We start from the raw sequence: 55,042 nt of genomic DNA on the forward strand, positions 1-55,042 counted from the left end.
GGTGACCGGCGCGGAGGGCGAGGCGGGGGCGGTGGACGGGGCCGCGGGGTGACTGGCGCGCAGGGCGTGGCGGGGCCGCTGGACGGGGCCGCGGGATGACTGGCGCGCAGGGCGTGGCTGGGCCGCTGGACGGGGCCGCGGGATGACTGGCGCGCAGGGCGTGGCGGGGCCGCTGGACGGGGCTGCGGGGTAACTGGCGTGCAGGGCGTGGCTGGGCCGCTGGACGGGGCCGCGGGTGACCGGCGTGCGGGGCGCGGCAGGCGCGGGGCGGAGCCGGGACGGGGCCGCCGGGTGAGCGGCGCGTGGCGCTTCCGGGCCGCGGGGCGGAGCGCTGGCCGGGGGCGGGGTCGTCGGGCGACCGGCGGGCGGGGCGCGCGGGCCGCAGGCTGAAGGATCGCCGCGGCCGGGGCGGCGCTCAGTGCAGGTCGCGGGTGTAGACGAATTTCGGCATGCTCCAGCCGTGGCGCAGGGCGAGGAGGCGCAGGGCGAGGCCGGCGAGCATCGCCCCGGCGAGCGCGAGGTCGTGCGGGACGCCGGCGCGGAGCCCGGCGAGGTAGAGGCCGCCGGTCAGCACGGAGACGGTGGCGTAGAGCTCGGCGCGGAACAGGAGCGGGATCTCGTTGCAGAGCACGTCGCGCAGGACGCCGCCGACGCAGCCGGTGACCATGCCCGCGGCGATCACCACGACGACGGGCAGGCCGAGCCCGTTTGCGACGTTGCAGCCGATGACGGTGAAGAGCACGAGGCCGACCGCGTCGAGGAACAGGAACACCCCGCGCAGCCGGTGCGCCAGGCGGGCGAGCGCGATGGTGGCGAGCGCGGCCCCGCCGGCGACGAGCAGCAGGTGCGGGTGGGCCACCCAGCTGAGCGGGTGGTGGTCGAGGAGGATGTCGCGCACCGAGCCGCCGCCCAGCGCGGTGACGCAGCCGAGGAGGCAGACGCCGACCCAGTCCATGCTGCGCCGTCCGGCGACGAGGGCGGCCGACATCGCCTCGGCGGCGACGGCGATGACGTAGAGGGCGTCGAGGAACGCCTGCGTTGCTGTCGAGGTCACCTGTCCGCTCCCCTGTGCCGTGCGCGGGGCGAGCCTAGTGCGTGGCGGCGTCCGGGGGAAACCGTGCGGAGCGGGCGGGCGGGCGGGCGCGGGGGTGCCGGCCTGCGGCCCCGGGCGCAGAGCCGGCGCCGGGCGGGAGCGGTTCGGGGGAACCGCGCGGCGGGGGCGGTGCGGAAGGCGTCGGCTCGTGGCCCCCGCCGCCGCCCCGGCGTCGAGCGGGAGCGGTCCGGGAGAACGACGCGGCGCGGGGCGGTTGCGGGGGGGGGCGTCGCCTCGTGGCTCCCGCCCGCCGCTCCGGCGGCGGGCGGGAGCGGTCGGGGCGAGCCGCCCGGCGGGGCCGGACGGTTGCGCGGGCGGCGGGCGGCTTCCACGGTATTGCGGAGCCCGCCCGGGGGGTGCGGGCGGATCGTCCCGGGCGACGGGACCGCCGGTTGCGTCGGGCGCGGTCGGGAAGGCGCGCGGCAGGGCCTCGCGGGGGGCGGGAAGGTGGGTAGAAGGTGGGTCCGTGCGCCTTGTTCCGTCCGGGGGCTTCCCCTAGTATCCCCGGCCGGAGCCTCGGGACCGCCAGGTGCGGCGGGGCGTGTGCGGGGTGCAGGACAGATGGCGAGAAAGAAATCCGAGGGCGCCACCACGGGCGCCGTCCCGCCGGCTTCCGCCGAGGACGCGCCCGGGGAAACCGCGGGCGGAGCGGCTGCCGCCGAGACGCTGAGCGGGGCCGGACCGGTGGCGCCGGCGGCGGAGCGGGCCGCGGGGCCGGACGAATCGGAGGCCGCGGCGCCGATCGAGCACGCGCCCGCCGGGCCGGTCGCGCCGACGCCGGAGGGCGAGGCCGCGCCGCGGGATCTGTCCGATCCGCTGGCGGACGCCGGGCTCGCGCCGGCGGAGCCGGGGGCCGGGGCGGCGGAGCCGGCGCCGGGCGAGGGCATGGGCGAGGCGGCGGCCGATCCGGCGCTTGGGCGGCCGTGGCATGAGGAGCCGGGGCCGGCGGATGTGGCGCCGATCGGGGCGCCTCCGGCGGAGGAAGAGCTGCGGGCGGAGGAGCCAGGGCCGGCGGATGCGGCGCCGGTCGAGTCGATCTTGGCGGCGCCGGCGGCGGAGGAGCGGCGAGCGGAGGAGCCGCGGCCGGCGGTCGCCGAGGTCGCGGTCGAGGAGGAGTTCCACGAGGAGGGCTGGTCCTTCGCGGCGCGGGCGCTGACGGCGCTCCTGCTGTTGCTGGTCGGGGCCGGGCTCGGGATCTGGGCGGCGCCGCGGATCGCGCCGCTGCTGCCGTCGGGCATGTCCGGGGCGGCCGCGTGGCTGACGCCGGGATCGCGCGAGGCCGAGGCGCAGGTGGCGGCGCTGCAGGGCGAGGTCGAGGGCCTGAAGGGGCAGATCGCGGCGCTGCCGGATGCGGCCGCGGTGGAGACGCAGGCGAAGGGCGCGGTCGACGCGCTGCGCGGCGAGCTTGCCGGGCAGATCGACGGGCTGCGAGAGGAGCTGAGCCGCTCGGCGGCCGGCGACGTCGGCGACCGGGTCGGGCGGCTGGAGACGGCGATGGCGGGGGCGACGACGGAGTTCGCCGCGCTGAAGCAGCAGATCGAGACGCGCGCGTCGGGGCTGAGCGCCGAGGCGGCGCAGGGGCTCGACACCTACCGGGCGGAGCTGCAGGGGCTGAAGGCGGAGGTCGGGCGGCTCTCCGGCTCGGTCTCCGGGCTCGGGACGCGCTTCGACGAGGCGAGCGCCGCGGCGGAGGCCCGCGCGAGCGAGGCGGAGCAGCAGGCGGCGGCGGTGCAGGAGACGGCGACGGCGGCGCGCGACCGGGCGGCGACGCTCGCCGACATCGCGGCGATCCGCGCGGCGCTGGCGAGCGGCGAGCCCTTCCAGACGGCGATCGACCGGCTGGCGGCGAGCGGCGTCGCGGTCCCGCAGGGGCTGGCCGGCGCGGCGGCGGACGGGGTGGAGACGCCCGCGGAGCTGCGCGCCGCGTTCGGGCCGGCCGCCCATGCCGCGATCCGCGCCTCGATCGAGGCGGGCTCGGGCGACGGGGTGGTGGCGCGGGCGCGGGCGTTCCTCGACGCCCAGCTCGCCAGCCGGTCGCTGGCCCCGCGCGAGGGCATGGACCCGGACGCGGTGCTGTCGCGGGTGGAGGATGCGCTGAAGCGCGACGACCTCGCCGCGGCGCTGGCGCAGGCCGGGCAGCTGCCGAGCGAATCGAAGGCGGCGCTCGCGGGCTGGATCGCGGCGGCGCAGCAGCGCGCGGGGGCGACGGCCGGGCTCGCCGAGCTCGAAGCCGGCGCGCCGGCGACCAACTGAGGGGAGGCGGGCGATGCTCTGGTCGCTGTTGAAGATCGCGGTCTTCGTCGTCGTCGCCGCCGCGCTCGCCTGGGGGGCGTCGCTGCTGCTCGACACGCCGGGCGGGGTCACCATCTCGTTCGGCGGGCGGGAGTTCGCGGTGACGCCGCTCGGCTTCGTCGTGTGGCTGATCGTGCTGGTGATCGCCGCGGTGATCCTGCTCAACGTCGTCGGGCTGATCGTGGCGGTGATCCGCTTCATCTTCGGCGACGAGACGGCGCTCAGCCGGTTCTTCAGCCGGGGGCGCCAGCAGCGGGGCGTCGACGCGCTGTCGAGCAGCATGCTCGCGCTCGCCTCGGGCGAGCCGGACCTCGCCATGCGCAAGGCGCAGAAGGCGGAGCGGCTGCTCGGGCGGCGCGAGATGACGGCGCTCGTGAAGGCGCAGGCGGCGGAGATGGCGGGAGACCGGAAGAAGGCGCTCGACAGCTATTCGAGCCTGCTCTCCGACGACCATACCCGCTTCGCGGGAATGAACGGGGCGATGCGGCTGAAGCTCGATGAGGGCCAGAACGAGGTGGCGCTGGCGCTCGCCAAGAAGGCCTTCGCGCTCCGGCCGGACAACAAGCCGCTGCTCGGGACGCTCTTCGAGCTGCAGAGCTCGGCCGGCGACTGGGCGGGGGCGCGCGAGACGCTGAACGCGCTGATGCACGCGCGGCACATGCCGCGCGACGTCGGCGTGCGGCGGGACGCGATCCTGTCGCTGGCGGACGCCCGCAAGGCGATCGCCGAGGGCGACGTGGCGCGCGGCCATGCCGCGGCCAAGCAGGCCAACAAGCTCGCGCCGACGCTGGTGCCGGCGGCGGCGCTCGCCTCGGAGGCCTATGCGGCCGAGGGCGCGAAGCGCAAGGCGACCAAGGCGCTGACCCGGGCCTGGGCCGAGGACCAGCATCCCGACATCGCCGTGGCCTTCGCCGCGCTGGAGCCGAACGAGACGCCCTCGGCGCGGCGGCGGCGGTTCGAGACGCTGGTCGCGGCGGCGCCGGCGAGCGCGGAGAGCCGGCTCCTCGCCGCCGAGCTCGCCATCGCCGACGAGGACTTCCCCGGCGCGCGCAAGGCGCTGGGCGACCTCGCGCAATCGGAGCCGACGACGCGCAGCCTCGCGGTGATGGCGGCGATCGAGCGCGGCCAGGGCGCGCCCGACGCGGTGGTGCGCGGCTGGCTCGCCAAGGCGGTGAGCGCGCCGCGCGGGCCGCAATGGACCTGCGCGAAATGCCACCACGTCCACGCCGCCTGGACCCCGGTCTGCGGCGAGTGCGGGGCTTTCGACACGCTCGACTGGCGCTCGCCGGCGCATTCCGAGGGCGTCGAGGCCTCGATGCTGCCGCTGATCGTCGGCGCCGACGCGCCGCACCCCGATCCCGAGCCACAGGCGCAGCCGGCCTGAGGAGGGAGCGGGCAAGGTTGCGACTTCAGCTTGCGGGGAGCGGTTGGAGGTATTATACAGTCGTATATACGCCTGCGGGCAGGAAGCGCCATGATCGAGACCAAGGTTCGCAAGGTCGGCAACTCCGCCGTCATGACGCTCACGTCCGAGATGCTCGCCATCCTCGACGTCAAGGAGGGCGACGCACTTTTCGTCGCGCGCAGCGACGATGGAGGTCTGCGGGTGTTCGCGCATGATCCCGATCTGGTCGCGGCGCTGAGGGCGGCCGAGATCGTCATGGACGAGAACCGGGAGCTGCTCGCGGCGCTGGCGTGACGCCGCCGGTCTGGATGCCGGTCACCGCCGTCGTCCTCATCCACGACAGACAGATCGCGCGGCACGGCGGAGCCCCGGGGCTGCGGGACCGCGGGTCGCTCGAGATGGGCTGCGACCGGCCGAGGAACCTTTTCGCCTACGGGGAGCCGACGCTCGCGGATCTGGCGGCTGCCTATGCCTTTGGCGTCATCAAGGCGCATGCCTTTGTCGACGGCAACAAGCGGACGGCGCTGGTGACGGCGCTCGCCTTCCTGCGCCTGAACGGACAGGCCTTTCGGCCGGAGACGCAGGAGGGGCTGAGGATGGTCGAGGGGCTCGCCTCGGGCGCCGTCCGCAAGCCGGAGTTCGCGCGGTGGCTGGGGCACGGAATGCGGCCGGTTGCGGCGCGCTGATACGTTCGGGGCGCCAGAGCGGAGTCCGTCCCGGTAGAACCGGGAGGTCCGCCCTGGAGTCCTGAATTTGCGCAATATCTTGGTCACCGGACGATTCCGTCCGGTTGGACATTGCTCCTAGCCCGGAAGCAAAAGGGCCCCGGATCGCTCCGGGGCCCTGTCCAGAAACCCGTCTTGCGGGATCAGCGCTTGGAGAACTGGAAGCTGCGGCGCGCCTTGCGCTTGCCGTACTTCTTGCGCTCGACGACGCGGCTGTCGCGGGTCAGGAAGCCGGCGGCCTTGAGCGGGGCGCGGAGCGACGGCTCGTAGAGCTGCAGCGCCTGGGAGATGCCGTGCTTGACGGCGCCGGCCTGCCCGGAGAGGCCGCCGCCCTTGACGGTGGCGAGCACGTCGAACTCGCCGACGACGTTGGCGACCGAGAAGGCCTGGCCGATCACCATCTGCAGCACCGGCCGCGCGAAGTACTGCGCCATCGGCTTGCCGTTCACGGTGACCTTGCCGGAGCCCGGCTTGATCCAGACGCGGGCGACCGCGTCCTTGCGCTTGCCGGTGGCGTAGGAGCGGCCGAGCGCGTCGCGCTGCGGCTCGCGGACCGGGGCGGCCTCGGCGGCGGGGGTGGAGACGCCGACGGCGTCCTTGAGCTGGTCGAGCGAGGTGAGGACGTCGGCCATGATCAGGCGCTCCGGGTGTTCTTCGGGTTCATCGCGCCGAGGTCGACGACCTCGGGCTGCTGGGCGGCGTGCGGGTGCTCGCCGCCGGCGTAGATCTTGAGGTTGCCCATCTGCTTGCGCGAGAGGGGCCCGCCGGGGAGCATCCGCTCGACCGCCTTCTCGATGACGCGCTCGGGGTGCTTGCCCTCGAGGATCTGGCCGGCGGTGCGGTGCTTGATGCCGCCCGGGTAGCCGGTGTGCCAGTAGTAGCGCTTGTCGGCGCGCTTGTTGCCCGTCAGCTGCACCTTGTCGGCGTTGATGACGATGACGTTGTCGCCCATGTCCATGTGCGGGGTGAACGACGGCTTGTGCTTGCCGCGCAGGCGCATGGCGACGAGCGACGCGAGCCGGCCGAGCACGACGCCCTCGGCGTCGATCAGGAGCCACTTCTTGTCGATGTCCGCCGGCTTGGCGCTGAAGGTCTTCATCGGATGCCTCTCGTGTCGGCGGTTCGGCTGTTCTCGGCGGGCCACGGGCGAACGGCCCGATCCCGCGGGCAGGCGCGGCTTATGGCGGAGATTCGCCGGCGCGTCAACGGCGGAAGCGGCGAATTTCTCCCGTGGGATCAGTCGTCTGGAAATGGGGTAACATGATACCCCATCGGGGCGCGGGTAGGCGCGATGGCCTCGATGACGCCGGTCGCCTTCAGGACGGCGTAGAGGGCGAGGAGGATGAGGATCGTCCAGATCGCCTGCCGCGCCCGGGCCGAGCGGGTCAGCCAGGCGAAGACGGCGAGGAGGACGACGGCGAGGACGATGAAGCGCAGCATCGCTTCGCAGTAGCGCGGGCTTCCGGGCGGGGGCAAGGGCGGGCCTGTCGCCGGACGGCGTGACGCCATCGACGGGGCGGCCGGGCTCCGGGAGCCGGTCTCCTCGCGGAGGCGACGGAAGCCTTGGGGCGATCGCCGGTCGCGGGACGGGCGAGCCGTTGCCAGGGCGGGGCGGTTCGCCGTATGTGAGGGCGACCCGCAGCCAGCCCGGCGAGAGATGCATCCCGACGCGCCGCCCCCGCCGCCGCCGCGCAGCCCCGAGCGGGTGGCGGTCGAGGTGGCGCTGCACCTCGCGGTGGTGGCGGTGTTCCTCTGGCTGGCGGTCGACCTGTTCCGGCCGTTCCTGCACCTGGCGCTGTGGACCGCGGTGATCGCGGCGGTGACGCATCCGGCGTTCCTGTGGGTGCGCGAGCGCACCGGGCTGCGGCCGGGGATCTGCGCGGCGCTGGTCACGCTGGCGGCGGCGCTGGCGGCGCTCGGGCCGCTCGCGGTGCTGACGGTGAGCCTCGCGGAATCGGCGGCGTGGCTCGCGGCGCAGGCGCGCTCGCCGGGCTTCGCCATTCCCGACCCGCCGCCCTGGATCCTGGAGCTGCCGGTCGCCGGCAAGGTGGTGGCGGCGAACTGGGACCTCGCCACCACCAACCTCGAGGGGTTCTTCGCGCGCTATGCGCATCTGCTGATCGGCGCGGGCGAGCGGGCGGCGCTGCCGGCGCTGCATTTCGCCGAGACCGCCGGGGTGATCCTCGCGGCCGTGGGGCTGTCGGGGTTCCTGCTCGTGCCCGGCGAGCGGCTGGGCGGGGCGCTGCGCCGGCTCACCGCGCGCGTCGCCGACGAGCGCGCGGCGCGCTTCGTCGACATCGCGGTCAGCACGGTGCGCAACGTCGCCCGCGGGGTGATCGGCGTGGCGGCGGTCCAGGCGCTGTTCTTCGGGATCGGCGTCCTGGTGGCCGAGGTGCCGGGCGCGGGGCTGCTCACCCTCGTGGCGCTGGTCTGCGCCATCGTGCAGATCGGGCTCGTGCCGCTGACCGCGCCGCTGCTGCTCTGGGCCTGGCTGACCCGCGACGCGGCGACGGCGGCGCTGATGTCGGCCTGGTTCGTGCCCGTGGCGCTGCTCGACATGCCGCTGAAGCCGCTGATGCTCGGGCGGTCGCTGTCGACGCCGACGCTGGTGATCTTCGCCGGCGTGATCGCCGGGACGGTGGCCTACGGGCTGATCGGGCTCTTCGTCGGCCCGATCCTGCTCGCCATCGTCTACGAGACGGCGCGGGCGGAGGTGTGGGGGGCGTCGCCGCCGGAGGCCTAGATCGCCACGTACCAGTCGCGGCGGTGGTTGATGGCGATGGAGGCGTTGAGCACGACCGCGCCGAGGAGCGACAGCGCCACCGACTTGGGCGGCAGCAGGACGAGCGCCGCGACGAAGACGCCGGCGTCGACGACCATCTGGGTGTAGCCGGCGCGAAAGCCGGTCCGGTCCTGGAGCCAGACGCCGAGAACGCCGATCCCGCCGAGGCTCGCGCCGTGGCGGAAGAGCGCGAGGAGGCCGGCGCCGGAGATCATCCCGGCGAGGATCGCGCCGGCGACCGGATCGACGGCGCCGAAGTTGACGAGGCGGGGCTGCAACGCGGTCAGCAGCGACACCAGCGCGACGGCGAGCAGCGTCCTGATGGTGAAGCCCGGACCCATCCGGGTCCAGGCGAGCCACATGAAGGGCAGGTTCAGCGCCAGGAAGACCGCCCCGAACGGCCAGCCCGTCGCCATCGCGACGAGGAGCGCGATCCCCGCGGTCTGCCCGGTCACGAGGCCGAGATGGGCGAGGAGCGCAATCCCGAGCGCCCCATCGAGGCGCCGAAGATCACGCCCTGCGCGTCGGCGAGCGCCCCGTGACGGGACGCTCCCTCGGGGATCGGCGGCCGCGTCAGCCCAGCGCCTTCTGCAGGTTGGCGTCGACCTTGTCGAGGAAGCCGGTCGTCGACAACCACTTCTGGTCCGGCCCGACGAGGAGCGCGAGGTCCTTGGTCATGTCGCCGGCCTCGACGGTGGCGACCGTCACCTCCTCGAGCGCGTCGGCGAAGCGGGCGAGGGCGGCGTTGTCGTCGAGCTTGGCGCGGTGCTTGAGGCCGCCGGTCCAGGCGTAGATCGAGGCGATCGAGTTGGTCGAGGTCTCCTTGCCCTTCTGGTGCTCGCGGTAGTGCCGGGTCACCGTGCCGTGGGCGGCCTCGGCCTCGACGGTCTTGCCGTCTGGCGTCATCAGCACCGAGGTCATCAGGCCGAGCGAGCCGAAGCCCTGGGCCACGGTGTCGGACTGCACGTCGCCGTCGTAGTTCTTGCAGGCCCAGACGTAGCCGCCCGACCATTTCAGCGCCGAGGCGACCATGTCGTCGATCAGGCGGTGCTCGTAGGTGATCCCGGCCTTCTTGTAGGCGTCGGCGAACTCCTCGTCGAAGACCTTCTGGAACAGGTCCTTGAAGCGGCCGTCATAGGCCTTGAGGATGGTGTTCTTGGTCGAGAGATAGAGCGGCCAGCCGAGGTTCAGCGCGTAGTTCATCGAAGCGCGGGCGAAGTCGATGATCGACTGGTCGAGGTTGTACATCGCCATGGTCACGCCGCCGCCGGGCGCCTTGAACACCTCGCGCTCGATCGTGACGCCGTCCTCGCCGACGAACTTCAGCGTCACCGTGCCCTTGCCCGGGAACACGAAGTCGGTGGCGCGGTACTGGTCGCCGAAGGCGTGGCGGCCGACGACGATCGGCCGGGTCCAGCCCGGCACGAGGCGCGGCACGTTCGTGCAGATGATCGGCTGGCGGAAGATCACCCCGCCGAGGATGTTGCGGATGGTGCCGTTCGGCGACTTCCACATCTCCTTGAGGCCGAACTCCTCGACGCGGGCCTCGTCCGGGGTGATCGTGGCGCATTTCACGCCGACGCCGTACTGCTTGATCGCGTTGGCGGCGTCGATGGTGACCTGGTCGTTGGTGCGGTCGCGCTCCTCGATGCCGAGGTCGTAGTAGTGCAGGTCGATGTCGAGATAGGGCAGGATCAGCTTCTGCTTGATCACGTCCCAGATGATCCGGGTCATCTCGTCGCCGTCGAGCTCGACGACCGGGTTCGCCACCTTGATCTTCGCCATGCGCACAGGCCCCTCACAACGTTTCAAGATCCGTCTAGGAGGTGATCCCGCCGACCACAAGCGCAGATCTCGCCTCGCCCGGCATCACGCGGAGGGAAATGGCGGACCGCCGAAGGGCGGATCCGCCAAAGCCGACGCCGCCCGCGGCCAGGGGGCCGCGGGAGATCCGGAGAGCCTTCAGTCCGCGGGACGCCGGCCCCGCCGCCGGCCGAGACCGACGAGCAGCGCGACTGCGGCTCCGAGCATCGGCGCCGCCGCGGGGACGGGCACCGGAACGACGGCCTCGCCCGAGTAGGCGGCGCCGAAGGCGATGCCGAGGCCCTGGCCGCCGTAGTCGGCGATCTCGGCGGCGGCGCCCGTCGCCTGGTCGATTCGCAGGATCGACGTGCCGGCGACGCCGAAGAGCGCGCCGTTCCGGGCGAAGAGGCCGAAGACCCCGCTGCGCCCGAAACCGCCGACCGCCCGGCCGGCGCCGGTCGCCGCGTCGACGCGGACGAGCGTGTCGGCGATCGGGGTCGTGGAGCTCAGGTAGAGCTTCCGTCCGACGAAGGCGAGGTCGCCGGAGGAGGTGAAGTTTCCCGGGCCGACGCGGGCGGATTTTCCGGTCCCGAGATCGAGCGTGTAGAGCGCGTCGCTCGACCCGTAGAGCTTGCCGTCGCGGCCGAAGGCGAGCCCGTTCGCGGACCCGGCCATGCCGTGCGCGCCGATCTCCCGGGTGGTCGAGCCCTCGATCACCGACAGCTCGGAGAAGTCCAGGCCGTAGAGCTTCCCCTGCGGGTCGTAGGCGAGATCGGTGAAGTTGCGGTCGAGCCGCCGAAGGTTGGTGACCGCTCCGGTCCTGAGATCGACGTCGCCGATCCGGCCCGTGTCGTCGGAGATCGTCAGGAGCGGCGCGGCGGCGCCGAGGCCGGGCGCCATCAGCGCGAAGGCGACGCCGAAGAGGATGCTGCGCATTCGAGGCGTCTCCATGCTTTCCCCGTGTCCATGCAGGGAACCTCGCCGCCGCCGCCCGGGTCAACCGATACCTGCCCGCGACCCCGGCATAGGCGGCGCACCGCACTTCGCCTCTCGACTAAATCAGTCAGGTATTCTAGGTCCGGGGCGACCGGAACGGCAAACGGCTGCGGCGGCACATATCGACGGCCTGGAGACAAATGCGGATCACCTCTCGAACCACGACGCGGCGCCCCTCGGCGGCGCTCCTCCTCGGCGCCGCCTGGGCGCTGAGCTTGCAGCCCTCGCTCGCGCAGGAGGTGGGGACAGAGACCGAGGAGGCGGCGGTCGCCGGGGAGGAGCAGGCCGGGCTCGCCGAGGGGAGCATGGTCCTCGACACCATCGCCGTCACCGCCGCCCCGGGCACGACCACCGAGGACACCGGCTCGTGGACCACCGAGTGGATGCGCTCGGCGACCGGCCTGCCGCTCAGCCAGCGCGAGACGCCTCAATCGACCAGCGTCATCACCGACGCGCAGATGAAGGACCGCAACATCACGTCGGTCAGCGAGACGATGGACGCGGCGACCGGCGTCACCGTCCTGCCCTTCGACAGCGAGCGGCAGAACTACTTCGCGCGCGGCTTCGCGATCGACGCCTACCAGTACGACGGCGTGCCGATCCCCCGCGACGGCGTCTGGCAGTTCGGCGACAACAACGCCGACATGATCCTCTACGACCACGTCGAGATCGTGCGCGGCGCCACCGGGCTGATGCAGGGAGCGGGCGAGCCCGGCGCCTCGATCAACTTCATCCGCAAGCGGCCGACGAGCTTCGTGCGCCGCGAGGTCGCGGCGGCGCTGGCCTACCCCACCGGCGGGCGGATGGAGGCCGACATCTCCGGCCCGCTGAACGAGAGCGGCACGATCCGCGGCCGCCTGCTCGGCGCCGCCGACGCCCGCGAGGGCACGCTCGACCGCTACTTCAAGGAGCGTTACGTCGGCTACGGCGCGCTCGAGGTCGACCTGACGGACACGACGCTCCTGAACCTCGGGATCAGCTACCAGGAGACCGACGCCGACAACGCCACCTGGGGCGGCCTGCCGCCCTGGTACGCCGACGGCTCGCTGATCGACTGGGACAAGGGCTTCAACCTCGGCGCCGACTGGACCTACATCGACACCCAGCGCACCGAGGCCTTCGCCTCGGTGGAGCACGTCTTCGAGAACGGCTGGACCGGCCGCATCGTCTACACCTTCGCGCGGAACGACTTCCAGGGGAACCTCGGCTGGTTTCCGGCGCAGGATCCCGTCACCTACGCCACGACCTTCATCGACCCCGTGACCGGCGAGGGGGTCTATGCCTCGGGCGCCGGCTACTTCGACGGCGGCTACACGCAGAACTCGCTGAACGCGGTGGTGAACGGCGACTACCAGGCGTTCGGCCGGACGCACGCGTTCGTCGTCGGCCTGTTCGGCTCGAAGGGCGAGGGCGACTACGACCAGCACAGCGCCGACATGGGCGGGGTCCCGATCGGCGACGTCTTCGAATGGGACGGCTCCTGGCCCAAGCCCGATTTCGACGACGAGCCCGGCAAGTACACCAGCGAGACCCGGCAGCTCGGCCTCTACGCGACCACCCAGTTCCACGCCACCGACGCGCTTGCGATCATCGCCGGCGCCCGGGTGAACTGGTGGGACGGCGAGTCGGACGACACCTGGAGCGACCCGTCGAGCTACGAGTTCAAGGGCGTCGTCACGCCCTATCTCGGCTTCACCTACGACTTCAACGACACGTACACCGCCTACGGCAGCATCACGAGCATCTACAAGCCGCAGCTGGCGCAGGACATCGACCGGCAATACCTCGATCCGACCTTCGGCTGGAACTACGAGCTCGGCGTCAAGGCCGGCCTCTTCGGCGGCGCGATGTACGCTGCGGCGGCGGTGTTCCAGACCAACCAGAAGGACGTGGCCGAGTGGGCGGGCGAGGCGATCGCGCCCGACGGCGCCCCCTACAGCTACTACGAGCTGATCGACGGCACGACGACGCGGGGCTTCGAGCTGGAGGCGGCGGGCGCGATCAACGCGCGCTGGAACGCCTCCTTCGGCTATACCTACGCGACCTCCGAGGACGACAACGGCGACGAGGTCAACAGCGACACGCCGCGCCACACGCTGAAGGCCGCGACCGACTACCGCATCGCCGGCATTCTGGACGAGAGGCTGACCGTCGGCGGCGCGGTGCGCTGGCAGAGCGCGATCGACAGCATGCCGTGGGACGGCGGCCTGCCCAACATCGAGCAGGACGCCTACGCCGTCTTCGACCTCAACGCCTCGTACGACGTGACGGAGACCTCGGTGCTGACGCTCTCGGTCAACAACGTGCTCGACGAGAAGTACTACGCCAGCACCGGCTTCTACAACACGGTGCTCTACGGCGACGGAATCGGCGCCGAGCTGATGCTGCGCTCCCGGTTCTGAGGAACGCCGTGGCGGCCGGCGCGCACCCGCCCGGGACCGGACGGCGCGCGTGGCGCTGGCCCGCCTGCTTCGGCGGCAGCATCGCGACGAGGTCTCGCGCCATGCCGAGGAGCCACGTCCGCAGCCCGGGGGCGGCGAGGGTCGCGGCGTCCGCCTCGACGTAGCCGCCCATCGGCCGGCCGCCCATCGCCATGCGGGTCACCCCGGGCAGGGCGAGCGCCGCCGGCGCGGCCGCCTTGCCGACGCGGAACATCGCCCGGTCGCGGCAGGTCCCGCAGACCATGTCGCCGTCGAGGCGGAAGCACAGCCCCCGAGCATCTGGCGCTCGGCGAGGCCGGGCCGGCCAGAGAGGTCGGCGCGCAGGTCGGCGGCGAGGCGTTCGTCCCGGGCCATGCGCGCTCCCTTGTCGGCTGCGGGGCCCGAGCGTATCACCCGCGGGCGCCGGCAGGGAGGGTCGTCTTGGCGGGAACCGATCACGGGCGGGCCGTCGGCGCGGAGCCGGGGCCGGTCTTCATCCTCGTCGAGCCGCAGATGGGCGAGAACATCGGCGCGGCGGCGCGGGCGATGTGGAATTTCGGGCTCGACCGGATGCGGCTGGTGGCGCCGCGCGACGGCTGGCCGAACCCGAAGGCGCAGGCGACGGCGAGCGGCGCCGCCCCGGTGCTCGACGCGGTGCGGGTGACGGAGACGCTGGCCGAGGCGACCGGCGACCTCGGGCTGGTCCTCGCCACCACGGCGCGGCCGCGGGATCTCACCAAGCTGGTGCTGACGCCGGAGCGGGCGATGGCCGAGGCGCGGGCGGCGATCGCCGCGGGCGTGCGGGTCGGCGTGCTGTTCGGGCCGGAGCGGGCGGGGCTCGCCAACCCGGACATCGCGCGCGCCAACGCGATCGTCTCGGTCCCGGTCAATCCGGCCTTCGGCTCGCTCAACCTCGGGCAATGCGTGCTGCTCCTCGCCTACGAGTGGATGCGCTCGGCCGACGCGACACCGCCGGCGGAGCTGGCGCTGGCCGGGGCGCGGCGGGCGAGCGGGATCGAGATCGAGCGGCTGCGCGACCATCTGGTCGGGCGGCTGGACGCGGTGGGGTTCTTCTTTCCTCCGCACAAGCGGCCGAGCATGGTGCAGAGCCTCGAGAACCTCTTGGCCCGCGCGCCGCTGACCGACGCCGACGTGCGCACGATCCACGGCATCGTGCGGGCGCTGGCGGTCAAGGTGAAGGGGCGCAAGTAGAAGCGGCGGCGAGGAGCTCGCCCGGCTGTCGCAGGGTCGCCGCGAAGCGCGGCGGTCACATGGTTGCCGCGGGGCGCGGCGGGGAATATGTCCGGCGGAGACGTCATGGCCACGAAGAAGCGCAGCATATTCGAGGAGGTCGCCGCGAAGCCCTCCGAGCCGGTCGCGGCCCCGCCGCGGCGGCCGGCGACGTCGCGGCGGGCCATCGCGGCCTGGCTCTCCGTGCTGTTCGCGCTCGTGGTGGCGATGATCGTCGTCGGCGGGCTGACCCGGCTGACCGACGCCGGGCTGTCGATCACCGAGTGGAAGCCGATCGCCGGGGCGCTGCCGCCGGCCGACGACGCGGCCTGGGAGGCGGAGTTCGCCAACTACCGCGCCATTCCGCAGTTCGAGCTGACGCGGCCCGACATGACGCTGGCCGAGTTCAAGCGCATCTACTGGTGGGAATGGGGCCACCGGCAGCTCGGCCGGCTGATCGGGCTCGTCTGGGCCGGCGGGTTCCTGTGGTTCCTGGCGCGGCGGCGCATCCCGCCGGGCTGGACGGGCCGGCTGCTCGGGCTCGGCGCGCTCGGCGGGCTGCAGGGCGCGGTGGGCTGGTGGATGGTCGCCTCCGGGCTCGCGCCGGAGATGGTCGCGGTCGCCTCGCACCGGCTCGCCATCCATCTCGGCATCGCCTTCGTGATCCTCGGGGTGATCGCCTGGTGGGTGATGACGCTGCGGCGCGAGGACGCCGACCTGCTGCAGGCGCGCCGGCAGCGCAGCGCACCGCTGATGCGCTGGGGGAGCGCGCTCGCCGCGGTCGCCTTCGTGCAGGTGCTCCTCGGCGCGCTGGTCGCCGGCATCGACGCCGGCCGCGGCTTCCCGGAATGGCCGCTGATGGGCGGCCAGCTCGTGCCGCCCGACGCCTTCGCGCTGGAGCCCGGCTGGCGCAACTTCCTCGACAATCCGGGGCTGGTGCAGTTCAACCACCGGATGGTCGGCTACCTGCTGCTCGTCCTCGGCGTCGTCGCCTGGGCGCGCAGCCGCCGCAGCGCCCTCGGCGACATCCGCGGCGCCTTCGACGCCATGGCGGCGATGCTGGTCGCCCAGCTCGGCCTCGGCATCCTCACCGCGCTCTACGCCGCGCCCTGGCAGGTCGCCATCGTCCACCAGCTCGGCGCCGTGGCCCTCTTCGCCCTGATCCTCCGCGCCCGCTTCGCCGCGCTCTACCCCCGCGCCCAGAAGATCGCCCGCGGGCCGCGCTGAAGCCGCATCGCGTAGCATCCGGGCGGAGAGACGGCGCCGCTTGCGCAACGGCGAAGCGCGCCGCGGGCGGAACGGCGCAGCCCGCGCGACCTTGACGCGGCGCCAGGGTCCGCCCGGCGGCGGCGGCCGCAAGGCCGCCGACGACGGGTGGAGCTGCCGGCGTCAGAAGTGGATGGCGCGGCCGTAGGCGTCGAGGACGCTCTCGTGCATCATCTCCGACAGCGTCGGGTGCGGGAACACCGTCTCCATCAGCTCCGCCTCGGTGGTCTCCAGCGTGCGGGCCACCACGTAGCCCTGGATCAGCTCGGTCACCTCCGCGCCCACCATGTGCGCGCCGAGGAGCTCGCCGGTCTTCGCGTCGAACACCGTCTTGATCATCCCCTCCGGCTCGCCGAGCGCGATCGCCTTGCCGTTGCCGATGAACGGGAAGCGGCCGACCTTGACCTCGTAGCCCGCCTCCTTGGCCTTCGCCTCGGTCATCCCGACGCTCGCCACCTGCGGCTGGCAATAGGTGCAGCCGGCGATCGACGAGGGCTTCACCGGATGGGCGTGCCTGCCGGCGATCAGCTCGGCCACCATCACCCCCTCGTGGCTCGCCTTGTGCGCGAGCCACGGCGCGCCGGCGACGTCGCCGATCGCATAGAGCCCCTCGACGCCGGTGCGGCAGTACTCGTCCGTCACCACATGGGTGCGGTCGATCTTCACCCCCAGCGCCTCCAGCCCGAGGTTCTCGACGTTGCCGACGATGCCGACCGCGGAGATCACCGTGTCGAAATCGGCCGTCGTGGTCTTGCCGCCCTGCTCGATCGTCGCCGTCACCTTGTCGGCGCCGCGGTCGAGCTTCTTGACCGTCGCGCCCTCGAGGATCGTCATCTTCTGCTTGGCGAACTGCTTCTTGGCGAAGGCCGAGATCTCCTCGTCCTCGACCGGCAGGATGCGCGGCAGCACCTCGACCACCGTCGTCTCGGCCCCGAGCGTGTTGTAGAAGCTCGCGAACTCGATGCCGATCGCGCCCGAGCCGATCACCAGGAGCTTCTTCGGCTGGTGCGGCGGCACCAGCGCGTGGCGGTAGGACCAGACCCGCTTGCCGTCGGCCTCCAGGCCGGGCAGGTCGCGGGCGCGGGCGCCGGTGGCGAGGATGATGTTCTTCGCCGCGATCTCCTCGGTCCCCTTGTCGGTCTTGACCGTGATCTTGCCCTTGCCGGCGAGCGTGGCCTCGCCCATCACCACCGTGACCTTGTTCTTCTTCAGCAGGTGGCCCACGCCGCCGGCGAGCTGCTTCGCCACGCCGCGCGAGCGCTTCACCACCGCGTCGAGGTCGTAGCCGATGCCGTCGGCCTTGAGCCCGAACTCCTTGGCGCGGTGCATCAGGTGGTAGACCTCCGACGAGCGCAGGAGCGCCTTGGTCGGGATGCAGCCCCAGTTGAGGCAGATGCCGCCGAGGTTCTCGCGCTCGATCACCACCGTCGACAGGCCGAGCTGGGCCGCGCGGATCGCCGCGACGTAGCCTCCGGGCCCGGAGCCGATGACGGCGACGTCGTAGGTCTTGGCGGCCATGGGCGATTCCTCCATTGAGTCGTTGCGTCTCGTTAACCTATCGCCGGACCTGTCGCCAACCCGGCGATCGCAATCAGGAGACGGCGCGGACCGCCGCCTGGTAGCCGCCCTCGGCGAGCCAGTCGGCCTCGGCCCGCGACGAGCGCCGGCCGAGCGCCTCGTTGCGGAACGGGAATCGGCCGAAGCGGCGGATCACCTCGCGATGCGCGCGGGCGTGCAGCACGTCGAGGTCGGCCGCCCCGCCGAGCAGGCAGCGGCGCACTCCCTGCTCCTGGTCCTGCAGCGACTCGGAATGGATGAGCGGCAGGCGGATGAACTGGCGCGCGTCCGGCTCCAGCGCGGCGTCGAGGTTGCGGCCGAGCATCCACTTGGCGGTCGCCTGCGCCTGCGCGTCGGTGGCGTAGGAGAGCGCGCTGCCGCGGAACATGTTGCGCGGGAACTGGTCGAGCAGGATCACCAGCGCGAGGCCCGAGCGCGGCGCGATGATCCAGTCGCGCAGCGCCCCGTCGCGGGCCTTCTCCCAGAGCGCGAGGTAGCGGCTGCGGCAGGCCTCGTCGACCGCCCCGCCGCCGTTGTACCAGCCTTTGGCCCCGATCTCGTCGAACCAGAAGCGCAGGATGCCTTGCCAGTCGCGCACGCCCGATTCCCCCTTTGTTTTCCTCATTCTCGCCGAGCCAAGGGGAAAAAGAAAGCGGATCAGCGCGGCGGCGCGTCCGGCGACGACAGCGCCGCCTCGACGGCGACCGGGGTGGCCGTGGCGAGGACCGGCGCATAGGAGGAGGTCTGCGCCACCGTGGGCGCCGCGCGGCGGGTCATCCGCCAGGCCGCATAGGCCGCGATCAGCGCGAGGCAGCCGCCGACGACGGCGAAGAACGCGTCCGGCCCGAAGGCCGCCATCACCCAGCCGATCAGGATCGGGCCGATCGCCGCGCCGATTCCGTGGATGAAGAGGAGCCCGCCGGAGGCGGCGGCCATGTCGGAGGCGTCGAGGAAGTCGTTGGTGTAGGCGATGATCAGCGAATAGAGCGGGTTCGCCACCGCGCCGAGCACGAAGCCGATCGCCATGACGACGGCGACGTGGCCCGCGAGGAAGATGCCCGCGAAGGTGAGGGACGCGCCCGTCGCGGTCAGCCCCATGATCAGCAGGCGGCGGTCCATCCGGTCGGAGATCCAGCCGACCGGGAACTGGAAGACGAGGCCGCCGGTGTAGGTGAGCGCGACGAAGAGCGCGATCTGGTTGACGCTGAGGCCCTTCTCCGCGCCGAACACCGCCGACATCGAGAAGATGCCGGCGAAGACGCCGCCGAGCAGGAAGGTGCCGACGCAGCCGAGCGGCGAGATGGCGAAGAGCTGGCCGAGCGACATGCGCTTGCCGGCCTGGTAGGCGGGCGCGGCGACGGGCGTGAGCAGGATCGGCAGGAAGGCGACCGAGACCAGCACCGACATGACGATGAAGAGCGTATAGCCCGAGGCGTCGGCGAAGGTGACGAAGGCCTGCGCCGCGATGATCCCGACGATCTGGGTCAGCATGTAGAGCGACAGCGTCTGGCCGCGCGTCTCGTTGGTGGAGGCCGCGTTGATCCAGCTCTCGGCGACCACGTAGACGCCGGCGAAGCAGAAGCCGACGATCATGCGCATCAGCGTCCAGGCGAGCGGGTCGGGGATCGCCGGATAGAGCACGAAGACCGCCGAGATCATCGAGGCGAGCGCCGCGAAGACGCGCACGTGCCCGACGCGCCGGATCATTCGCGGGGCGCGGTAGGAGCCGGCGAGGAACCCGAGGAAGTAGCCGCTCATCACGTAGGACATCGTCTCGGCGTCGTAGCCCTCGAGCGAGCCGCGGATGCCGAGCACCGTCGCCTGCAGGCCGTTGCCGAGCAGGAGCAGCAGCATGCCGAGGAGGAGGGCCCAGGACTGCTTCAGGACGGCGCGCATGGCGGCTCCCCGTGTTCACGATTGCGGCCGAGCCTGGCGGCCGGCCGGCTGCATGTCGAGACCGCGACGATCGAGGGCGTCGGCCATGGCGGCCCGATCCAGGCCGGCGACGCCTTCGGCAAGCTGGCGCTCGGCTTCATCGACGCAAGGTAGCGCCCTCCGGCAGCAGGAGCGAGCTGTCGCCGTAGGAGAAGAAGCGATAGCCCTCCGCGATGGCGTGGGCGTAGATGCGCCGGATGCGGTCGAGGCCCATCAGCGCCGCGACGAGCATCAGGAGCGTCGAGCGCGGCAGGTGGAAGTTGGTCATCAGCCCGTCCACGGCGCGGAAGCGGTGGCCGGGGCGGATGAAGATGTCTGTCTCGCCGCGCCAGGGCGCGAGGCCGCCGCGCGCGGCGGCGGTCTCCAGCACGCGCAGCGCGGTGGTGCCGACCGGGATGACCCGGCCGCCGGCGGCTCGGGCGGCGCGGACCGCCTCGACGGCGGCGGCGTCGATCTCGCCCCATTCGGCGTGCATCCGGTGGCTGGCGAGATCCTTCACCGGCAGGAAGGTCCCTGCCCCGACATGCAGCGTGACCCGCGCCGTGGCGACGCCGGCGGCGGCGAGCGCGGCGAGAAGCGGCGCGTCGAGGTGCAGCGCCGCGGTCGGGGCGGCGACGGCGCCCGGGCGGGCGGCGAAGACGGTCTGGTAATCCTCGCGGTCGGCGGCGTCGGCCTTGCGGCGCGCGGCGATGTAGGGCGGCAGCGGCGTCTCGCCCGCGGCGTCGAGCGCGGCGGCGAAGGCCTCGCCGGCGCGGTCGAAGCGCAGCCGCACCTCGGCGCCCTCCTTGTCGACGACCTCCGCCGACAGGGCCCCGAAGTCGATCCGGTCGCCCGCCGCGAGCCGCTTGCCCGGCCGGGCCAGCGCCCGCCACACCGGCCCGCCGTCGCCCTGCACCAGCGTGACCTCGATCCGCGCCCCTGCCCCGCCCGCGCGCGGCCTTGTGCCGGTCAGCCGGGCGGGAATCACCTTCGTGTCGTTCAGCACCAGCAGGTCGCCCGGGGCGAGCCACGCCGGCAGCCGCGCCACGGTGGAATCGGCGATGCCGTCGCCCGCGGCGACCAGCAGCCGCGACGCCGGCCGCGGGCGGGCCGGTCGGAGCGCGATAAGCTCCTCCGGCAACGTGAAGTCGTAGTCCTCGAGGCGCATGGCGGGCCCGTATAGTCGCGCCGGCCGCCGCCCACAATCGAGGCTTGACCGGCCGCCGCCGCCAGTGTCACGCCTGCGGACCGGCATTCCAGGAGGTTCCCATGTCGACCGAGCTCGCCCCCGGAGAGACCGCGCCCGGCTTCCGCCTGCCCCGCGACGGCGGCGGCGAGGTGGCGCTGTCGGACCTCGCGGGGAAGAAGGTCGTGCTCTACTTCTACCCCAAGGACGACACCTCCGGCTGCACGCTGGAGGCGGTGGAATTCTCGGCCAGGGCGGCGGAATTCGACGCCGCGGGCGTCGCCGTCCTCGGCGTCTCCAAGGACAGCGTCCGCAGCCACGACAAGTTCCGCGACAAGCACGCCCTCGGCGTGATCCTCCTCTCCGACGAGGGCTCGGACGTCTCCGAGCGCTACGGCGTGTGGGGCGAGAAATCCATGTATGGCAGGAAATACATGGGGATAGAGCGCGCGACCTTCCTGATCGACGCCTCGGGCCGGCTCGCCCGCATCTGGCGCAAGGTCAAGGTCCCGGGCCATGTCGAGGAGGTCCTCGCGGCGGCGAAAGCCCTCTGACCGACCCGCCGCTCGCCCCCCGGGTGAGCAGATATCCGCCGACCGAACGCCCCCGCGGTCATTCTCCGCCCCGTCGCATTGCCTTGCCCGGAAGCCGTCCATATGAGTCCCCGCGGCGTCCGAGGGGGGCCAAGCGGAGCGCAACCACCGGGCAGGCGGACGAATGGCGGGACGAGGTCGAGGGATGAAGGGAGCCGTCTCCGCGGCGTTTCCGGAGCGGCGGGTCTTCATCCACACCGACCAGGGCGCCCGCTATCTGCGGCTCTCCACCACCGTCCAGGCCCTTCTCGTCCTCGTCGGCCTCGCGCTCGCCGGCTGGCTCGTCGCCGCCACCGCCGACTTCGCCGTCGACCGCATCGCCGCGGACGGCGAGGCCGATCCGCAGGTGGCGCTGGGCGAGGCCTACCGCGCCCGGCTCGACGCGCTGATCGCCGAGCGCGACGCCCGCGCCGTCGACGCGCTCGCCGCGCAGAAGCGCTTCCAGACCGCCATGGACCAGATCGCCCGCCAGCAGGCCGCGATCATGGAGGCGCTCGAGGGCCGCCGCGAGCTCGAGAGCGCGCTCGACGTCACCCGCGCCCGCCTGCGCGACACCATCGAGGAGCGCGACGCCGCCGTCGCCGAGGCGGCCCAGGTCGCCGCCGAGGCCGAGGCCGCCCGCCTCGCCGCCGCCGGCGGACCCTCGCCGGCCGACCTCGTCGCGACGCTCCAGGCGGTGACCGGCAAGCTCGCCGACGTGGTCGAGGACCGCGACGCCGCCGTCGCCGAGCGCGCCGCGCTGACCGGCGAGCTCGCCTCGGCGGAGCTCGACCTCCGCCTCGCCAACCGCCGCCAGGACGAGATGATCGGCGAGCTGCGCGACGCCGTCGCCACCTCGAGCGGCACGCTCGAGAAGGCGCTCTCCGAGGCCGGGCTCGACGTCGACAGCACGCTCGCCGCCACCCGCATGGCCTATTCCGGCCAGGGCGGCCCGCTGGTGCCGATCGGCGTCTCCAGCCGCTCCGCCCCGGGCGACGACCCCAACGCCAGCCGCTTCGACGAGCTGATGGTCGACGTCGACCGCATGAACCTGCTGCGCATCGCGCTCGGCAAGGTGCCCTACGCCATGCCGGTCAAGGACGCCTACCGCTTCACCTCGGGCTTCGGCTACCGCAGCGACCCCAAGGGCCGCGGCCGCCGGATGCACGCCGGCGTCGACTTCGCCGCGCCGCAGGGGACGCCGATCTACGCCGCCGCCGACGGCGTGGTGGTCGGCGCCGAGCGCGAATCGGGCTACGGCAACGTCGTGCGCATCCGCCACGAGTTCGGCTTCGAGACCCTCTACGCCCACCAGAGCCGCATCCTCGTGAAGCCCGGACAACGGATCTCGCGCGGTGACCACATTGGTGATATGGGACGCACGGGGCGCGTGACTGGGGTCCACCTCCACTACGAGGTGCACCTGAACGGCCGCGCCGTGAACCCTATGACCTATGTGGAGGCCGCCCGGGATGTTTTCTAAGAGCCGCACGCCGGACGTCGTTCCGCAGCCAGCCTCGACCCAGCCGCCGGGCCTCGCGGAAGCGCCGTCCGAGCCGCGGGCGAGCTTCGCGCCGAGCGCCCCCAAGGCGAAGCCGGCCGCCTCGGTGCTGTCCTCCGACCTCACGATCAGCGGCAACATCCGCTCGAGCGGCGACATCCAGATCGAGGGCAACGTCGAGGGCGACGTGCGCTCGCAGGTGGTGATCGTCGGCGAGAGCGCGACGGTCCAGGGCGAGATCGTCGCCGACGAGGTGGTGGTCCACGGCCGGGTGGTCGGCCGGCTGCGCGGCATCAAGATCCGCCTGACCTCGACGGCGCGGGTCGAGGGCGACATCGTCCACAAGACGATCGCGATCGAGAACGGCGCGCATTTCGAGGGCTCGGTGCAGCGCCAGGACGACCCGACCGGCCAGCAGGGCCAGCCCGCCCGCATCGCCGGCCCGTCGTCGTCGCGCCCCCTGCCCGCTCCCGCCGAAGCGACCTCCTGACACGGGCTCCGGCTTCCGGTTCCGAAGGGCTCCGGCCTCTCCGGGTTTCCCGGGAGGCCAGGTCGGCCCCGCGACGGCGCTTACCGGGAGACATGTCTCCCGGCCCGACGCGGAGCGGCCGGGGCGGGGACGGCGGAACCTCCAAGTGAGTCGAACGGCGCCGCGAAATGCGCCGGCGCGCGCCGGCGATCTCCGCCCCTCCCCGGAGCTGCCGATCGACCGAAGCGGGCTCGCCCCGCGCGGCTCCGCGCAACAGGCGAAGGCGCCGCTTTCGACCCGGGTTCTCCTCCGCCGTAGCGGCGCGTCCCGCCCTCACCCGTGCGGCAAGGGCGCGATCACCCGCCGGTAGAGATGCCACGTCGCGTGCCCCAGCACCGGAAGCGCGACCAGCAGCCCGAGGAAGAACGGGACCATCGCCGCCGCGAGCGAGACGGCGATGACCAGCGCCCAGGTCAGCATCGGCAGCGGGTTCCTCTTCACCGCCTCGACGCTCGTCGCCATGGCGGTGACGAAGTCCACCTCGCGGTCGAGCAGGAGCGGCAGCGACACCGCGGTCACCGAGAACAGCGCCAGCGCGATCGCGCCGCCGACCAGCGTGCCGACGACCAGCATCCCGAGGCCGGCGCCGGTGGTGAACAGGATGTCTATGTCGGAATAGACCGCGAAGCGCATCCGCCCGAGGAAGATCGCCAGAATCAGCCGGGCGAACCACATCCAGATCAGGAACCCCGCCAGCATGACGAAGGCCATCATCGGCATCTGCCGGTTTCGCTCGGCCCAGATCACCCCGAGCACGCCGGCCCAGTCGAGCGGCTCGCCCGCCTCGCGGCGGCGGCTCACCTCGTAGAGGCCGATGGCGAGGAAGGGCCCGATCAGCGGGAAGGCGAGCGCCAGCGGCACGATCCAGAGCGGCTGCTCCAGGCGCCAGAGCTCGAGGAAGATCGCGATGCCGCAGAGCGCGTAGACCGCGCCGAAGAACAGCCCGAACTGCGGCGCGGCGCGGAAGTCGAGCCAGCCGGCATGGAGCGACTCGTAGACGTCGTCCTTGGTGATCGGCCGTACCAGCGGCCTCGGCGCGCCCGTCGTCGGCGTGGCGGTCGTGGTCATCCGGTTCTCTCCCATCTGCGGCGTCGCGGGCGCAAGGTAGGCCGCCGCTTCGCGGCCGGCCTTACTCTAGATCAAGCCGCGTCGCGGGAAAACCGGTCAGGCCCGGGCCTCGATCAGCCAGATGCGGCCGCCCATGCGCACCCAGCCGTCGCGGACGCAGGGAGCGAAGACGGCGCGGAGCGCCGCGCCGACGCGCGCGACCGCCGCCGGGTCCTCGTCGGCGAGGCGGCGGGCGACCACGCCGATGCGCTGGGTGACCGCCCAGGCGCGCTCGACCGGGTCGGGGTCGTCGCCGGCCCCGATGGTCATGCTCACGTCGCGGCCCTCCCAGCCGACGTCGCGGAAGCCCGCGGCCGCGAGGGCCGCCTCGAAGACCGCCGGATCGCCCCAGGAGAACGGCCCGCCGGGCGGCGGGTTGGCGACGGGGGCCGCCGGCCCGAGCGTCGCCTCGACGACGGCCATCGGCGTGCTCGCCCAGGGGTTCCCGGCGAGCGGCGCGAAGGCCGACAGCGCGACGCGCGCCCCGGGGCGCAGCCCGCGGCGCAGGTTGGCGAAGGCGGCGGCCGGGTCGGCGAAGAACATGCAGCCGTGGCGCGAGAACAGCGCGTCCGCGCGCCCCGGCGCAAAGGCGTGGCGCGCGGCGTCGGCGAGGATCACCTCGGCCTGCGGCAGCCCGGCCACGATCCGGCGCGCCTGCGCCGCCAGATCGCCCGAGACGTCGACGCCGAGGACATGCCCCTCGGGCCCGACCGCTTCGGCGATCGCCCGCGTCGTCGTGCCGGCCCCGCAGCCGAGGTCGATGATCCGCTCGCCCGGCCGCGCGTCGAGCCGCTCGAGGACGAGCGCCCCGATCTCCTGCATGTGCCGGTCGGTCGCCTCGTGCATCGCGGCCCAGACCCGGCCCACGTCGCCCGCCCAGGTCGGATCGCTCGCCATCGCCCGCCTCCCGCGCCACGTCGCCCGCCGCGGATCATACCCCCGGCGCGCCGCGGCGGCAGTCACGAATCCCTGCGACGGTCGCCGGGCGGGCAAACGTGCAATATCATGCATGATCGTGCAGGTTCGTGCATCCTCACACACGAAATCAATGACTTAGCCCCTGTTCACGCGTGGGCGCCCCGGGCGCGGGGCGGCGGATCAGTCCGCCGCCTGGGCCTCGGCGCGCGACTTCCCGGCGACCTGCCGGGCGAGCGCGCCGGCCATGAAGGCGTCGAGGTCGCCGTCGAGCACGCCCGCCGTGTCCGAGGTCTCGACGTTGGTCCGCAGGTCCTTGACCATCTGGTAGGGCTGCAGGACGTAGCTGCGGATCTGGTTCCCCCAGCCGGCGTCGCCCTTGGCCTCGTGCGCCGCGGTGATCGCCTCGTTCCGCTTGCGGAGCTCCATCTCGTAGAGCCGCGACTTCAGCGCCGCCATGGCGTTCGCCCGGTTCTGGTGCTGCGACTTCTCCGACGAGGTCACCACGATGCCGGTGGGGATATGGGTGATCCGCACCGCCGAGTCGGTGGTGTTGACGTGCTGCCCCCCGGCGCCGGACGAGCGGTAGGTGTCGATCCGGATGTCGTTCGGGGCGACCTCGATCTCGATGTTGTCGTCGACGACCGGATAGACCCAGACCGACGAGAACGAGGTATGCCGCCGCGCCGCGCTGTCGAAGGGCGAGATCCGCACCAGCCGGTGCACCCCGCTCTCGGTCTTCAGCCAGCCGTAGGCGTTCGGCCCGCTGATCTTGTAGGTCGCCGACTTGATCCCCGCGCCCTCGCCCGCGCTCTCCGACTGGAGCTCGACCTTGTAGCCATGCGCCTCCGCCCAGCGGACGTACATCCGGGCGAGCATCGCCGCCCAGTCGCAGCTCTCGGTGCCGCCGGCGCCGGCGTTCACCTCGAGGAAGGTGTCGTTGCCGTCCGCCTCGCCGTCGAGCAGCGCCTCGATCTCCTTCTGCGCCGCCCGCTCGCGCAGGGCCTTCAGCGCCGCCTCGGCGTCGGCGACCACCGCGGCGTCGCCCTCCGCCTCGCCGAGCTCGATCAGCTCGACATGGTCGGCGAGATCCTGCGCGAGGCCGCGATAGCCCGCGACCGCGTCGGCCAGCGTCTGGCGGTCGCGCATCAGCTTCTGCGCCCGGGCCGGATCGTCCCAGAGCTTCGGGTCCTCGGTCATCGCGTCGAGCTCCTCGAGGCGATGCGGCGCGGTCTCCCAGTCCAGCCGCTGGCGCAGCAGCGCGAGCGACTTCTCGATCTCTTCGACCAGACGTTCGGTCTCGGCGCGCATGGGTCGGTCCTCCGGAGCGGCGCCGGTTCTAGCCCCGGCGACCCTGGGGGTAAAGGCCCGCCGCCGCGCGTCGCCCGCGGCCCCGGACCAGGCCCCGGCGCCGCTCTCCCCACCTCGCAGCGCGCCGCGGGCGGAACGGCGCAGCCGGCGCGACCTCGACGCGGCGCCAGGGTCCGGCGGACGGCGGCGGCCGCAGGCCGGCGGCGGCCGGCGGAAGCGGGTCGGCTCAGTAGAGGCCGCCGGACGAGAGCGCGCCGCGCTTGGGGTTCTTCGGCAGCGCGCGGGTGGCGCCGCGGACCTGGACGCGCTCGATCTCGGTGGCGGCGCTCTCGCCCTCGGCGAAGAGCGGCACGTCCTCGCCCATGCGCCAGCCGCCGTCGACGGTCTGGGCATAGGCGCCGACCGCCACGCGCTCCTGGCCGTCGCGGACGTACTCGGCCTGCACGCCGGCGCCGGAGGCGTCGTCCGACAGGCGCTGGCCGGAGCGGCGGTCGACCTTGATCCAGTAGCCGCCCGGCGGGGCGTCCCACTTCACCGGGCCCTGCCCCGCCATCGCGGTCTCGATGAACTCCTTGAAGATCGGCGCGCAGAGCGTGCCGCCGAAGGCGCTGTCGCCGAGCGAGCGCGGGTTGTCGTAGCCCATGAAGCAGCCCGCGGCGATCCGCGGCGAATAGCCGATGAACCAGACGTCCTTGGCGTCGTTGGTGGTGCCGGTCTTGCCGGCGAGGTTGAGGTTGAGCTTGCCGACGGTGTTCGCGCCGGTGCCGCGGGCCACGGCGCCCTGGAGCATCGAGGTGATCTGGAACGCGGTGATCGGATCCATGATCCGCTCGGCGTTCGCCCGCACGATCGGCTGGGTCGCCGCCGAGATGTCCGGCGCGGCGCAGTCCTCGCAGGGCCGCGTGTCGTGGCGGTAGATGGTGCGGCCGTAGCGGTCCTGCACCCGGTCGACCAGCGTCGGCTCGACCCGCAGCCCGCCATTGGCGAACATCGCATAGGCGGCGACCATGTCGAAGAGCGTCGTCTCGCCGGCGCCCAGCGAATAGCTCAGGAGCTGCGGCATGTCGTGGTAGACGCCGAACCGCTCGGCGTATTCCGCGACGACGTCCATGCCGACCTGCTGGGCGATGCGCACCGTCATCAGGTTGCGCGACTGCTCCAGCCCGGTGCGCATCGGCGTCGGCCCGTAGAACTTCTCGTTGGAGTTCTGCGGCCGCCAGATCTCGCCGCCGGACAGCACCTCGATCGGCGCGTCGACGACGATCGTCGCCGGCGAGAAGCCGTTGTCGAGCGCCGCGGCGTAGACGAAGGGCTTGAACGACGAGCCCGGCTGCCGCAGCGCCTGGGTGGCGCGGTTGAACACGCTCGACTGGTAGGAGAAGCCGCCCTGCATCGCGAGGACGCGGCCGGTCCGGGTGTCCATCGCCATGAAGCCGCCCTGGATCTCGGGCACCTGGCGGTAGGACCAGCGCTTGCCGTCGCCGTCCTCGATCTCCTTGACGAGGATGACGTCGCCGACGTCGAACGTGTCGTCCGGCCCGCGCGACTCGCGGAAGCGCACCCCGTCGCGCAGCCGCGCCCATTTCACGTCGGCGAAGGGCAGGAAATGCCCGTCCTCGTCCTCGGGCACGTCCTCGATCCCGATGCGGACCGAGCTCTCGCCGATCGAGAGCACCACCGCCGGCGACCAGCCCTCGATGTCGCGCGGGACCTGGGTCTCGGAGAGCGACCGGCGCCAGCTCGCCTCGTCGGTCGGGTCGAAGCCCTCGGGCGCCACCTTGCCGGCCGGGCCGCGGTAGACGCGCCGGTCGCGGTCGAACTTCTCCAGCCCGTCGCGCAGCGCCTTCGCGGCCACGGCCTGGAGGTCGGGATCGACGGTGGCGCGGATGGTCAGGCCGCCGGTGAAGAGCTCCTCGTCGCCGAGCGAGGCGGAGAGCTGGCGGCGGATCTCGTCGGTGAAATAGTCCCGTGGCGGCAGCGCCCGGCGCGCCGAGGCGATGGCGCCGCCCTGCACGGTGACGAGGTCCTCGGCCTTGGCCGCGTCGGCCTCGTCGCGCGTGACGTAGCCGTTGTCGGCCATCTGGTCGATGACGTAGTCCCGCCGCGCGATGGCGCGCTCCTTCTGGCGCACCGGATGCAGGTTCGACGGCTCCTTGGGCAGCGCGGCGAGATAGGCCATCTCCGCCAGCGTCAGCTCCTCGAGCGACTTGGCGAAATAGACCTGCGCCGCGGCGGTGACGCCGTAGGAGTTCTGCCCGAGGAAGATCTCGTTGAGATAGAGCTCGAGGATCTTGTCCTTGGTCAGCGTGTTCTCGAGCCGGGTGGCGAGGATGATCTCCTTGATCTTGCGCTCGCCGGAGCGATCGCCCGTCAGCAGGAAGTTCTTCATCACCTGCTGGGTGATCGTGGACGCGCCGCGCAGCCGGTCGCCCTGCGAGGCCTGCCAGATCGCCGCCGCGATGCCGACGGGGTCGAAGCCGTGATGGTGGTAGAAGTTCTTGTCCTCGGCCGAGATGAAGGCCTGCTTGATCCGGTCCGGGATCTCGTCGATCGGCGTGAAGATCCGGCGCTCGCGGGCGAACTCGTCCATGAGCCGGCCCTCGCCGGAATAGATGCGGCTGAGCGTCGCCGGCTCGTAGCGGGCGAGTTGGGCGTGGTCCGGCAGGTCGCGGCCGTAGATGTAGAACACCCCGGCCAGCACGCCGAGCGCCATGATCGAGCCGATGGCCAGCCAGCTGAACAGAAAGCCGAAGAACCGCAGGATGAAGCGCAGCACGATTCGAGCCTCAGGGAGTTTTCCGGCAATCTACAGACCGCGCGCCGAAAGGTCAAAAAACCATCCGCGAGCGACGGCCCGCCGGCGGCGATCCCCGCCGCATTTTGTGCGGGCGCGAAGGCCGCGGATCGCGGAAATTGCGGACGGCGCAGGGAAAATGCCCGATTTTTACCATAACCCGATTGTCATCGCCGGGGGATCACGACTATGTTGCGCGGATGGGCCGGGCGAAGGAAGCCCGACCCATAATCGTATTTGTCGCAGGCCCGCGGTATTTGGATGACACCAGAGACGGTTATCCGTGAACCCGGCACTTCGGCGACAGGCGCTTGCGCCAGACATGACCTCCGGGGCGCGCATCGGATCGTCCCGGGCCAGAACGGACGCCGCCTCCCGCGGGACGCGGGCGGGGCGTCGGAGTAGAACCGCGGTGGAACGCGCAGGACCAAGGTCGAACGCAACTCGGGGCCCGGAACGGCCGCGGGAGCGTTCGGGCGTCGGGCGCGCCCGCCCAATTCCAACTGAACGAACGCGCCCGGGGACGGCTCTCGCCGAGCCGCCGCCGAGGCGCGTCCACGAAAGACGCCATGAACAAGAAAATGCTGATCGACGCCACCCATGCGGAAGAAACCCGCGTGGTCGTGGTGGATGGAAACAAGGTTGAGGAGTTCGACTTCGAGTCGCTGAACAAGCGACAGCTCGCCGGGAACATCTACCTCGCCAAGGTGACGCGCGTCGAGCCGTCGCTCCAGGCGGCGTTCGTCGACTACGGCGGAAACCGGCACGGCTTCCTCGCCTTCTCGGAGATCCATCCCGACTATTACCAGATCCCCAAGGCGGACCGCGAGGCGCTCCTGCGCGAGGAGGCAGAGGCGGCGCGCGCCGAGGAGGAGGCGGTCGCCAAGCCGAAGTCGCGCAGCCGCTCGCGCGGCGGGCGCAAGGCGCTGGCCTCGACCGTCGAGGCGCCGGCCGTCCAGCTCTCGGACCCGGTCGAGGAGGCCGCGGAGGCGCCCGCGCCGGTCGTCGCCGAGTTCGACGACGCGCCGCCGCCCAACGCCGCCGCGGGCGAGGTCGAGATCGAGGTCGCCGAGGAGCCGGCCGAGGACGCCGGCGCGGCCGCGGACGAGTACGAGAGCGTCGGCGGCGACGACGTCGCCGAGGAGCGCGCCCAGCCGCGGGCGAAGCCGCGGATGCGGCGCTACAAGATCCAGGAGGTCGTCAAGGTCCGGCAGATCCTGCTCGTGCAGGTCGTCAAGGAGGAGCGCGGCAACAAGGGCGCGGCGCTGACCACCTATCTGTCGCTGGCGGGGCGCTACTGCGTCCTGATGCCGAACACCGCGCGGGGCGGCGGGATCTCCCGCAAGATCACCAATGCGGCCGACCGGAAGAAGCTGAAGGAGATCTCGTCGTCGATCACCGTGCCCGAGGGCGCGGGGCTGATCATCCGCACCGCCGGGGCGGCGCGGACCAAGACCGAGATCAAGCGCGACTACGAGTACCTGCTGCGGCAGTGGGAGCAGATCCGCGAGCTGACGCTGAAGTCGATCGCGCCGGCGCCGATCTACGAGGAGGGGAGCCTGATCAAGCGGGCGATCCGCGACCTCTACAACCGCGAGATGGACGAGGTTCTGGTCGACGGCGAGCGCGGCTATCGCGAGGCCAAGGACTACATGAAGATGCTCATGCCTTCGCACGCGAAGAACGTGAAGCACTACGCCGACGTCCTGCCGCTGTTCTCGCGGTTCCAGGTCGAGAGCTACCTCTCGGCGATGTTCAACCCGGTGGTGCAGCTCAAGTCGGGCGGCTACATCGTCATCGCCGTCACCGAGGCGCTGGTGGCGATCGACGTCAACTCCGGGCGGGCGACGCGGGAGGCCTCGATCGAGGACACCGCGCTCAAGACCAACCTCGAGGCCGCCGAGGAGGCGGCGCGGCAGATGCGGCTGCGCGACCTCGCCGGTCTGATCGTCATCGACTTCATCGACATGGAGGACCGCAAGAACAACGCGGCCGTCGAGAAGAAGCTCAAGGACAAGCTGAAGAGCGACCGGGCGCGCATCCAGCTCGGGCGGATCTCGGGCTTTGGCCTGCTGGAGATGAGCCGGCAGCGGCTGCGGCCGGGGATGATCGAGGCGACGACGAAGTCCTGCGCGCATTGCCACGGGACGGGACGGGTGCGCTCGGACGATTCGATGGCGCTCGCGCTGCTGCGCGAGGTCGAGGAGGAGGGCGTGCGGCAGCGCTCGAAGGAGGTGCTGATCGCCTGCCCGGTCGACATCGCCAACTATCTCCTCAACCAGAAGCGCGAGCATATCGCGATGATCGAGGGGCGGTTCGGCCTGTCGGTGCGGGTCGAGGGGGATCCGTCGCTGATCAGCCCGGATTACCGGCTCGAGCGGTTCAAGACGGCGTCGCGGATCGTGCCGGCGGCGCCGACGCTCAACCTTCCGAAGGTCGACTATCCGGAGGAGGACGAGATCGAGGTCGAGGCCGAGATCGAGGAGGCCGAGGAGACGGGCGGCGAGGACGCCGGGGCCGCGGCCGACGCCGGCGGGTCCGAGCAGCGCAACGGCAAGCGGCGGCGGCGGCGGCGGCGGCGCGGCGGGCGGGGCGAGGGCGAGAACGGCGCCGACCGCGCCGCCGAGGCCGCGCCGGAGGATGACGCCGAGGCGGTCGCCGCCGAGGAGGCGCCCGCGGAGGCCGCCGAGACGCCCGAGGCGGAGGTCGCGGCCGAGCCGCCGGCCCGCGGGCGGTCGCGCCGGCGGTCGCGGACGCGCGACGCCGAGCCGGCCGCGGAGGCCGCTCCGGCGGCGTCGCCGTTCGGCGAGGTGATCGATGCGGTCGAGCCGGAGTCGGAGATCGTCGAGGTGCCCGAGGCGGGCGCACCGCAGCGACGCGGCCGCGGCCGCCCGCGGGTCCGGGCCGCCGTCGCGGCGGTGATCGCGGCCGTGACGCCCGAGCCGGCGGCGTCGGCGGAAGCCGAAGCCGAGCCGGCGGCCGAGGCTGCGGCCGAGCCGGAGGCTGTCGCGGCGCCCGAGCCGGAGGCCGTCGCGGCGCCCGAGGCGGAGGCCGCTGCGCCCGAGCCGGAGGCGGCTGCTGAGCCGGAGGCGGCTGTTGAGCCGGAGGCGGCTGCTGAGCCGGAGCCGGAGATTGCTGCTGAGCCGGAGGCCGCCGACACGCCTGAACCGGGGGGTGCCGCCGAGGCGGCGGCTGCGCCGGAGGCGGAGCGGGAGAAGGTTGCGGCGGACGGGTCGGAGCCGGCGCCGGAAGGGCCGAAGCGTCGCGGCTGGTGGTCGCGCGCGATCGGCGGCTGATATCTGACGTGGCCGGCCCTGCGGGGCCGGCCGCAGCTTCCCCCCTTGGACGCTTGCCATGCGCCTTGCCCTCGCCGCCGCCCTGCTTCTCGCGATCCCGGCCCTCGCCGCCGAGACCGGGCCGGCGCCCGGGCCGGTGGACGGGCTCGCCGACATTCCGGTCGAGGACTGGACCGCGATGGCGTCCGGGCGGACGCTGACGTACACGATCGGCGGCGAGTTCTGGGCGATGGAGCATTACGAGCCCGGCTCGAACCGGGTGAGCCTGCAATTCTACGACGGGACCTGCCTGACCGGGACCTGGGACTACTCGGCGCCGCTCTACTGCTTCCACTGGGAGGGCGAGGGCACCTCCTGCTTCCGCCATGCGCGGCTGGGCGAGCAGATCCTGATCCTGGAGACCCGGGAGGGGGCCGAGACCGGCTCCATGCAGCTGATGTCCGGCGTGTCCGACGCGCCGCTTTCCTGCGGACCGCAGGCGATCAGCTGAGCTTCCGGCCCGCCGACAGGGGCGCCACGCACGGCGTGTTCACGCGTGAAAATCCCCTAAGCCATTGATTTCGTGTAATCGTGAACGAAACCTTGCCACGTTCGCCACGCTGCACGGCACTGAAGGCGAGACCCGGTCCGGGGAAGGGCGCGACGGCGACGACAGACGGATTTGACCCGTGGCAAATCCGTCCGCGCTCGCCCCCCCGAGGGCGAGCGCGATTCCGCGCCCGCCGGGGCGATCCCGGACGGATTGCGAGCGACGGGGAAATCTGGACCCCCGCCGGCCTCCGCGCCAACGCGCTCCGGCCGCCGGCGCGGCGAAAGCCGTGCTTTCGCTTGTCGCGCCGGGGCCTCGCGGGCAGAGCCCGCTTCGGTCGATCCACATCTCCCCGGCCTGGGCAGGGCAGGTTTGGTGTCGTGCAGTGCGCACGTTCGCCACGCTGCACGGCGGAGGCGGCGAGGGTCGGCCGACGCATGCGGGCCTCAGGCCGGGGGCAGGGCGGCGCCGGGGTTGAGGATGCCGAGGGGGTCGAGGGCGTCCTTGATGGCGCGCATCGCCCGGAGCTTGGCGGGGTCGGCGTAGCGGGTCATGTCGTCGAGCTTGATGCGGCCGACGCCGTGCTCGGCCGCCACCGAGCCGCCGAAGGCGTGGACGAGGTCGTGGACCGTGGCCTTCACCACGTCCTTCACGGCGTCGTAGTCCGCGCGCGGCCGGCCGCGGGCCGGGAAGACGTTGTAGTGCAGGTTGCCGTCGCCGAGATGGCCGAAGGCGTTGATCCGCATCCCCGGGTCGATCGCCGCCACCGCGGCGTCGGCGGCGGCGAGGAACTCCGGCAGGCGCGCCGGGGGGAGCGCGACGTCGTGGCTCGACACCGAGCCGATGAGCCGATTCGCCTCCGGGATGGTCTCGCGCACCGTCCAGAAGGCGCGGCGCTGCGCCTCGTTCTGCGCCACGAGGGCGTCGGTGGCGAGCCCCTCCTCGATCGCCGCCGCGAGCGCCTCCTCGAGCCGCGGGCCGACCGCGGCGCCGGGGCCGTCGGCGACCTCGACGAGGACGATCCAGTCCGAGGGGCTCGCCTGCGGGATCGCGACGTGCGGCACGGTCTCGCCGAGGAAGTCGATGCCGGCGCGGTGGATCAGCTCGAAGGCGGAGATCGCCTGCCCGAGCCGCGCCCGCATCAGCGCGAGGAGCGCCAGCGCCTCGGCCGGCCCCGGGACGGGCGCCCAGGCGGCGGCGGTCTCCGCGGGGAGCGGGTGCAGGCGCAGGCTCGCGCCGGTGATGACCGCGAGCGTGCCCTCCGAGCCGATGATCAGGTGGCGCAGGTCGTAGCCGAGGTTGTCCTTCAGCACGTGGGCGAGCCCGTGCATGACGCTGCCGTCGGCCATCACCGCCTCGATCCCGAGGCAGAGGTCGCGGGCGTTGCCGTAGCGCAGGACGCCGACCCCGCCGGCGTTGGCGGCGAGGAGGCCGCCGATGCGCGCCGAGCCCTCGGAGGCGAGCGAGAGCGGGAAGAGCCGCCCGGCGGCGCGGGCGGCGGCCTGCACGTCGGCGAGCACGCAGCCGGCGTCGACGATGGCGACGCCGCCGACGGGGTCGAGCTCGCGGATGCGGGTCATCCGCTCCAGCGACAGCAGGACCGGCAGCGGCCCCTCCATCGGGGTATGCCCGCCGACGAGGCCGGTGCCGCCACCGAAGGGGACGATTCCGACCCGCGCCTCGGCGCAGAGCGCCACGACGCGGGCGACCTCCGCGGTCGAGGCGGGCAGCGCCACGGCGGCGACGCGGCCGCGGCGGCGGCCGCGCGGCTCCTCGAGGTGGCGCGGCTCGGGCGGCCGGACGGCGCCCGCGCCGAGCGCGGATTCGAGCCGGGCAAGGAAGGCGGGGTGGGCGGGGTTCAGGTCGGCCATGACGCTGTCTCGGCGGCGCGGCCGCGGCGGTCGGCGCGCAGGTTGGCGTAGAGGACGTGGTCGCGCCAGCGCCCGGCGATCTGCAGGTATCCGGCGGCCACGCCCTCGTAGACGAAGCCGGAGCGCTCGAGGAGCCCGCGCGAGGCGACGTTCTCCGGCAGGCAGGCCGCCTCGATGCGGCCGAGGTCGAGCGCGTCGAAGGCATGGCGCACGGTGGCGGCGAGCGCCTCGGTCATGTAGCCCTGCCGGGCGAAGGGCGCGCCGATCCAGTAGCCGACCTGCGCCGACTGCGAGGGGCCGCGGCGGATGTTGTCGAGGGTGATGGCGCCGAGCAGCCGCGCGTCGGAGCGGCGGACGAGGAAGAGCGCCAGCGCCCTGCCCTCGTCGCGGGCGCGCTGCGCCCAGTAGACGCGGCTGCGGAAGGCCTTGCGGCTGAGGTGGTCGGGGGCCCAGGCCGGCTCCCAGGGGCGCAGGAAGCCCTCGCCGTCGCGGCGCAGGGTGGCCCAGGGCGCGTGGTCGATCATCTCCGGAAGGCGCAAGGTGAGACGGGGGGTCTCGATCGCGAGGCTGGCCTGGCGCCGGAAGGTCAGCACGTCAGGCGGCCATCCTTCGTGCGAGCGCGGCCTGGGACGGGGCCTTGCGGACCGGGCCGAGCAGCGCGACCGCCGGCGCGGCGCGGGCGACCAGCGTCTCGGCGAAGGCGCGGACGTCGGCGCCGGTGACGGCGGCGATGCGGGCGAGGGTCTCCTCGACGGGGATCGGCCGGCCCCAGACGGCGACGGTGCGGGCGAGGCGCTCGGCGCGGCCGGAGGGGCTCTCGAGGTTCATGACGAGGCCCGCGGTCATCTGGGCGCGGGCGCGCTCGACCTCCTCGGGGGCGAATCCCCCGGCGGCGCGGCGCAGCTCGTCGATGGCGACCTCCTCGAGCTCGCGGAGCTGATCGCCGCCGGTGCCGGCGTAGATGGTGAGGAGGCCGGTGTCCTCGAAGGCGGCGGCGTGGGCGCCGACGGCGTAGCAGAGGCCGCGCTTCTCGCGGATCTCCTGGAAGAGCCGCGAGGACATGCCGCCGCCGAGGGCGATGGCGTAGATCTGCGAGGCGTAGACGGCGGGGTCGCGGTTCGAGGGGGCCTCGAAGGCGAGGGCGACGTGGGCCTGCTCGAGCTTGCGGACGACGCGGCGCTCGCCGGCGGCGAAGCGCGCCGGGGCGACCTCGACGGGGGGGCGGGCGGCGAGGTGGCCGAAGCGGCGCTCGACGGCGGCGAGGAGGGCGTCGGGATCGACCGCGCCGGCGGCGGCGACGATGAGCTGGTCGGGACCGTAGCGCTCGGCGACGAAGCCGGCGAGGTCGTCGCGGCCGAAGGCGGAGACCCGCTCCGGCGCGCCGAGGATGCCGCGGCCGAAGGGCTGCTCGGGGTAGGCGACCTCCTGGAGCCAGTCGAAGATCACGTCGTCGGGCGTGTCGAGGCTCATGCCGATCTCCTGCAGGATCACCCCGCGCTCGACCTCGATGTCCGGGGCGTCGAAGAGCGGGTGGAGCAGGATGTCGGCGAGGATGTCGAGGCCGCGCTCGACGTCCGCCGCGAGCGTGCGGGAGAAGTAGGCGGTCATCTCCTTGCCGGTATAGGCGTTGATGTAGGCGCCGACGTCCTCGATCTCCTCGGCGATCTGGCGGGCGGTGCGGGTGGGCGTGCCCTTGAAGGCCATGTGCTCGAGGAAGTGCGCGACGCCGTTCTGCTCGGGCCGCTCGTGGCGGCCGCCGGCGGTGACGTAGACGCCGACGGAGGCGGAGAGGAAGCCCGGCATCGGCTCGGCGACGACGCGGAGCCCGTTCGGGAGCGTGTGGAGGTGGGCGGTCATGCGAGCTCCCGCGTGATGAGCGCCTCGATGGCGGCGAGGTCGTTGGGGACGCGGGTCATCCGCTCGGGGCGGTCCATCAGGTCGGCCATGTGCGGGGGCAGCGGCGGGCGGAGGCCGGTCGCGGCCTCGACCGCGTCGGGGAACTTGGCCGGGTGGGCGGTGGCGAGGATCACCATGGGGGTCTTCGGGTCGCCGCGGCGCAGGCAGGCGGCGTGCATGCCGACGGCGGTGTGGGGGCAGATGGTCATGCCGGCGGCGTCGTGGACGGCGGCGATGGCGGCGGAGGTTTCCTCCTCGGAGGCGCGGGCGCTGTCGAAGTCGGCGCGCAGGCGGTCGAGGGCGCCCTGGGAGAGGGCGAAGCCGCCCTTGTCGCGGAGCTCGGCCATCAGCGTGGCCACGGCGGGGCCCTCGCGGTCGTAGAGCTCGAAGAGCAGGCGCTCGAAGTTGGAGCTGACCTGGATGTCCATGGAGGGGGAGATGGAGGGGGCGACGCCTTCCTTGACGTGGCGGCCAGTTTCCAGCGTGCGGTGGAGGATGTCGTTCTGGTTGGTGGCGATCACCAGCCGGTCGATGGGCAGGCCCATGCGCTTCGCCACGTAGCCGGCGAAGACGTCGCCGAAGTTGCCGGTGGGGACGGTGAAGCTGACCTTGCGGTGCGGCGCGCCGAGGGCGACGGCGGCGGTGAAGTAGTAGACGGCCTGGGCGAGCACGCGGGCCCAGTTGATCGAGTTGACGCCGGCGAGGCGGGCGCTCTCGCGGAAGGCGTGGTCGTTGAACATGTCCTTGACGCGGGCCTGCGCGTCGTCGAAGTCGCCGGCGATGGCGAGCGCGCGGACGTTGGGCTCGGCGGGCGTGGTCATCTGGCGGCGCTGGACCTCGGAGACGCGGCCGTCGGGGAAGAGGATGAAGACGTCGACGCCCTCGCGGCCGCGGAAGGCATCGATGGCGGCGGAGCCGGTGTCGCCGGAGGTGGCGCCGATGATGGTGATGCGCCGGCCGGAGCGCCTGAGGCTCGCCTCGAAGAGCTGGCCGATGAGCTGCATCGCCACGTCCTTGAAGGCGAGCGTGGGGCCGTGGAACAGCTCCATCACCCATTCGTTCGGGCCGACCTGGACGAGGGGCGCGCGGGCGGCGTGGTCGAAGCAGCCGTAGGCGCGGGCGATGACGCCGCGGAGCTCGGCCTCGGGGAAGGCGTCGCCGATGAAGGGGGCCATCACCCGGAAGGCGGCCTCCTCGTAGGGGAGGCCGGCGAGGTCGGCGATCTCGGCGGGCGAGAGGGTCGGCCAGGTCTCGGGGACGTAGAGGCCGCCGTCGAGGGCGAGGCCCGCGAGCATCGCCTCCTCGAAGCCGAGCTTCGGGGCGGCCCCGCGGGTCGAGACGTAGCGCATTCCGGCTCCTTCAGACGGTGCGGCGCTTGATACGCCAAAGCAGGTAGCCTGTCATCACCGCCCAGACCGCCGCCAATGAGAACCAGGTGAGCGCGTATTGCAGGTGGTCGTTGGGGATGTTGACCCCGACGGGGAGCGGGGTGGGGCCGGTCGGGTCGTCGGTCGCCGAGGCGACGATGAGGACCGGCTCGGTCCCGAGCGCGGCGGCCATCGCGGGGACGTCGCGGGCGAGCCAGATGTTCTTGTCGAGGTCCGGGGCCGCGGTCCAGCCGTCGGTCTCATCCGGCCAGAGCAGCGCCCCCTCGATGCGGATGCGGCCCGGCGGGCGGGGGGCCTCCTTGTCGGCGATCGGCACGAAGCCGCGGTCGAGCAGCACGCGCCGGCCGTCGCCGAGGCGCAGGGGCGCTACGATGCGGTAGCCGACGCCCCAGGGCGGCGCGGAGGTGTAGACGTGGACCTCGCCCGGCTCCAGCGTGCCGGCGACGGCGACGTGGCGGTATTCGTCCGCCGCCTCGGTCGGGGAGGCGGGCACGTCGGTGGCGGCGGCGGTCATCCGCGCCTCGATCTCGGCGAGGACCCCGCGCTTCCATTCGAGGCGGTGCAGCTGCCAGACGCCGAGGGCGATCAGGATCGCCACGCCGGCGAGGCCGAAGATCAGAGGGCCGATCATGCGGCGGGTCATCCGACGGCCCTCGCCGAGAAGGCGGGCGAGCCGTCCCAGACCAGCTCCCAGCGCGCGCCGGGGCGGACGTTCTGCACGATCTGCGGCTCGAAGGCGACGAGGCAGACGCCGCCGGGCTTGCGCACGGAAGGATAGACGAGGCCGCGCGCGCCGCCGGCGCGCAGCTCGCGGGCGAGGGCCTGCCCGAGCGGGTAGGCCGCCTCGGTGTCGGGGTCGAGGCAGGGGGGCACGGGCGTGACGCCGTGGAGGTCGGGGAACGTCCCCACGAAATCGGCGACCAGCTCGACATAGGTCGCCGTCTCGTGGAGCCAGCGCGTCGCGCGGAGCTCGCGGGTCTTGTGGAAGCCCACCTCCTCGATCGAGACCAGCGTCTCGGTCGCGCAGTACCAGGCGCCGCGGCGCTCGTCGTTGAAGCGGTTGCCGCCCGCGCGGGCATAGGCGAAGGCGGCGTTGACGGTGACGTCGCCCCAGGTGCGCAGGGCGCGCTCGCGGGCGCTGTAGGCGAGCTCGCGGGCGTCGAGGTCGGGCAGGCCCTCGCGCTCGGCGAGGAGGCGTCCCGAGGTCAGGCCCTCGATGCGGGCGAGGCGTTCGAGGTCGTCGGGACGCTCGACCAGGGGCGACAGCACCGGGGGCTTGTGCCAGGCGCTGGCGATCAGCCGGACCGTGCCGAGGATCGGCCCCTCGCGGCGGCCGAGCTTCACGCGCCGCCCCGCAGCGCGTCGACGTAGCCGCGCGCCGCGAGGATGGCGGGCAGGCCGCCGGCCAGCATGTAGGCGACCGGCGAGCGCCCGGCGAAGACACGGCCGGTGTTCGGGCGCTTTGGCCAGGCGTCGGCCAACTCGTCGGAGAAGTAGAGGTGCAGGCCCTTGTAGAGCCCGACCAGTCCGCTCGCCCGCAGGAGCTGGTCCTGCCCGAGCCGGCCGGACCAGCCCGGGGCCTTCATCCGCGCCCAGGTGCGGGCGGAGACCCCGGCGAGCGCCGCCGCCTCGTCGCCGGTCAGCCGCCACGCCGCGGCGAGGCGGCGCAGCGCCGCCAGCGCGACGCGGGCGTCGGCCTCGGGGTCGTCCTCGACATGGGCCGCGTAGAGGGGTTGGGCGATGGCCGTCATGCGGGGCTCCTTCTGCCATCTGTCCGTAAAGTGATGGTCAGATGGCAGGGAGTCAAGCGTGGGGTTGGAGGTGGGTCTACTCGTCCTTGCGCCGTCGAGCAGGTGATTGCGACGGGCCGTATTCGTTCTTAATGCTTGATTGAATAGCGCAAGAATCAACCGCCGAGTTGGCGAAAATGCGATTTTGCGCACAAATATATTTCGAAATATTTTGAATTTAAACGGTGAAAATCATTGCATCGTTATCAGCGCCGCATTTCGCGGCGCCGTGTGCCTCACTTCGAGGTTCCGCCGTCCCCGCCGCTGCCGCTCCGCGTCGAGCCGGGTGACATGCGCATGTCACCCGGCGGGCGCCGTCGCAGGACGAATGGCGTCGCTCCTAGTGTCCGCCGCTGACGGCTCCTGCGGAGCCCCAGATGTAGATGACGGCGAAGAGGAAGAGCCACACCACGTCGACGAAGTGCCAGTACCAGGCCGCCGCCTCGAAGCCGACATGCTGCTCGGAGGTGAAGTGGCCGTTGTAGACGCGGATCAGGCAGACGGCGAGGAAGATCGTCCCGATGAGGACGTGGAACCCGTGGAAGCCCGTCGCCATGAAGAAGTTCGCGCCGTAGATGTTGCCCGAGAAGCCGAAATGAGCGTGGCTGTACTCGTAAGCCTGCACGACGGTGAAGAGGGCGCCGAGCGCGATGGCGAGCCAGAGCCCCGCCTTCATCTCGTCGCGCTTGTTGCCGTGGACGAGCGCGTGGTGCGCCCAGGTCGCCGCGCAGCCCGAGCAGAGCAGGATCAGCGTGTTGATCAGCGGCAGGTGCCAGGGATCGAAGACCTGGATGCCCGGCGGCGGCCAAGTGTGGTCGATCGCCGCCATCGGGTACATGGCGTGCTTGATGAACGACCAGAACCAGGCGGAGAAGAACATCACCTCGGAGATGATGAACATCATCACGCCGTAGCGCAGGCCGATCTGCACGATGGGCGTGTGGTCGCCCGCATGGCTCTCGGTCACCACGTCCGACCACCACGAGAACATCACGTAGAGGACGAGCACGAGGCCCATCAGCATGACCCACGGGCCGTGGTCGTGGAAGAAGAGCACGGCGCCGAACAGCAGGACGAAGGCGCCGACCGCGCCGGCGAAGGGCCAGATGCTGGGCGCTATGATGTGGTAGTCGTGGTTCTTGTGGCCAGCCATTCCGGGGTCCCTCTAGTTCTCGATCGCCGCGGGCTCGACTTGCGCGGCCGCCTTGGCGAGCCGCGTGGACCCGGTCGCGCCGGCCGCGTCGGCGGCGGGCGGCGGGTCGCTCGGGTGCATGGTGTAGGAGAGCGTGATCTCGCGCACGTCCCGGGCCTCGGCGTCCTCGAGGATGGCGGGGTCGACGAAGAAGCTCACCGGCATCTCGATGCGCTCGCCCGGGGCGAGGGTCTGCTTCTCGAAGCAGAAGCAGGCGATCTTGGAGAAATAGGCGCCGGCCGCGTAGGGCGTGACGTTGAAGCTCGCCGCGGCGGTGATCGGGTGGTCGGAGAGATTGACGAACTCGTAGAAGGCGAGCCCGGTCTCGTCGAGCCGCACCTCCATCTTGCGCGCCACGGGCCGGAACTCCGCGGGCAGGCCGGGGGCCGTGTTGGCGTCGAAGCGGATGGTCATCACCTCGGGCCGGGCGGGGCCGGGCGGGGCCTCGGCGACGTTCGGGGTGCCGTTGTAGCCGGTGACGCGGCAGAAGAGGTTGTAGAACGGCACCGCGGCGAAGCTGCCCGCGAGCATCACCGCGGCCACCGCGGCGAGCCGGCCGGCGATCCGCCTGTTGGGGCTGGCGGTCATTTTCCGGGCTCCGTCGCCGGCAGCAGGGACGGCCGGACCTGGTGGTCGAAGCCTTCCATCGCCTCGCCATGCGACATCTTCACGATGGTGACGGCGAAGATCATCAGCACGAGCGCGCCGAGGACGATCCCCAGCCCGACGTTGCGGCTGCGCCGCCGGCCGTAGATCTCGTGGCTGTCAGGACGCATGGCGACGGCCCCCTCAGAGCAGCGTCGGCCAGCCCGTCGCCACGAGGCCGGCGGCGCGCAGGCCGGCCTCGACGAGGAGCAGGCTGAAATGCAGGAACAGGTAGACGATCGAGAAGCCGAAGAAGCGCTTCTCGGTCCGGCAGCGGTCGGCCGCCGCCGTCGCCTCGTCGCGCCGCCAGATCGCCCAGGCGCCGCGGAGGAAGAGCGCGTTGAGGACGAGCGCGCCGGCGAGGTAGACCGGGCCGCCCACCGCGGAGAAGGCGGGCGCGATCGCCGCGGGGGCGAGGATCAGCGCGTAGGCGAGGATGTGGTTGCGGGTCGAGCGCTCGCCGGCCGCCACCGGCAGCATCGGCACGCCGGCGCGGACGTAGTCGTCGTTGCGGAAGAGCGCCAGCGCCCAGAAATGCGGCGGCGTCCACAGGAAGATCAGCAGGAACATCAGCACGCTCTCGGGCGCGACGCCGCCGGTCGCAACCGCCCAGCCGACCATCGGCGGGAAGGCCCCGGCGGCGCCGCCGATGACGATGTTCTGCGGCGTCGCCCGCTTGAGCCACATCGAGTAGATCACGACGTAGAAGAAGATCGTGAAGGCGAGGAACGCCGCCGCGAAGAGGTTGGCGACGAGGCCGAGGAACACCACCGAGAAGGCCGAGAGCGTCAGCCCGAGGGCAAGCGCGGCGTTGCGCTCGACCCGGCCGGAGGGGATCGGGCGGCCCTTGGTGCGCGCCATGACCGCGTCGATGTCGCGGTCCCACCACATGTTGAGAGCGCCCGCCGCGCCGGCCCCGACGCCGATGCAGGTCAGCGCCGCGACGGCGATCACGGGATGCACCGGCACGGGCGCGCAGACGAGGCCGACCAGCGCGGTGAAGAGGACGAGCCGCATCACCCTCGGCTTCAGCAACTCGACGAAGTCGCCGAACTGCGCCTCGGGCGCCCCCGTCTTGTCGGTCCAGACGACCTCGGTCATCGCTCGCTCCGCCCTCGGGCTGGCTGGCGCCGGCTCAGTTCGCCGGCGCGGCCGTCGCGGCCACGTCCGCCTCGCCGCGGACGCCGCCGTACTCGTCGATCGCCCAGTCGAGCCAGGCGGCGTAGTCCTCGGGCTCCAGCGCCTTCACCACGATCGGCATGAAGGCGTGGTCCTTGCCGCAGAGCTCCGAGCACTGGCCGAAGTAGATCCCCGGCTCCTCGACCCGGAACCAGGTCTCGTTGAGCCGGCCCGGCACCGCGTCGATCTTCACGCCGAAGGCCGGCATCGCCCAGGAATGGATCACGTCCGCGCCGGTGGTCTGCAGCTTCACCACCTCGCCCACGGGGACCACCAGCGCCGTGTCGGCGGCGAGGAGGTAGAGGTCCTGGGTGTAGCCGGCGGCCTCGAGATCCTCGCGCGGGAGCAGCAGGCTGTCGTAGGAGAACTCGTTGTCCGGGTATTCGTAGTTCCAGTACCACTGGTTGCCGGTCGCCTTCACGGTCAGCTGCGGATCGGGAATCTCCAGCTGCTTGAAGAGGATCGGCAGCGAGAACGAGCCGATCACGATCAGGATCAGCACCGGGCCGAGGGTCCAGGCGATCTCGAGCTTCGTGTTGTGGGTGAAGCGGGCCGGCTCGGGATTGGCGCGCCGGTTGAAGCGCAGGACCACCATCGCGAGGAGCACCGTCACCAGCGCCACGATCAGCACCATGATCGTGTGGACCATGTGCGAGAGCCAGTGCATGTCGTGGGCGACCTCGGTCACCGCCGGCTGGTAGCCGGTGCCGCCCGGCACGGGCACGCCGATGATCGGCAGGTCGGGCATGGCGAAGGCGGCCACCGGCTCGCCGGTCTCGGGCGGCGTCTCGGCGGGCGTGTCCGCCGCCGGCGCCTGCGCCTCGGCCTCGGGCGACTGCGGGGCCTCCGCCGCGGGAGCCTCGACCGCCGGGGCTTCCGCTGCGGGAGCCTCGGCCGCGGGGGCTTCCGCCGCGGGAGCCTGGGTCTGGGTGTCCTGGGCGAGCACGGCCGGCGCGAAGGCGACCGCAAAGGCCAGGTGGAGCGCCGTCGCGAGGCTTAGCGTCTTCATGCCGTGATCCCACCGTCCGCCGGACGCCTGCCGCGTCCGAGTTGCATCTTGCTGCCGGTGAACCATATTGAGGCGCGAAGGACAAGACGCGGGATCCGCTCCCCGGCGTCGAAAGCCCAACTCCGGGAACCCCTCCGCCATGTCGCAGACGCCGCGTTTCCGCCCCTTCGAGACCGACATCGATCCCGAGCGCGCCCTCGGCACGCTGCGCGAGGCGACGGCCGGCGCGGACGACGGCGAGCTCTTCCTGGAGCGCCGCCGCTCCGAGGGCCTCGTCTTCGACGACGGCCGGCTCAAGACCGCGAGCTACGACGCCGCCGAGGGCTTCGGCCTGCGCGCCGTGCGCGGCGAGACCGCCGGCTACGCCCATTCCACCGAGATCTCCGAGGCGGCGCTGAAGCGCGCCGCCGAGACCGCCCGTCTCGCCGTCGGGGCCGGCGGCGGCGTGATGGCCGCGCCGCCGCGGCCGACCAACCAGCGGCTCTACACCGACCACGACCCGTTCGAGGACGCGGGCTTCCCGGTCAAGGTCGACACGCTGCGCGAGATCGACGCCTACCTGCGCGGCAAGGACCGCCGCGTCGTGCAGGTCTCGGCGACGCTCGCCGCCTCGATGCACGAGGTGGAGATCCTGCGCCCCGAGGGCGGCCGCCTCGCCGAGGCGCGGCCGATGGTGCGGCTGAGCGTCTCGGTGATCGTCGAGGAGAACGGCCGCCGCGAATCGGGCGGCTTCGGCGGCGGCGGCCGGCACGGGCTCGCGCCGCTGCTCGAGACCGGCCACTGGAAGGCCGTCGCCGACGAGGCCCTGCGCATCGCGACGGTGAACCTGCGCGCCGAGCCCGCCCCCGCGGGCGTCATGGACGTGGTCCTCGGCCCCGGCTGGCCCGGCATCCTGCTCCACGAGGCGGTCGGCCACGGGCTGGAGGGCGACTTCAACCGCAAGGAGACCTCGGCCTTCGCCGGCCTGATGGGGACGCGCGTCGCCGCCCCCGGCGTGACCGTGGTCGACGACGGCACGATCCCCGACCGGCGCGGCTCGATCTCCTTCGACGACGAGGGCACGCCCTCGCAGCGCAACGTGCTGATCGAGGACGGCATCCTCGTCGGCTTCATGCAGGACCGCCAGAACGCCCGGCTGATGGGCGTCGCGCCGACCGGCAACGGCAGGCGGCAGAGCTTCGCGCACATCCCGATGCCGCGCATGACCAACACGATCATGCTCGGCGGCAAGGACGACCCGAGGGACATCCTCGCCAGCCTCAAGGACGGCATCTACGCCGTGGGCTTCGGCGGCGGGCAGGTCGACATCACCAACGGCAAGTTTGTGTTCTCCTGCACCGAGGCCTACCGGGTGAGGGACGGCAAGGTCGGCGCCCCGGTCAAGGGCGCGACCCTGATCGGCGACGGCGCGACGGCGCTGAAGCACGTGCGCGCCATCGGCGACGACATGGCGCTCGACCCCGGCATCGGCAATTGCGGCAAGAACGGCCAGTGGGTGCCGGTCGGCGTCGGCCAGCCGACCCTGCTGATCGGCGGCCTGACGGTGGGCGGCAGCGCGACCTGACGCGGCTGGCGCTTTCCGCGGGACGGCCTATTCTGGGCGGCCGATCCCGGGGAGGAGCCCGCGCCTTGAGCCACAACATCGCCGACGTTGCCGAGCACGACGTGGTGCCCGGCTTCCATGGCCGCTTCATCCACAGCGAGCGGATGACCTTCGCCTACTGGCGGATCGACGCGGGCTCGGCGATCCCGGTCCATGCGCATCCGCACGAGCAGGTGGTGAACATGCTGGAGGGCGAGCTGGAGCTGGTGGTGGACGGGGAGCCGCGCCTGCTGAAGGCGGGCGACGTCTACGTGGTGCCCGGAGGGGTCGAGCACGGGGCGCGGGCGGTCACGGACGTGCGCGTCCTCGACGTGTTCGCGCCGGTCCGCGAGGATTACCGGTTCTGATGCGGACGCTGATCCTGCCGGCGCTCGCCGCGCTCGCGGGGGCCGGGATCGTCCTGCAGCAGGCGCTGAACGCCCATCTGCGGATCGCGCTCGGCTCCGGCGCGTGGTCGGGCTTCGTGAGCTTCCTCGTCGGCGTCACCTGCATGGCGGCCTTCGCGCTCGCCTTGCGCGATCCGGTTCCCCTCGTCGCGGCGGCGGGGCGGCTGCCGTGGTGGGCGTGGTGCGGCGGCGTCTTCGGCGCGATCTTCGTCGGGCTCGGGCTCTATCTCGTCCCGGTGATCGGCGCGGCGACGTTCTTCGCCTTCCTGGTCGCCGGGCAGATGGCCGCCTCGGTCGCCTTCGACCATTTCGGCTGGCTCGGCGTCCCCGAGCGCCCGGTCGACCTGACGCGCCTCCTCGGCGCCGCCCTGCTCGTTGGCGGCGTCGTGCTCCTCCGGCGGTAGTCTGCCGACGAATGCCGGACTTGCCGGCCGGTTGATGGCGTGATTCCGTGGATGTCGGCACGGCGGCGACGGAAGGGATTTCGATGCGGGGCTCGGATCGGAGGGCGGGAGATCCCTACTCCCGGTTGGGACGGTCGGACGTCCCGTCCGGGCGGCCGTTGCGGGGGCTGCTGCACTGCTTCCACCCGGTGCGCTGGCAGGGGCAGCTCCGGCGTGGCGTCTCCGGATGAGCGCCCCGATGGATTGCCAGCTGATCGGCCGCTGGCGGATCGTCGCGGCGGATCTCTGGGAGAGCGGCTATCTGGACCTCTGCGCGCCAGCCATGCTGACGATCCGCGCCGACGGCAGCGGCGAGATCGCCTTCGGCGCGCTTCAGGCGAGCCTCGATCTCGCCTACGGACATCAGGACGTCTCCTTCGACTGGGAGGGAGACGACGACATGCACGAGGTCAGGGGCTCGGGGTCCGCAGAGCTGCTGGAGGATGGCTCGCTGGAGATCGAGATCGAGTACCGTCACGGCGACGACGCCATCCTCAAAGCCGTCCGCGACACTTCTTAAGCGGCGCCGCTGGGCTGGCCGACCGGGGAAGTTGCAGACGTGCGGCGCCGCTCCGGGGGAGCCGGCCGGGGTGCAGGACCCGCCCGGGCAGGGCCGCCGCGCCGGGGGCCGGAGCGTCTCGTCCGGGTTCAGCGGGGCGTGACATGAGCGGGCGCGCCGGCCCGGCGTTGACCGCGCGTTAACCCGCGGGCGGGAAGGCTCGCGCCATGAACGCGCCCCGTTCCGCCAAGATCCCGCCCGAGGCCTTGCCCCGCTCGGACCGCGAGCGGCTGGACTGGCTGCGGCTGGCGCGCTCGCGTCGCGTGGGGCCCGCGACCTTCATCCGGCTGATCCGCGAGCACGGCTCGGCCGCGGCGGCGCTCGGCGCGCTGCCGGGGCTCGCCGCGGCGGCCGGCGTGCGCGGCTATGCGCCGGCGACGCGGGAGGACGCGCTGGCCGAGACAAAGGCCGCCGACGCCGCCGGGGCGCGGCTGCTGCTGCTCGGGGCCGACGACTACCCGGCGGCGCTCGCCGCCATCGCCGATCCGCCGCCGGCGCTCTGGGCGCGGGGGGAGCCGGGACTGGCGGCGCGGCCGGCGGTGGCGCTGGTCGGGGCGCGCAACGCCTCGGCGCTCGGCTGCCGCATGGCGGCGCGGCTCGCGCGCGAGCTGGGCGCGGCCGGCCTCGTCGTGGTCTCGGGCCTTGCCCGCGGGGTCGACGCGGCGGCGCACGAGGCGGCGCTGGCGACCGGGACGATCGCGGCGATGGCGGGGGGCGTCGACGTCGTCTACCCGCCCGAGAACGCCGCGCTGACGGCGCGGATCGCCGCCGAGGGGCTGGCGCTCTCCGAGATGCCGCCCGGCCATGCGCCGCGGGCGCAGGACTTTCCGCGGCGGAACCGGGTGATCTCCGGCCTCGCGCTCGGCGTCGTGGTCATCGAGGGCGCCGAGCGGTCGGGGAGCCTGATCACCGCCCGCGACGCGCTCGACCAGGGCCGCGAGGTGATGGCGGTGCCGGGGAGCCCGCTCGACCCGCGCGCCGCCGGCTGCAACGCGCTGATCCGCGACGGCGCGACGCTGGTGCGCTCCGCCGCGGACGTGCTGGAGGCGCTGGCGGCGAGCCTGCCCGCGGCCCCGCGCCGCCCGCCGGCGCCCGCGCCCGACCGGCCCGCCCCCGCGGCGCCGGGGCTGGGCGGGCGGCTTCTCGCGCTCCTCGGCCCCAGCCCGACGCCGGAGGACCTGCTGATCCGCGAGACCGGCGCCGCGCCCGCCGAGGTCGCCGCGACCCTGCTCGAGCTCGAGCTCGACGGCGCCGTCGCCCGCCATCCCGGCGGACTGGTCAGCCGTCCCGCCTGACGGGCTTCACCGCGGGCCGCGCCCGCGCTAGCGTCGCCGCCGACAGGAAGCCCGGAGCTCGCGCCGATGCCGCATGCCCATGCCCGACTCGCGAAGACCGCGGCCAACTACGCGCCGCTCACTCCGGTCGTCTTCCTGCGCAAGGCGGCCGCCACCCATCCCGATCACCCGGCGGTCGTCTACGGCGAGGTGCGCCGCAGCTGGGCCGAGACCGCGGAGCGCTGCCGCCGCCTCGCCTCGGCGCTGGAGGCGCTCGGCCTGAAGCCCGGCGAGACGGTCGCGGTGATGGCGGCCAACACGCCGGAGCTGTACGAGGCGCATTTCGGCGTGCCGCTCGCCCGGGGCGTGCTCTGCACCATCAACACCCGCCTCGACGCCGACACCGTCGCCTATATCCTCGACCACGCCGAGGCGAAGGTCTTCCTCGTCGACCGCGAGTTCGGCGCCGTCGCCCTCGACGCCGTCGCCCGCTCGGCGGCGAAGCCCGTCCTCGTCGACATCGCCGACCCCGCCGCCCCGGGCGCAGCCGTGGGCCGGCTCGAATACGAGGAGATCCTCGCCGGCGGCGACCCCGCGCAGCCCTGGCGGACGCCGGACGACGAATGGGACGCCATCGCCGTCAACTACACCTCCGGCACCACCGGCCGGCCGAAGGGCGTCGTCTACCACCACCGCGGCGCCTACCTGAACGCGCTCGGCAACACGCTGGAATGGGACCTCGGGATGCACCCGACCTATCTCTGGACGCTGCCGATGTTCCACTGCAACGGCTGGTGCTTCCCCTGGACGATCGCCGCCAAGGCGGGGACCAACGTCTGCCTGCGCCGGGTGACGGCGCGGACGATCTACGACGCCATCGCCGACGAGGGCGTGGACCACCTCTGCGGCGCGCCGATCGTGCTCGGCTTCATGATCAACGCCACCGCCGAGGACGCCCGCGACTTCCCGCAGCGGGTGGCGGTGATGACCGCCGCCGCGCCGCCGCCGGCGAGCGTCCTGCAGGCCATGGCCGAGCGGGGCTTCGACGTCACCCATGTCTACGGCCTGACCGAGGTCTACGGGCCGGCGGTCGCCTGCGCCTGGAAGCGGCCGTGGAACGCGCTCCCGATGAGCGAGCAGGCTCGGCTGAAGTCGCGCCAGGGCGTCGCCTACGTCGTCGAGGAGGAGGTCGTCCCGATGGACCCGGCCTCGATGGTCGCGGTCGACCCCGACGGCGCGACCATGGGCGAGGTGATGTTCCGCGGCAACATCGTGATGAAGGGCTACCTCAAGGACCCCGAGGCGACCGAGAAGGCCTTCGCCGGCGGCTGGTTCCACTCCGGCGACCTCGGCGTCCGCCACCCCGACGGCTATATCGAGCTGAAGGACCGGGCCAAGGACATCATCATCTCGGGCGGCGAGAACATCTCGTCGATCGAGATCGAGAACGCGCTGATGTCCCATCCGGCCGTCGCGCTGGCCGCCGTGGTGGCCCGCCCCGACGAGAAATGGGGCGAGACGCCCTGCGCCTTCGTCGAGCTGAAGGCGGGCGCCGAGGCCGCCGAGGCCGAGCTGATCGCCTGGTGCCGCGCGCGCATGGCGCACTTCAAGGCCCCGCGCCGGGTGGTTTTCGAGGAGCTGCCCAAGACCTCGACCGGCAAGATCCAGAAAGGCTCCCTCCGCACCGTCGCCGCCGGCCTCCCCGACTGAGGGCCGCTCCCGCCCGGCCGCCCCGGCCCGAAGCCGGGGGCCCTTCGAGGCTCCTGCCGGGGGCGGCGACCGGCCCCCTGCCGGTTGACCGCCGCCGCGGAACCTACCGCGTCAGCCCCTTTGCATAGGCGTCGAGCTGGTCGGCCACCGTGCCCCAGCCGTCAAAGAAGCCCATCTCCTCGTGGGTCCTGCGCGTCTGCGGATTGCGGTGGCGGGCGATCGCCGTGTAGGTCGTGCCGCCGCCCGGCGCGTCCGCGAGGAGAAGGATCGCCGTCATGAACGGCTCCGGCGCCGGCTTCCAGCCCTCGGTATAGGCGTCGGTGAAGACCAGCCGCTCCTCCGGGACCACGTCGAGGTAGACGCCCTTGTTCTCCATGACGTTCCCCTCGACGTCGAAGGTGGTGTTGAACCGCCCGCCCACCCGCACGTCCATGTCGACCGCCGTCACCTTGTGCGGCGCCGGCACGAAGAAGTGCGGGATGTGCCGCGGGTCGGTCCAGCATTCCCAGATCAGGCGCCGCGGCGCGGCCAGCGTGCGGGTGAAGCTCAGGTCGGTCTCCGGGTCGAGCTCGGGCGTCATCTCTCGCGTTCCTCCATCAGCTTCGTCACGTAGTCGTCCAGCCGGTCGAGCCGGCCCTCCCAGATCGCCCGCTGCGCGTCGAGCCAGCCCCGGACCGGCGCCAGCGCCTCCGGCACGATGGCGCAGGAGCGCACCCGGCCGTCCTTCGCGGTGGCGACGAGCCCCGCCGCCTCCAGCACCGCGAGATGCCGCATCACCGTCGGCAGCCTGAGCCCCGTCGGCGCCGCCAGCTCCGTCACCCCCGCCGGCCCCGCCGCCAGCCGCGTCAGCATCCCCCGCCGCGTCGGGTCCGCCAGCGCATGGAACAGCAGGGACAGGTCGGGCTCATGCTTAGCCATTTGGCTAAGCATAGCGACGGCGACCCGGCGACGCAAGGAAAAGTTCGCCGATCAGCTAAGTGTTGGAGCTTGTCTTATGGGCCGAGGTCGTCCGGGCGCGCCGGCGGTGCCAATGAAAGCGGCCCGGGCCCTGCCGGCATGGCGAGCCCGGACGCATCCGGGCTCGCGTCAGTGGCGCGGGGTGGTCAGTCCTCCATCATCCAGCGCGTCAGGCCCTCGCGGGTGTGGCCCATGCGGGCCAGCTGGGCGTCGTCGAGGCGGAGGAGGTGCTCGATCGCCTCGGCGCGGCGGGCGGCGCGGACGGCCGCCGGGATGCTGGCGAGGAAGGCGCCCACGGGCGCGAGCGCGCGGCCGAGGCGGTTGAGGAAGTTGTTGTTGGCTTGACTTATGGTCTGCATGGAAATCTCCCAAGCTGAGGGTTAGATTTCCTCCCTTGTCGACAAGATGGGCCATGTGAATCGCGTGAGCAAGGCCGGAACGGACAGGGCCGATATGCGCAGGGCGCAAGGCAGGAATTGTTCAAAAACTGTTCAATGCAGATATCGTCGTGAGAATTGCTTGCCGCGAAGCATCGGGCCGGGAACGGCCACGGGCGCGCGCAAGGGGCGGAAAAATCGGGCCGGGCCGCTACAGAAAGTGGAGCGGGGCGCGAGGACGCCAAGGCCGAGCGGCTCAACCTCCGGTAGGGCCTTGGAGCCGCTTTGGCGCGCGGAGGGAGAGAAGGACGCCCCTGAACGGCGCGGCGGCGGCCCCGGGCGGGGGCGCCGCGGGTGGGAAAGGCGCCGCAAAGGGGGTCCCGCGATACAGTTGCTGAACTGGCGGGAACCGCGGCGCTCGTGAGATTTCGGCGGCTCTGACGCAACCGGAGATTTCATTATGCATGCCATTGCGCGCAAGCTCGCATTCCTCGACCTGCCCGGCGTCGGCCTCGACGACGGGATGTTGGCCGCGCCGACGGCCGCCGACGCCGCGGCGGAGGAGCGGCGGCACGACCTCGGGCCCGGGCTCGACCTCGGCCTGCCTTCCGGCGCGCCCGGCGCCGTCGCGGCGGCACCGTCGTGGCGGGACTGGCGGCCGACGCAGGGCGACGACGCGCGCCACGCCCCCGACCTCCCCGGCGACGACGAGCGGGGCACGCCCGGCATCGGCATCAACACCGTCCCGCGCAGCGGCGTCTCCTATGTCGACGGGCTGCTGCAGGGCGCGAAGTGGAACGCCGCGACGATCACCTACAGCCTGCCGGACAGCGTGTCGGACTACCAGGCGGGCTATCCGGCGAACGACCTCAAGGGCTTCTCCGGCGTCGGGGCCGGGCAGGCCAACGCCATCCACCTCGCGCTCGGGATCGAGGCCTTCGTGCCGGGGATGCTCGGGGCCTACGGCTTCTCCATCGAGGGGTTCACCAACCTCAACGTCGACTTCGCGGGCTACGGCAGCGGCGCCGGCACGCTGCGCTTCGGCAACAACACCAACTCCAACACCGCCTACGGCTACTACCCGGCCGAGAGCGTCACCGGCGGCGACGTCTGGTTCGGGCCCTCGGGCAAGGCGCCGATCGCCGGGAACTACGACTACCACACGGTGCTCCACGAGATCGGCCACGCGCTCGGGCTGAAGCACGGCCACGAGGACGGCGGCTACGGCAAGTTGCCGCTCGACACCGACGCGATGGAGTACTCGGTGATGACCTACCGCTCGTTCGCGGGCGGCGGGCTCGGCGGCTATTCCAACGAGGACTGGGGCTATGCGCAGTCCTACATGATGTACGACATCGCCGCGCTCCAGCACATGTACGGGGCGGATTTCGGCATCAACTCGGGCGACACCCGCTACTCGTGGGATCCGTCGAACGGGCGGACCTTCGTCAACGGGCAGCTCGCCATCAACCCGGGCGGCAACCGGATCTTCCAGACGATCTGGGACGGCGGCGGGACCGACACCTACGACCTCTCGAACTACGCGACCAACCTCGAGATCAACCTGACGCCGGGCTACCACAACGTCTTCGACCGCGCGCAGCTCGCCTATCTCGGCGGCGGGCCGAACGGCGGCTACGCGCGGGGCAACGTCTTCAACGCGCTGCAGTATCACGGCGACACGCGCTCGCTGATCGAGAACGCCTTCGGCGGCTCGGGCGACGACGACCTGATCGGCAACGCCGCGGCGAACTGGCTGGTGGGCAACGCCGGGGCCGACGACCTCGTCGGCTTCGACGGCGACGACTGGCTGGAGGGCGGCGAGGGGAACGACTGGCTGGACGGCGGCGTCGGCGCGGACGTGATGATCGGCGGCGCGGGCGACGACTTCTACTACGTCGACAACTCTGGCGACGTGACGCTCGAGCCGTTCGTGGCCGGCGGGCGCGACACGGTGGCGGCCTATGTCTCGCACGTCCTCGGCCAGGGGATCGACGACTTGTTCTTCGTCGCGGCCGGCGCGCTCGACGCGACCGGCAACGAGCTGGCCAACCGCCTCACCGGCAACTCCTCGGCCAACGTGCTGTCGGGGCTGGCCGGGGCGGACCGTCTCGACGGCGGCGGCGGCGCGGACCGGCTCCTCGGCGCGCAGGGCGGCGACACGCTGATCGGCGGCGCGGGCGACGACATGCTCTCGGCCGGGTCGGGCGGCGACGTGCTGCGCGGCGGCGCCGGCGGCGACGTGCTGATCGGCGGCGGCGGGGCGGACGTCTTCGACTTCGACCTCGCAGTCGAGTCGCGGCCGGGCGCGCGCGACGAGCTGCGCGAGGAGGCCGGCCGGGCGCCGGCCTTCGAGGGCGCGGGCGTGGCGGGCGGCGACCGCATCGACCTCGCGGGGATCGACGCCGACACGACGCGCGGCGGCGACCAGGCCTTCCACCTCGGCGGGGGCGCGGCGATCGGCCGGCTGATCGCGGTCGAGGTCGGCGGCGACACGATCCTCCGCGGCCAGTGCGACGGCGACGCGGCGTTCGAGTTCGAGCTGCTGATCGCCGACGGAGGCGTGCTGGCGTCCGACTACCGCGCCATCGACTTCGTGCTCTGAGAAAACCAGGCCCGTCGCGCGTCGACACGCGCGACGGGCCGAGGTCAGCCGCCAAGGTAGATCGTCGGGTCGAGCGGCTCGGCGCCGCGGAAGACGTCGAACTGCAGCTCCTGCTTGTCGCGGGCGGCGACCGTGCCGATCACCTGGCCGGCCTCGACGCGCTGGCCCTTCTTCAGGGTGACGTTGTCGAGGATCGAGTAGGTGGTGAGCAGGTCGTCGGTATGGCTGAGCAGCACGATCGCCCCGCCGCCGCCGATCTCCTCGGAGATCAGCGCCACCGTGCCGTCGGCCGCGGCGCGCACCGGCGTGCCGACGGCCGCGTCGTAGCCGACGCCGCTCGGGTTGGCGGCGTTGTACTTGCGCTTGATCGGGGCGCTCACCGGAGCCTTGAGCTTGCCGCCGGGGGGCGTGCGGTACTGCGCGAGGTCGGGGCTGGCCGGGTTCTCGCCGGGGGCGACGTTCTCCGGCAGCGGCTGCGCGCCGATCGGCGGCGGCGGCACCTGGGTGCCGGTCCCGGGATTGCTCTCGAAGGTCGAGGAGATGCGGTTGGCGCCGGAGGCGACGGGGATCAGGAGCTCCTGCCCGACCCGGATCGCGAAATCCGGGCCGAGCCCGTTCCACGAGGCGAGCGAGGTCACCGAGACGCCGTAGAGCCGCGCGATCGAATAGACCGTCTCGCCGGCCTCGACGCGGTGGCGCACCGGGTCGATCAGCGGATCCTTCTGGCCGCGGTTGAACGGGTTCTGCGGCTGGGCGGCCGGGGCGGGGGCGTTGTCGATCGCCTGCGCGGCGCCCTCGGGCGTCCAGCCGGTCGCGGAGCCGAGCGCCTCGGGGCGCGGCACGCTGTCGGGCAGCACCAGCACCTCGCCGGCGCGCAGGCGATAGTCGGCGGGGAGCCCGTTCAGCCGCGAGATCTCGTCGGCCGAGCCGCCGAC

Annotated in this window: 52 protein-coding genes (1 of these 52 cut by a window edge); 21 read left to right on the top strand and 31 right to left on the bottom strand. The window is 72.7% G+C overall.

Annotation, left to right across the window (positions count from 1 at the left end; genetic code table 11):
* Nucleotides 1-415: 415 nt before the first annotated feature.
* Nucleotides 416-1,054, bottom strand: coding sequence for a trimeric intracellular cation channel family protein (locus KBB57_RS07945; protein WP_290748435.1), 639 nt, complete (start codon nucleotides 1,052-1,054; stop codon nucleotides 416-418).
* A 600-nt stretch (nucleotides 1,055-1,654) separates the two neighbouring features.
* On the opposite strand from KBB57_RS07945, the gene KBB57_RS07950 reads away from it, so the two are divergent.
* The 4 genes from KBB57_RS07950 (at nucleotide 1,655) to KBB57_RS07965 (ending at nucleotide 5,476) form a co-directional block, all read left to right on the top strand.
* Nucleotides 1,655-3,346: a hypothetical protein gene (locus KBB57_RS07950; protein WP_290748438.1), complete on the top strand. Its 1,692-nt coding sequence runs from the start codon at nucleotides 1,655-1,657 to the stop codon at nucleotides 3,344-3,346.
* A 13-nt stretch (nucleotides 3,347-3,359) separates the two neighbouring features.
* The gene (locus KBB57_RS07955) at nucleotides 3,360-4,769 is read left to right on the top strand and encodes a heme biosynthesis HemY N-terminal domain-containing protein (RefSeq protein ID WP_290748440.1); all 1,410 of its coding nucleotides are present in this window, start codon (nucleotides 3,360-3,362) and stop codon (nucleotides 4,767-4,769) included.
* Nucleotides 4,770-4,859: 90 nt separating this feature from the next.
* Nucleotides 4,860-5,084 (top strand): transcriptional regulator/antitoxin MazE, encoded by a 225-nt coding sequence (locus KBB57_RS07960; protein WP_290748441.1) that lies wholly within the window; start codon nucleotides 4,860-4,862, stop codon nucleotides 5,082-5,084.
* A complete protein-coding gene (locus tag KBB57_RS07965) occupies nucleotides 5,081-5,476 on the top strand; it encodes a type II toxin-antitoxin system death-on-curing family toxin (protein ID WP_290748444.1) in 396 nt (131 codons plus the stop codon). The genes KBB57_RS07960 and KBB57_RS07965 overlap by 4 nt, the downstream gene beginning before the upstream one ends.
* Before the next feature lie 182 nt (nucleotides 5,477-5,658).
* On the opposite strand, the gene rpsI is transcribed toward KBB57_RS07965, so the two are convergent.
* The 3 genes from rpsI to KBB57_RS07980 form a co-directional block, all read right to left on the bottom strand.
* Nucleotides 5,659-6,147, bottom strand: a complete 489-nt coding sequence (gene rpsI, locus KBB57_RS07970) for a 30S ribosomal protein S9 (protein WP_290748446.1) — start codon at nucleotides 6,145-6,147, stop codon at nucleotides 5,659-5,661.
* Between the two features lie 2 nt (nucleotides 6,148-6,149).
* Nucleotides 6,150-6,614, bottom strand: a complete 465-nt coding sequence (gene rplM / locus KBB57_RS07975) for a 50S ribosomal protein L13 (protein ID WP_290748449.1) — start codon at nucleotides 6,612-6,614, stop codon at nucleotides 6,150-6,152.
* Between the two features lie 137 nt (nucleotides 6,615-6,751).
* Nucleotides 6,752-6,991 carry a hypothetical protein gene (locus KBB57_RS07980; protein WP_290748452.1) on the bottom strand — a complete coding sequence of 80 codons (240 nt, stop codon included), beginning with the start codon at nucleotides 6,989-6,991 and terminating at the stop codon, nucleotides 6,752-6,754.
* A gap of 181 nt (nucleotides 6,992-7,172) precedes the next feature.
* Here KBB57_RS07980 and KBB57_RS07985 point away from each other — a divergent pair, with 181 nt between their 5' ends.
* Entirely contained in the window at nucleotides 7,173-8,258 is a 1,086-nt protein-coding gene (locus KBB57_RS07985; protein ID WP_290748455.1) for an AI-2E family transporter, read from the top strand.
* On the opposite strand, the gene KBB57_RS07990 is transcribed toward KBB57_RS07985, so the two are convergent.
* The 3 genes from KBB57_RS07990 to KBB57_RS08000 all read right to left on the bottom strand — a co-directional run bounded on the left by KBB57_RS07990 (nucleotide 8,255) and on the right by KBB57_RS08000 (nucleotide 11,036).
* Complete coding sequence (locus tag KBB57_RS07990) at nucleotides 8,255-8,752, bottom strand: YitT family protein (protein ID WP_367272667.1); 498 nt, start codon at nucleotides 8,750-8,752, stop codon at nucleotides 8,255-8,257. The genes KBB57_RS07985 and KBB57_RS07990 overlap by 4 nt on opposite strands.
* 118 nt (nucleotides 8,753-8,870) lie before the next feature.
* Complete coding sequence (locus tag KBB57_RS07995) at nucleotides 8,871-10,082, bottom strand: NADP-dependent isocitrate dehydrogenase (protein ID WP_290748457.1); 1,212 nt, start codon at nucleotides 10,080-10,082, stop codon at nucleotides 8,871-8,873.
* 177 nt (nucleotides 10,083-10,259) lie between these two features.
* Nucleotides 10,260-11,036, bottom strand: a complete 777-nt coding sequence (locus KBB57_RS08000) for a hypothetical protein (protein WP_290748458.1) — start codon at nucleotides 11,034-11,036, stop codon at nucleotides 10,260-10,262.
* A 200-nt stretch (nucleotides 11,037-11,236) separates the two neighbouring features.
* On the opposite strand from KBB57_RS08000, the gene KBB57_RS08005 reads away from it, so the two are divergent.
* The 3 genes from KBB57_RS08005 to ctaA all read left to right on the top strand — a co-directional run bounded on the left by KBB57_RS08005 (nucleotide 11,237) and on the right by ctaA (nucleotide 15,973).
* Nucleotides 11,237-13,498 carry a TonB-dependent siderophore receptor gene (locus tag KBB57_RS08005; protein ID WP_290748460.1) on the top strand — a complete coding sequence of 754 codons (2,262 nt, stop codon included), beginning with the start codon at nucleotides 11,237-11,239 and terminating at the stop codon, nucleotides 13,496-13,498.
* Nucleotides 13,499-14,029: 531 nt separating this feature from the next.
* Nucleotides 14,030-14,728: an RNA methyltransferase gene (locus KBB57_RS08010; protein ID WP_290748639.1), complete on the top strand. Its 699-nt coding sequence runs from the start codon at nucleotides 14,030-14,032 to the stop codon at nucleotides 14,726-14,728.
* Between the two features lie 105 nt (nucleotides 14,729-14,833).
* On the top strand, nucleotides 14,834-15,973 hold the full coding sequence (gene ctaA / locus KBB57_RS08015) for a heme A synthase (RefSeq protein ID WP_290748462.1): 1,140 nt from the start codon (nucleotides 14,834-14,836) through the stop codon (nucleotides 15,971-15,973).
* Nucleotides 15,974-16,135: 162 nt separating this feature from the next.
* On the opposite strand, the gene lpdA is transcribed toward ctaA, so the two are convergent.
* From lpdA to KBB57_RS08030, 3 genes are all read right to left on the bottom strand, one after another.
* Nucleotides 16,136-17,530: a dihydrolipoyl dehydrogenase gene (lpdA, locus tag KBB57_RS08020; protein ID WP_290748465.1), complete on the bottom strand. Its 1,395-nt coding sequence runs from the start codon at nucleotides 17,528-17,530 to the stop codon at nucleotides 16,136-16,138.
* A 73-nt stretch (nucleotides 17,531-17,603) separates the two neighbouring features.
* Nucleotides 17,604-18,167, bottom strand: a complete 564-nt coding sequence (locus KBB57_RS08025; protein WP_290748468.1) for a DUF924 family protein — start codon at nucleotides 18,165-18,167, stop codon at nucleotides 17,604-17,606.
* Nucleotides 18,168-18,226: 59 nt separating this feature from the next.
* Nucleotides 18,227-19,465 carry an MFS transporter gene (locus KBB57_RS08030; protein WP_290748470.1) on the bottom strand — a complete coding sequence of 413 codons (1,239 nt, stop codon included), beginning with the start codon at nucleotides 19,463-19,465 and terminating at the stop codon, nucleotides 18,227-18,229.
* A 21-nt stretch (nucleotides 19,466-19,486) separates the two neighbouring features.
* Between KBB57_RS08030 and KBB57_RS08035 the strand changes: the two genes are divergently transcribed.
* Nucleotides 19,487-19,618 (top strand): hypothetical protein, encoded by a 132-nt coding sequence (locus tag KBB57_RS08035; protein ID WP_290748472.1) that lies wholly within the window; start codon nucleotides 19,487-19,489, stop codon nucleotides 19,616-19,618.
* Here KBB57_RS08035 and queA read toward each other — a convergent pair.
* On the bottom strand, nucleotides 19,602-20,651 hold the full coding sequence (queA, locus tag KBB57_RS08040; protein WP_290748475.1) for a tRNA preQ1(34) S-adenosylmethionine ribosyltransferase-isomerase QueA: 1,050 nt from the start codon (nucleotides 20,649-20,651) through the stop codon (nucleotides 19,602-19,604). The genes KBB57_RS08035 and queA overlap by 17 nt on opposite strands.
* A gap of 101 nt (nucleotides 20,652-20,752) precedes the next feature.
* Here queA and bcp point away from each other — a divergent pair, with 101 nt between their 5' ends.
* The 3 genes from bcp to KBB57_RS08055 all read left to right on the top strand — a co-directional run bounded on the left by bcp (nucleotide 20,753) and on the right by KBB57_RS08055 (nucleotide 23,232).
* Nucleotides 20,753-21,223, top strand: coding sequence for a thioredoxin-dependent thiol peroxidase (gene bcp / locus KBB57_RS08045; RefSeq protein ID WP_290748478.1), 471 nt, complete (start codon nucleotides 20,753-20,755; stop codon nucleotides 21,221-21,223).
* A 184-nt stretch (nucleotides 21,224-21,407) separates the two neighbouring features.
* Nucleotides 21,408-22,724, top strand: a complete 1,317-nt coding sequence (locus KBB57_RS08050; protein WP_290748480.1) for a DUF5930 domain-containing protein — start codon at nucleotides 21,408-21,410, stop codon at nucleotides 22,722-22,724.
* A complete protein-coding gene (locus tag KBB57_RS08055) occupies nucleotides 22,714-23,232 on the top strand; it encodes a polymer-forming cytoskeletal protein (RefSeq protein ID WP_290748481.1) in 519 nt (172 codons plus the stop codon). Before KBB57_RS08050 ends, KBB57_RS08055 begins: the two co-directional genes overlap by 11 nt.
* A gap of 312 nt (nucleotides 23,233-23,544) precedes the next feature.
* Here the strand turns inward: KBB57_RS08055 and KBB57_RS08060 are convergent, their stop codons facing one another.
* The 4 genes from KBB57_RS08060 to KBB57_RS08075 form a co-directional block, all read right to left on the bottom strand.
* Complete coding sequence (locus KBB57_RS08060) at nucleotides 23,545-24,339, bottom strand: DUF2189 domain-containing protein (protein ID WP_290748482.1); 795 nt, start codon at nucleotides 24,337-24,339, stop codon at nucleotides 23,545-23,547.
* A 96-nt stretch (nucleotides 24,340-24,435) separates the two neighbouring features.
* Nucleotides 24,436-25,275, bottom strand: a complete 840-nt coding sequence (locus tag KBB57_RS08065; protein ID WP_290748485.1) for a methyltransferase domain-containing protein — start codon at nucleotides 25,273-25,275, stop codon at nucleotides 24,436-24,438.
* Nucleotides 25,276-25,476: 201 nt separating this feature from the next.
* Nucleotides 25,477-26,604 carry a peptide chain release factor 2 gene (gene prfB, locus KBB57_RS08070; RefSeq protein WP_290748486.1) on the bottom strand — a complete coding sequence of 376 codons (1,128 nt, stop codon included), beginning with the start codon at nucleotides 26,602-26,604 and terminating at the stop codon, nucleotides 25,477-25,479.
* A gap of 226 nt (nucleotides 26,605-26,830) precedes the next feature.
* Nucleotides 26,831-29,380: a penicillin-binding protein 1A gene (locus KBB57_RS08075; RefSeq protein ID WP_290748489.1), complete on the bottom strand. Its 2,550-nt coding sequence runs from the start codon at nucleotides 29,378-29,380 to the stop codon at nucleotides 26,831-26,833.
* A 587-nt stretch (nucleotides 29,381-29,967) separates the two neighbouring features.
* On the opposite strand from KBB57_RS08075, the gene KBB57_RS08080 reads away from it, so the two are divergent.
* Nucleotides 29,968-32,694, top strand: a complete 2,727-nt coding sequence (locus KBB57_RS08080; RefSeq protein WP_290748492.1) for a ribonuclease E/G — start codon at nucleotides 29,968-29,970, stop codon at nucleotides 32,692-32,694.
* A gap of 58 nt (nucleotides 32,695-32,752) precedes the next feature.
* Nucleotides 32,753-33,184, top strand: a complete 432-nt coding sequence (locus KBB57_RS08085) for a hypothetical protein (protein WP_290748494.1) — start codon at nucleotides 32,753-32,755, stop codon at nucleotides 33,182-33,184.
* Nucleotides 33,185-33,669: 485 nt separating this feature from the next.
* Here the strand turns inward: KBB57_RS08085 and KBB57_RS08090 are convergent, their stop codons facing one another.
* The 12 genes from KBB57_RS08090 to coxB all read right to left on the bottom strand — a co-directional run bounded on the left by KBB57_RS08090 (nucleotide 33,670) and on the right by coxB (nucleotide 44,193).
* Nucleotides 33,670-35,094, bottom strand: a complete 1,425-nt coding sequence (locus KBB57_RS08090) for an FAD-binding oxidoreductase (protein ID WP_290748497.1) — start codon at nucleotides 35,092-35,094, stop codon at nucleotides 33,670-33,672.
* A complete protein-coding gene (locus KBB57_RS08095) occupies nucleotides 35,082-35,687 on the bottom strand; it encodes a GNAT family protein (protein ID WP_290748499.1) in 606 nt (201 codons plus the stop codon). The genes KBB57_RS08090 and KBB57_RS08095 overlap by 13 nt, the downstream gene beginning before the upstream one ends.
* 1 nt (nucleotide 35,688) lies before the next feature.
* Nucleotides 35,689-36,951, bottom strand: a complete 1,263-nt coding sequence (locus KBB57_RS08100; protein WP_290748502.1) for a pitrilysin family protein — start codon at nucleotides 36,949-36,951, stop codon at nucleotides 35,689-35,691.
* Nucleotides 36,948-38,339 carry a threonine synthase gene (gene thrC, locus KBB57_RS08105; protein WP_290748504.1) on the bottom strand — a complete coding sequence of 464 codons (1,392 nt, stop codon included), beginning with the start codon at nucleotides 38,337-38,339 and terminating at the stop codon, nucleotides 36,948-36,950. The genes KBB57_RS08100 and thrC overlap by 4 nt, the downstream gene beginning before the upstream one ends.
* 10 nt (nucleotides 38,340-38,349) lie before the next feature.
* The gene (locus KBB57_RS08110) at nucleotides 38,350-39,021 is read right to left on the bottom strand and encodes an SURF1 family protein (protein ID WP_290748506.1); all 672 of its coding nucleotides are present in this window, start codon (nucleotides 39,019-39,021) and stop codon (nucleotides 38,350-38,352) included.
* On the bottom strand, nucleotides 39,018-39,722 hold the full coding sequence (locus tag KBB57_RS08115) for an RES family NAD+ phosphorylase (protein WP_290748509.1): 705 nt from the start codon (nucleotides 39,720-39,722) through the stop codon (nucleotides 39,018-39,020). The genes KBB57_RS08110 and KBB57_RS08115 overlap by 4 nt, the downstream gene beginning before the upstream one ends.
* Nucleotides 39,719-40,129: an antitoxin Xre-like helix-turn-helix domain-containing protein gene (locus tag KBB57_RS08120; RefSeq protein WP_290748512.1), complete on the bottom strand. Its 411-nt coding sequence runs from the start codon at nucleotides 40,127-40,129 to the stop codon at nucleotides 39,719-39,721. The genes KBB57_RS08115 and KBB57_RS08120 overlap by 4 nt, the downstream gene beginning before the upstream one ends.
* 379 nt (nucleotides 40,130-40,508) lie before the next feature.
* Complete coding sequence (locus tag KBB57_RS08125) at nucleotides 40,509-41,321, bottom strand: cytochrome c oxidase subunit 3 (protein WP_290748515.1); 813 nt, start codon at nucleotides 41,319-41,321, stop codon at nucleotides 40,509-40,511.
* A gap of 12 nt (nucleotides 41,322-41,333) precedes the next feature.
* Nucleotides 41,334-41,948, bottom strand: coding sequence for a cytochrome c oxidase assembly protein (locus KBB57_RS08130; RefSeq protein WP_290748517.1), 615 nt, complete (start codon nucleotides 41,946-41,948; stop codon nucleotides 41,334-41,336).
* On the bottom strand, nucleotides 41,945-42,136 hold the full coding sequence (locus KBB57_RS08135; protein ID WP_290748519.1) for a hypothetical protein: 192 nt from the start codon (nucleotides 42,134-42,136) through the stop codon (nucleotides 41,945-41,947). Before KBB57_RS08135 ends, KBB57_RS08130 begins: the two co-directional genes overlap by 4 nt.
* A gap of 13 nt (nucleotides 42,137-42,149) precedes the next feature.
* Nucleotides 42,150-43,106, bottom strand: a complete 957-nt coding sequence (cyoE, locus tag KBB57_RS08140) for a heme o synthase (protein WP_290748521.1) — start codon at nucleotides 43,104-43,106, stop codon at nucleotides 42,150-42,152.
* A gap of 34 nt (nucleotides 43,107-43,140) precedes the next feature.
* Nucleotides 43,141-44,193 carry a cytochrome c oxidase subunit II gene (gene coxB, locus KBB57_RS08145; RefSeq protein ID WP_367272669.1) on the bottom strand — a complete coding sequence of 351 codons (1,053 nt, stop codon included), beginning with the start codon at nucleotides 44,191-44,193 and terminating at the stop codon, nucleotides 43,141-43,143.
* A gap of 139 nt (nucleotides 44,194-44,332) precedes the next feature.
* Between coxB and tldD the strand changes: the two genes are divergently transcribed.
* The 6 genes from tldD to KBB57_RS08175 all read left to right on the top strand — a co-directional run bounded on the left by tldD (nucleotide 44,333) and on the right by KBB57_RS08175 (nucleotide 50,168).
* Entirely contained in the window at nucleotides 44,333-45,757 is a 1,425-nt protein-coding gene (gene tldD / locus KBB57_RS08150) for a metalloprotease TldD (RefSeq protein ID WP_290748523.1), read from the top strand.
* A 65-nt stretch (nucleotides 45,758-45,822) separates the two neighbouring features.
* Complete coding sequence (locus tag KBB57_RS08155; protein WP_290748525.1) at nucleotides 45,823-46,143, top strand: cupin domain-containing protein; 321 nt, start codon at nucleotides 45,823-45,825, stop codon at nucleotides 46,141-46,143.
* Nucleotides 46,143-46,586, top strand: coding sequence for a DMT family transporter (locus tag KBB57_RS08160; protein WP_290748528.1), 444 nt, complete (start codon nucleotides 46,143-46,145; stop codon nucleotides 46,584-46,586). Before KBB57_RS08155 ends, KBB57_RS08160 begins: the two co-directional genes overlap by 1 nt.
* Nucleotides 46,587-46,812: 226 nt before the next feature.
* The gene (locus KBB57_RS08165; RefSeq protein WP_290748530.1) at nucleotides 46,813-47,145 is read left to right on the top strand and encodes a hypothetical protein; all 333 of its coding nucleotides are present in this window, start codon (nucleotides 46,813-46,815) and stop codon (nucleotides 47,143-47,145) included.
* 206 nt (nucleotides 47,146-47,351) lie between these two features.
* Nucleotides 47,352-48,479: a DNA-processing protein DprA gene (gene dprA / locus KBB57_RS08170; protein WP_290748533.1), complete on the top strand. Its 1,128-nt coding sequence runs from the start codon at nucleotides 47,352-47,354 to the stop codon at nucleotides 48,477-48,479.
* A gap of 66 nt (nucleotides 48,480-48,545) precedes the next feature.
* On the top strand, nucleotides 48,546-50,168 hold the full coding sequence (locus tag KBB57_RS08175; RefSeq protein ID WP_290748535.1) for an AMP-binding protein: 1,623 nt from the start codon (nucleotides 48,546-48,548) through the stop codon (nucleotides 50,166-50,168).
* Between the two features lie 103 nt (nucleotides 50,169-50,271).
* On the opposite strand, the gene KBB57_RS08180 is transcribed toward KBB57_RS08175, so the two are convergent.
* The 3 genes from KBB57_RS08180 to KBB57_RS08190 all read right to left on the bottom strand — a co-directional run bounded on the left by KBB57_RS08180 (nucleotide 50,272) and on the right by KBB57_RS08190 (nucleotide 51,484).
* Nucleotides 50,272-50,748, bottom strand: coding sequence for an SRPBCC family protein (locus tag KBB57_RS08180; protein WP_290748536.1), 477 nt, complete (start codon nucleotides 50,746-50,748; stop codon nucleotides 50,272-50,274).
* A complete protein-coding gene (locus tag KBB57_RS08185; RefSeq protein WP_290748537.1) occupies nucleotides 50,745-51,086 on the bottom strand; it encodes a helix-turn-helix transcriptional regulator in 342 nt (113 codons plus the stop codon). The genes KBB57_RS08180 and KBB57_RS08185 overlap by 4 nt, the downstream gene beginning before the upstream one ends.
* Before the next feature lie 185 nt (nucleotides 51,087-51,271).
* Nucleotides 51,272-51,484: a hypothetical protein gene (locus KBB57_RS08190; protein ID WP_290748538.1), complete on the bottom strand. Its 213-nt coding sequence runs from the start codon at nucleotides 51,482-51,484 to the stop codon at nucleotides 51,272-51,274.
* Between the two features lie 478 nt (nucleotides 51,485-51,962).
* On the opposite strand from KBB57_RS08190, the gene KBB57_RS08195 reads away from it, so the two are divergent.
* Entirely contained in the window at nucleotides 51,963-54,107 is a 2,145-nt protein-coding gene (locus KBB57_RS08195) for a M10 family metallopeptidase (RefSeq protein WP_290748540.1), read from the top strand.
* A 44-nt stretch (nucleotides 54,108-54,151) separates the two neighbouring features.
* On the opposite strand, the gene KBB57_RS08200 is transcribed toward KBB57_RS08195, so the two are convergent.
* Nucleotides 54,152-55,042, bottom strand: partial view of a LysM peptidoglycan-binding domain-containing protein gene (locus KBB57_RS08200; protein WP_290748542.1) — the 3' portion only. Its footprint extends 210 nt past the window's final position; the window shows 891 of its 1,101 coding nt (coding positions 211-1,101); its start codon lies off the right edge, out of view — the gene reads right to left on this strand; its stop codon occupies nucleotides 54,152-54,154.

Source organism: Amaricoccus sp. (genome assembly GCF_017993425.1).
Classification (GTDB): Bacteria; Pseudomonadota; Alphaproteobacteria; order Rhodobacterales; family Rhodobacteraceae; genus Amaricoccus.

Excerpts from the sequence above, each read along its gene's own strand:
- KBB57_RS08085 (WP_290748494.1), top strand. The coding sequence starts at position 32,753 with ATGCGCCTTGCCCTCGCCGCCGCCCTGCTTCTCGCGATCCCGGCCCTC.
- KBB57_RS08175 (WP_290748535.1), top strand. The coding sequence starts at position 48,546 with ATGCCGCATGCCCATGCCCGACTCGCGAAGACCGCGGCCAACTACGCG.
- KBB57_RS08160 (WP_290748528.1), top strand. The coding sequence starts at position 46,143 with ATGCGGACGCTGATCCTGCCGGCGCTCGCCGCGCTCGCGGGGGCCGGG.
- tldD (WP_290748523.1), top strand. The coding sequence starts at position 44,333 with ATGTCGCAGACGCCGCGTTTCCGCCCCTTCGAGACCGACATCGATCCC.
- prfB (WP_290748486.1), bottom strand. The coding sequence starts at position 26,604 with ATGCGCGCCGAGACCGAACGTCTGGTCGAAGAGATCGAGAAGTCGCTC.
- KBB57_RS08190 (WP_290748538.1), bottom strand. The coding sequence starts at position 51,484 with ATGCAGACCATAAGTCAAGCCAACAACAACTTCCTCAACCGCCTCGGC.
- KBB57_RS07955 (WP_290748440.1), top strand. The coding sequence starts at position 3,360 with ATGCTCTGGTCGCTGTTGAAGATCGCGGTCTTCGTCGTCGTCGCCGCC.
- KBB57_RS08135 (WP_290748519.1), bottom strand. The coding sequence starts at position 42,136 with ATGCGTCCTGACAGCCACGAGATCTACGGCCGGCGGCGCAGCCGCAAC.
- dprA (WP_290748533.1), top strand. The coding sequence starts at position 47,352 with ATGAACGCGCCCCGTTCCGCCAAGATCCCGCCCGAGGCCTTGCCCCGC.
- KBB57_RS08030 (WP_290748470.1), bottom strand. The coding sequence starts at position 19,465 with ATGCGCGCCGTCCTGAAGCAGTCCTGGGCCCTCCTCCTCGGCATGCTG.
- queA (WP_290748475.1), bottom strand. The coding sequence starts at position 20,651 with ATGCGCCTCGAGGACTACGACTTCACGTTGCCGGAGGAGCTTATCGCG.
- rpsI (WP_290748446.1), bottom strand. The coding sequence starts at position 6,147 with ATGGCCGACGTCCTCACCTCGCTCGACCAGCTCAAGGACGCCGTCGGC.
- rplM (WP_290748449.1), bottom strand. The coding sequence starts at position 6,614 with ATGAAGACCTTCAGCGCCAAGCCGGCGGACATCGACAAGAAGTGGCTC.
- KBB57_RS08005 (WP_290748460.1), top strand. The coding sequence starts at position 11,237 with ATGCGGATCACCTCTCGAACCACGACGCGGCGCCCCTCGGCGGCGCTC.
- KBB57_RS08090 (WP_290748497.1), bottom strand. The coding sequence starts at position 35,094 with ATGGCCGACCTGAACCCCGCCCACCCCGCCTTCCTTGCCCGGCTCGAA.
- bcp (WP_290748478.1), top strand. The coding sequence starts at position 20,753 with ATGTCGACCGAGCTCGCCCCCGGAGAGACCGCGCCCGGCTTCCGCCTG.
- thrC (WP_290748504.1), bottom strand. The coding sequence starts at position 38,339 with ATGCGCTACGTCTCGACCCGCGGGGCCGCCCCGAAGCTCGGCTTCGAG.
- KBB57_RS07960 (WP_290748441.1), top strand. The coding sequence starts at position 4,860 with ATGATCGAGACCAAGGTTCGCAAGGTCGGCAACTCCGCCGTCATGACG.
- KBB57_RS08180 (WP_290748536.1), bottom strand. The coding sequence starts at position 50,748 with ATGACGCCCGAGCTCGACCCGGAGACCGACCTGAGCTTCACCCGCACG.
- KBB57_RS08010 (WP_290748639.1), top strand. The coding sequence starts at position 14,030 with ATGGGCGAGAACATCGGCGCGGCGGCGCGGGCGATGTGGAATTTCGGG.
- KBB57_RS08100 (WP_290748502.1), bottom strand. The coding sequence starts at position 36,951 with ATGACCGCCCACCTCCACACGCTCCCGAACGGGCTCCGCGTCGTCGCC.
- KBB57_RS08185 (WP_290748537.1), bottom strand. The coding sequence starts at position 51,086 with ATGGCTAAGCATGAGCCCGACCTGTCCCTGCTGTTCCATGCGCTGGCG.
- ctaA (WP_290748462.1), top strand. The coding sequence starts at position 14,834 with ATGGCCACGAAGAAGCGCAGCATATTCGAGGAGGTCGCCGCGAAGCCC.
- KBB57_RS08050 (WP_290748480.1), top strand. The coding sequence starts at position 21,408 with ATGAAGGGAGCCGTCTCCGCGGCGTTTCCGGAGCGGCGGGTCTTCATC.
- KBB57_RS08195 (WP_290748540.1), top strand. The coding sequence starts at position 51,963 with ATGCATGCCATTGCGCGCAAGCTCGCATTCCTCGACCTGCCCGGCGTC.
- KBB57_RS08120 (WP_290748512.1), bottom strand. The coding sequence starts at position 40,129 with ATGACGGCCATCGCCCAACCCCTCTACGCGGCCCATGTCGAGGACGAC.
- KBB57_RS08165 (WP_290748530.1), top strand. The coding sequence starts at position 46,813 with ATGAGCGCCCCGATGGATTGCCAGCTGATCGGCCGCTGGCGGATCGTC.
- KBB57_RS08060 (WP_290748482.1), bottom strand. The coding sequence starts at position 24,339 with ATGACCACGACCGCCACGCCGACGACGGGCGCGCCGAGGCCGCTGGTA.
- KBB57_RS08055 (WP_290748481.1), top strand. The coding sequence starts at position 22,714 with ATGTTTTCTAAGAGCCGCACGCCGGACGTCGTTCCGCAGCCAGCCTCG.
- KBB57_RS08065 (WP_290748485.1), bottom strand. The coding sequence starts at position 25,275 with ATGGCGAGCGATCCGACCTGGGCGGGCGACGTGGGCCGGGTCTGGGCC.
- lpdA (WP_290748465.1), bottom strand. The coding sequence starts at position 17,530 with ATGGCCGCCAAGACCTACGACGTCGCCGTCATCGGCTCCGGGCCCGGA.
- cyoE (WP_290748521.1), bottom strand. The coding sequence starts at position 43,106 with ATGACCGAGGTCGTCTGGACCGACAAGACGGGGGCGCCCGAGGCGCAG.
- KBB57_RS07995 (WP_290748457.1), bottom strand. The coding sequence starts at position 10,082 with ATGGCGAAGATCAAGGTGGCGAACCCGGTCGTCGAGCTCGACGGCGAC.
- KBB57_RS07985 (WP_290748455.1), top strand. The coding sequence starts at position 7,173 with ATGCATCCCGACGCGCCGCCCCCGCCGCCGCCGCGCAGCCCCGAGCGG.
- coxB (WP_367272669.1), bottom strand. The coding sequence starts at position 44,193 with ATGAAGACGCTAAGCCTCGCGACGGCGCTCCACCTGGCCTTTGCGGTC.
- KBB57_RS08000 (WP_290748458.1), bottom strand. The coding sequence starts at position 11,036 with ATGCGCAGCATCCTCTTCGGCGTCGCCTTCGCGCTGATGGCGCCCGGC.
- KBB57_RS07950 (WP_290748438.1), top strand. The coding sequence starts at position 1,655 with ATGGCGAGAAAGAAATCCGAGGGCGCCACCACGGGCGCCGTCCCGCCG.
- KBB57_RS08125 (WP_290748515.1), bottom strand. The coding sequence starts at position 41,321 with ATGGCTGGCCACAAGAACCACGACTACCACATCATAGCGCCCAGCATC.
- KBB57_RS08130 (WP_290748517.1), bottom strand. The coding sequence starts at position 41,948 with ATGACCGCCAGCCCCAACAGGCGGATCGCCGGCCGGCTCGCCGCGGTG.
- KBB57_RS08110 (WP_290748506.1), bottom strand. The coding sequence starts at position 39,021 with ATGACCCGCCGCATGATCGGCCCTCTGATCTTCGGCCTCGCCGGCGTG.
- KBB57_RS08080 (WP_290748492.1), top strand. The coding sequence starts at position 29,968 with ATGAACAAGAAAATGCTGATCGACGCCACCCATGCGGAAGAAACCCGC.